The following is a 57,671-nucleotide window of genomic DNA, read 5'->3' as shown; positions in this document are numbered from 1 at the left end:
GCCGATCCGGGCACGGTCCCAGCGGGAGCGGTCCTGGTCGCCGAGCAGGACCGGGGAGCCGTCCGGGGCGACGCGCGCGGCGAACCGGGACGCCTGGAGCTCCATCAGGGCCACGAGCCCGTGCACCTCCGGCTCGCGCGGCAGCAGCCCCGCCAGCACCCGACCGAGCCGCAGGGCCTCGTGGGCGAGGTCGGGCCGGATCCACCGGTCGCCCGAGGTCGCGGCGTACCCCTCGGTGAAGATCAGGTAGACCACGCCCAGCACCGCGCCGAGCCTGTCGGTCCACTCGGTCGGGTCAGGAGGCTCGAACGGCACCCGCGCGGCGGAGAGGGTCCGCTTGGCGCGGACGATCCGCTGCTGCACCGTCGGGACCGGCACGAGCAGCATGCGCGCGATCTCCTCGGTGGTGAGACCGGCCACGACCCGCAGGGTCAGGGCGACCTGCGCCTCGCGGGACAGCACCGGGTGGCAGGCGGTGAAGACGAGCCGCAGCACGTCGTCGTCTATCGGCTGCCACTCGTCGTCCGTCGTCTCGGAGAGGTCGTGCGCCATGGCCCGGTAGCGCTCGTCGAGCCGGTCCCGGCGCCGCCACCCGTCGATCGCCCTGCGCTTCGCGACGGCCGTGAGCCAGGCGCCCGCGTTGCGCGGGACGCCCGACTCCGGCCACCGGGCGAGGGCCTCGACCAGAGCGTCCTGGGCGAGGTCCTCCGCCAGGCCGACGTCGCCGGTCATACGGGTCAGCGTCGACACGATGCGAGCGCTCTCGATCCGCCAGACGGCGTCGACGGTGCGCCGGACGTCGGGCACGCCGCTCACCGCCACGTGCCCGGGAGCGTGCCGCTCACTGCCACGCGCCCGGGGAGCACGCTCGCCGCCACGCGCCGGGGAGCACGCCGCTCACCGCCACGCGCCCGGGGAGCACGCCTCACTCGGTGGCCAGCTGCTCGCGCCACTGTGCCTCCTTCTTGATGTACTCGTTGTCGCTGTAGTCCGCGAAGTCGGACTCGTCGGTCACGCGGCGCACCTCGAGCTTGGTGCCCGGTCCCAGAGGGGCGCGGCTCGCCCACTGAGCAGCCTCCTCCTTGCTCGAGACCTCGATGATCCAGAAGCCGTTGAAGAGCTCGTGCGTCTCCCCGTAGGGACCGTCGGTCACGATCGGGGTCTCGGAGTCGAAGTCGACGACGAAGCCCTCGTCGGGGTCGGAGAGCCCCTCGCCCGCGAGCATCACGCCGGCCTTGATCATCGTCTCGTTGAACGCCCCCATCGCGTTGAGCAGCTCCTCGACGTCCATGGTCTTGGAGGCCTCGATGGCAGCGTCGGTCGAGCGCATGATCAGCATGTACTTCACGATGTTTCTCCTTCGTTCCTCAAGGGCGCCGGGTGCGTCCCTCTACCCATCCGTTGAACGGGGGAGCGCCGGATCGACATCGACCCGCGGCCGACCTCAGATGGCCGTCGGCGCCCAGGTCGAGTCATTTGGCGACATGGTCGAGCCAAGCACGCCCGCGCGACCCCCGACAACGCCTTTCTGGCCCCGAGCTCGCGGCGCCCCCCGGCGTGCGCCGGCGGTCCCGTGGGCGCCTGACCGGGGGTCTCGCAGACGCCTGCCGGTGGTCTCGCGGGCGCCTGACGGGGGTCTGGCGTGCGCCTGCCGGTGGACCCGTGGGTGCTTGGCGCCGGACTGCGGGGCAGCTGGCGACTCGCGGCCGCCTGACGGCAGCCGACGTGGGCTCGGGCACCGTCCTCTGACGCCCAGGCCCCGCGACCGAGCCGAAGGGTTTGTACCGGATATCGGTACGAACCCTTCGGCATCGCGTGACCCGGCTCCCTCCGGCCCGGCGTACGCCGTTCTCTTCGATCTCGTGGGCGCCTCGGTCGCCCGGGTGGGCGTTGCTATCGTCGGTAGATGGACGGCGTCCCGCTCTCCATCCACCTCCTCGGTGACTTCTCGGTCACCGTCGGCGGGCGGCCGATCCCTGACTCCGCGTGGCACCGGCGCAAGGCCACCGAGCTCGTCAAGCTCCTCGTCCTGGCCCCGCGCCACCGTCTGCCCAGGGAACAGGTGATGGAGGCCCTGTGGCCCGAGGGCGACCCCGACACCGGCGGGGCCAGGGTCCGCAAGGCCGCCTTCCACGCCCGCCGCCTGCTCGGCGTACCGGACGGCGTCGTCCTGGCCGACGGCTCGGTGGCGCTGGCGCCGGGGCACCGGGTGCGCTCCGACGTCGCCGACTTCACGGCCGCGGCCACCGCCGCCCTGCGCGACGCGGACGAGACGGCCTGCCGGACCGCCGCCGCGCTCTATGGGGGCGACCTGTTGCCCGAGGACCCGTACGCACCGTGGTGCGACGCCGAGCGGGACCGCCTGCGCTCCCTCTACCTCCGGACCCTCGCCGGCGGACGGCTCTGGGGCCGGCTCGTCGTCGAGGACCCCACGGACGAGCGGGCGCACCGCGAGATCATCCGCGCGCACCTCGCCGACGGTGACCGGTCGGCCGCGATCCGGCAGTTCGGCGAGCTGCGGACCGCGTTGCGCACCGAGCTGGGCATCTCACCGGGACGGGAGACCGTCGCCGTCTACGAGCAGGTCCTGGCCATGGACTCCGCGCCGGCCCCGACGCCGGCGGAGCGGGCGCGGGCGCTGCTCGTCTGGGCAGCGGTGCACCGCGAGCGGGCGGACCTCGCCGAGGCCGAGCGGACCGCGCTCGAGGTGCGGGCGCTGGCCGTGGACGCCGGGCTGGCGGGGGAGCTGACCGAGGCGAGCGAGATCCTCGGCCTGGTCGCCTACGCTCGCGGCTCCTGGCAGGAGGACTTCGCGCGCGAGTTCCTCGCCACGCTCACCAGCACCCCGGAGCTCGCACCGTTCCTGTTCGACGCCAACATGTGCATGAGCGAGTTCGCGCTCGGTGAGCAGGACGGTACCGACGCCGTCGGCCGGCTCGCGGAGCAGATGATCGACGACGGCGAGCGGCTCGCTGCCCCGCAGGCCCGCGCGCTCGGGCTGCTGCTGCGCGGCGAGGCGGGACTGCTCGCCGACGACGATCCGGCTCGCGTGCACGCCGACCTGACCGTGGCCGAGCGGTCCTGGCCGGCCGACGCGATCACCGGTCGTGCGCTCTCGGCGGCGCGCCTGGCTCACCTGGCCGCCCGCCAGCACGACCACGACGCAGCCGGCCGCGCGCACCGCCGGGCGCTCGGGCTGGCGCGTCGCAGCGCGATCCCGGAGCACCTCCTGCCGTGCGTCTACGGCGGTCTGCTCGAGAGCGCGCCACCGGGACAGGGCGCCGCCGTGCTCGCCGAGGCCGAGGCGGAGATCGGCGAGCTGGCGATGTGCGAGCCGTGCGCCATGGCGTTGCGGGTGGCGGCCGCGCGGGTGTGCGCCCAGACCCGTGAGACGGCCCGCGGCCGGATCTACCTCGCCGACGCCGAGCGGGTCTCGCGGATGTGGACCGGCGGGCCGTGGCACGCGGCCGTGCTCGAGGCACGGGCCCACCTCGACCACGCCGACGGAGGGGACGTCGCCGTCGTCGCCGGTCTGCTCGAGCGCGCCGCGACCGGTTTCGAGGCGGCCGGCCGTCCCCGGGAGGCGACCCGCTGCCGACGCGCGGCCGCCAGGTGGTCGGCGCACCCGTCGAGCACCCCGGGCGCTGCGGGGAACGCCGCGGGAACGGCCGCTTCCTAGCGTGGGGCGTACCGGGGTGAGAGCCATCCCGGTGCAGCACCGAGGAGGTAGTCATGCCGCTCTTCATGGATGTTCACCGCACCGTTCCCGACGGCGCCGACGCCACAGCGGTCGCCCAGGCTCACCAGGCCGACCTGAAGGTGCAGGAGAAGTACAGCACCAGGTACCTCAAGTACTGGCTCGACATCGACGCCGGCAAGATCTTCTGCCTCGTCGACGCCCCCGACGCCGAGACGGCGCACGCCGTGCACCGCGAGGCGCACGGCCTCGTCGCCGACGAGATCTATCCCGTCGTGCAGGGCTGACCGCCGTCCGTGCGGCGGAGGGCACCGAGGGGAGACTCCCGCCCGGCAGCTCGCCGGCACCCGAGCGGGGCCGCTCAGGAAACTCCTTCGCGCGACGTCGCCGTCCCCTAATCTTCGACGGTGACCACGCACCACGACGTCGTCGTCCTGGGCGCCGGGCCCGGCGGCTACGTCGCCGCGATCCGGGCGGCCCAGCTCGGTCTGCGCGTCGCCGTCGTCGAGGAGCGCTTCTGGGGCGGGGTGTGCCTGTCCGTCGGGTGCATCCCGTCCAAGGCGCTGCTGCGGAACGCCGAGCTCGCGCACATCTTCACCCACCAGGCGGACACGTTCGGCATGTCGGGAGACGTCACCTTCGACTACGGCGCCGCCTTCGACCGCAGCCGGACCCTCGCCGCGGACCGGGTGAACGGCGTGCACCACCTGCTCGCCAAGAACCACGTCGAGCAGCTCTACGGCCGGGGGACCTTCCAGGACGCGCACACCCTCGGGGTCGAGCTCGTCGACGGCGGCACCCAGACGGTGACCTTCGACAACGCGATCATCGCCACCGGGGCGAGCGTCCGGCTGCTCCCGGGTGTGGTGCTCAGCGAGAACGTCGTCACCTACGAGCGGCAGATCCTCAGCCGCGACCTGCCGGAGTCGATCGTCATCATCGGCGCCGGCGCCATCGGGGTCGAGTTCGCCTACATCCTGGCCAACTACGGCGTGGCCGTCACGGTTGTGGAGTACCTCGACCACGTCCTGCCCAACGAGGACGCCGACGTCGCCGTCGAGCTCGAGCGCCAGCTCACCGGGCTCGGCGTGCGGGTCCTGACCGGCACCGCGGTGACCGGCGTCGACGACCGCGGCGACGGCGTCCACGTCACCGGCACCGGCTCCGACGGGCGGCCGGTGCAGCTTGCGGCCGACCGGGTCCTCGTCTCCGTCGGGTTCGCCCCGCGCGTGGACGGCTTCGGGCTGGAGACCACCGGGGTGACGCTCGCGCGCGGCGCGATCGCCGTCGACGACCACCTGCGCACCTCCGTGCCGCACCTGTTCGCCATCGGGGACGTCACGGCGAAGCTCCAGCTCGCCCACGTCGCCGGTGCGCAGGGCGTCGTGGCGGCCGAGACCATCGCCGGTGCCCCGACGACTCCCATGGGCGACTACCGCATGATGCCCCGGGCCACCTTCTGCCAGCCGCAGGTCGCCAGCTTCGGCCTCACCGAGGCCCAGGCACGGGCCGAGACGGCCGAGCTGAGGGTGTCGCGGTTCCCGTTCACCGCCAACGGCAAGGCGCACGGGCTCGCCGAGCCCCGCGGGTTCGTCAAGCTCGTGGCCGACGGCGACGGCAGGCTGCTGGGCGGGCACCTCATCGGCCCGGACGTCTCCGAGCTGCTGCCCGAGCTGAGCCTCGCCCAGCGCTGGGGTCTTACCGCCGAGCAGATCTCCCGCACCGTCCACACCCACCCGACCCTGAGCGAGGCCCTGCTCGAGTCGGCCCGCGGTCTGGCGAGCGGCACCATCAACCTCTGAGCCGGTCGCCGGTACCGCGACGGCTCCGGTCGAGCCGGCGGCGGGACAGCGGGCCGAGACATGGTGGCATCGACCGCCGTCGTAGGAGGGCGTGCCGACACCTGCGTGGCTCCGACCGCGGTGGCGGCGGTGTCGGTGCGCTCGGCTACCGTGACCTCACATCCCACCCAGCCAGGACGTCTACCCAACGTGCAGCCCTTCGAGCAGGTCGTCACCGAGCACGCCGCCACCGTGCTGCGGGTCTGCCGTGCCGTCGTCGGCCCGGCGGACGCAGACGACGCGTGGTCAGAGACGTTCCTCGCCGCGATGCGCGCCTACCCCGACCTGCCGGCGGACGCCAACGTCCAGGCGTGGCTGGTGACCATCGCCCGCCGCAAGGGAGTCGACATCCTCCGTGCCCGCGCGCGCCACGCCGTCCCGGTCGACGAGGTTCCCGAGGTCCCCACGGACCTGGGTATCCCCGGGACCGTCGACGACGAGCTCTGGGCCGCCGTGCGGGGCCTGACCGCCCGGCAGCGCGAGGCGATCGCCTACCACCATCTCGCCGGCATGCCCTACGCCGAGGTGGCCCAGCTGATCGGCGGCAGCGCCGCCGCGGTCCGCCGGGCTGCGGCCGACGGCATCCAGCACCTGCGTTCCACCCTGGAGGCACGATGAGCACGGACCCGACCCACGACCCGCTCGCCCCGGGTGCGGGGCACGACGGCGTCCTTGCCGGGCTGCAGGACGTCACCCAGGCAGACCTCGACCGGCTGCACGCACGGCTGGTCGCCGACGCCCAGGCCCGGGGGGAGCTCGACGTCGCCTACCGCACGCTCGACAGCCCGGTCGGGAAGCTCCTGCTCGCCGCCACGGACTCCGGCCTCGTCCGGGTCGCCTTCGCCGTCGAGGACCACGCCACCGTGCTCTCCGAGCTCGCGACGCGGGTGAGCCCGAGGATCCTGCACGCGCCGCAGCGCCTCGACGTCGCCGTCCGGCAGCTCGAGGAGTACTTCGCCGGGCGTCGCCGGGTGTTCGACCTGGCGCTCGACCTGCGCCTGGCCACCGGGTTCCGGCGTGAGGTGCTGGCCCACCTGCCGGAGATCGGCTTCGGCCGCACCGCCACGTACACCGAGCTCGCGGCTGCGGCCGGACGGCCACTCGCGGTGCGGGCCGCCGCGTCGGCCTGCGCGACGAACCCGGTGCCGCTCGTCGTCCCCTGCCACCGGGTGCTCCGTGCGGACGGGTCGGTGGGCGGCTACCGGGGCGGGCCGGCGGCCAAGCAGACCCTGCTCGCCCTGGAGCAGGCGGCATGAGCCGGGAGCAGCCGGCGCAGGTGGCGACCGACAGCGGCCTAGTCGTCGGCGACGACGGTCTGGCGCGCCCGGCATGGGCCGCGGCGGACCCGTTGCTGCGCGCGTACTACGACACCGAGTGGGGCCTGCCCGTGCACGGCGAGCAGGCGGTGCTGGAGCGGCTGTGCCTCGAGGGCTTCCAGGCCGGCCTGTCCTGGGTGACCATCCTGCGCAAGCGCGAGGCCTTCCGGGAGGTCTTCCACGACTTCGACCCGGACGTGGTCGCCGCGCTGAGCGACGACGACCTCGAGGTCCTGATGGGCGATGCCAGGATCGTGCGGAACCGGGCGAAGATCCTCGCCACCCGTACCAACGCCCGCGCCACCGTCGAGCTTCGCGCGGACGGCGGGCTGGAGCAGCTGGTGTGGTCGTTCCGCCCCGCGGTCACCCCGCGCCCACGCACCGTGGCCGAGATCCCGACCACCAGCCCGGAGTCCGTGGCGCTGTCCAAGGCGTTGCGGGCCCGCGGGTTCGCGTTCGTCGGGCCGACGACGGTGCACGCCCTCATGGAGGCGATCGGGATGGTGGACACCCACCTGCTCGGCTCGCACCGGCGCGGCTCGTCGGGCCTGTGGCGTCCGGACGGGACGCCGACGTGAGCAGGCCGCGGGCGGTGGCCCAGGAACCTGCGGTGAGCGGGCCGACGGACGCGGTCCGGGACGACGCCGTGCCCGGGCCGGCGGACGCGGTCCAGGACGACGCCGTACCCGGGCCGGGGGAGCAGGTGCACCACCGGGTGCGGCTGGACCGCGTCCCGCCGTTCGCCGTCCAGGACGACGCCGTACCCGTGCCCGGGCCGGGCCAGCGGGTGCGCCGCCGGGTGTGGCTGGACCTCGTTCCGCCGTTCGCCGTCGACGCGGCGCTTGCCGCGCTGGCCGCTCACGCGGTGCCGGGCGTCGAGGTGGTCGACGTCGACGCCGGCCGCAGCACCCGGACCGTGCCCGGCGGCCACGGCCCGGCCGTGGTGTCGGTGAGGCTCGGCGAGGACCGGGTCGACGCCCACCTGGACCTGGCTCACCCCGACGACGAGCCGGCCGTCGTTGCCCTGGTGCGGCGCTGGCTCGACCTCGACCACGACCCGGCAGCCGTCGCGGACGTGCTCGGTGACGACCCGGTCCTCGGTCCGCTGGTCGCCGCGCGGCCCGGCCTGCGCGTGCTCGGCCACGTGGACGGGTTCGAGGCCGCCGTCTCGACGGTGCTCGGTCAGCAGGTCTCCCTCGCCGCCGCACGCACCTTCACCGCTCGGCTGGTCGCCGCCTTCGGGACGCCGGCACCAGGCGGTCTGACGGCTTTCCCGCGACCGGAGACGCTCGCTGCCGTCGACCCGGACCAGCTGCGCGTAGCCGTGCGCGTGACTGGCGCCCGGGCCCGTACCGTCCACGCCCTGGCGGTCGCGTGCGCCGACGGGTTGACCATCGAACCGGACATGGACCCGGCCGAGACCCGGCACCGACTGCTCGCCCTGCCCGGCATCGGGCCCTGGACCGCCGACTACCTGGCGCTGCGCGTGCTCGGGGACCGGGACGCCTTCCCCGCCGGCGACCTGGTGCTGCGACGGGCGCTCGGCGGGGTGGGTGCGGCGGCGGCAAGGGCGACGGCCGAGAGGTGGCGCCCGGTGCGCGCGTACGCCGTCACCCACCTGTGGACGGCCGCCGCCTACCTCTGAGACCCGCGTCCTGGGGACGCGGCGTCGCCTTCCGCCGGCGCGCAGGCGATGACGGCCTGGCGGCGCCGACGACGTCGCCAGGGGGCAGCCGCGAACAGCCTGGGGGCGCCGACGAGGTCGCCAGGGCGCAGCCGATGACAGTCCTGGGCCGACGACGACGCCAGGAGCCGATGTCGCCAGGGACTCAGTCCGGTGCGCCGACGGCCTTGAGCTGGAGGTCGACGAGCGTCCGGACGTAGTCGTGGATACCGGCCTTGAGGTCCTCGGTCCGCTTGGGGGAGCTGACTAGCACGTGGATCAGGATCGCGCCCTCGATCGCGTCGAGCAGGTGGTGCGCCGACGTGTCGGCGGGCAGCTCGCCGGAGCTGATCGCCCGCTCGATACGCCCGTGGAGGGAGAGGACTCCCCGGCTGATGGACTCCTGGCGGATCTCGTGGAACTCCTCCGGGTTCGCCAGAGCGGCCGAGTGCAGGTGCGACACCGCCGGTCCGTACTCGCCCAGGTAGAGGTTCGCGCGCGCCTCCGCGTGCGCGACGAGGTACTCCCGCAGCGTCATCCCCTCGGTCTCCTCGGGGGTGACGTAGTGAGCCTCCAGGTCGCGCAGGGCGTCGAGCAGCAGGTCGCGCTTGTCCTTCCACCGGAGGTAGATGGAGGACTTGCCGATGCCGGCATGGGTGGCGACGCCGTCGAGGCTGAGCCCGGCCCAGCCGCGCTGGCCGAAGAGCTCGAGCACGGCCCGGTACGCGCGTTCCTCGGTGTCGGCGTGCCGAGGCCGGCCGGGCCCGCGGCGAACGGGCGTCGACCCATCGACCACGTCCGCGTGGTTGTGTGTCATCTCAGCACCCTCTCGTCAACACCTCACGCCGCTGGCCAGGATCCTGGCTCTTAGCCCGTGTTGTGAGGAGGCTACCGCCGGGGGAGGGGTTTCGAGGGTGAATCTGTGCAAAGTGCCGGGCGTGTGCGCCGGAGCACCAGCACGGGCTGCACGCGCAGGCCTGTGAGGTCCTTGCCGAGACGCCGAACGTGCCTGCGGAGGCCAGCGAGTTCCTGCCCCCGGGCGGACGTCCTGCGTCAGACCGTGACGGCCGGGGCGACCACGCCCATCCACCGGTCCGGGGCCAGGGTCCGCTCGCCGTCGTCCATCGCGTCCCAGCGCGAGCCGCGGCCACCGAGCTCCACACAGATCGCGATCGCCTCGGTGAGCAGGCGCCGCAGGCGGTCGTCGGCGTCGGAGATGCAGGCGGTCGCGATCCCCGGCACGGCGAAGTCGAGGATGACCGGTCCGGGGTGGAAGCGCACCGGCCCGGCGACGCCGTGCGCGATGAACTTCCGTGCCCAGGCCGCCGCCAGGGGGACGTCGTCCAGCGCCCAGGCCGTGGACGTACGCAGGGTGTCCGGGTCGCGGCCGTCGCTCGCGGCGAGCATGCGGTCCACGCTCAGCGCACCGACGGCGAGCGAGCGCTGGGTCTCCTCGGCGACCACAGGCAGCGCGGTCGTTGCGGTGAGCAGCGCGATCTCGTGGTCCCACCTGGGGTCCGTGCTCGTCAGGCCGATGACCGACGGGATCAGCGGGGCGAGGCGCGGGCGGGCGGCGTCGGACGTGCAGTCGTTGACCAGGCGCGCCAGGTGCGCCAGCAGCCGGTGGGTGCAGGCCGGCCGGTCGCTCCAGCGCTCGCCGGCGAGGTACGACGCCAGCTCCATGAAGCATGCGCCCTTGCGGGGGTTGCGGTGCTTGCCGCGGCCCAGCATCGGCAGCATCTCGTGATCGGTGTGCATGACCTCGCCTCCATCATCGGAGTGCTCGACTTCCGTCAAGTCTGCGCCACCTGCCGTGGCGGCGCAACGGGTGTCTGCTTGACTGGGCGGTATGACGACCGATTCCGAGTACGCGCCGAGCCCCCGGCCGCACGTCCGCGACCAGGTGGAGGAGTTCGAGCGCTCCGACGGTGCACAGGCGAACACGATGCGAGGCCTGCCGATCGTCGTGATCACCACCCGCGGGGCGCGGACGGGCAAGATCCGCAAGGTCCCGCTGATGCGGGTCGAGCACGAGGGCGACTACGCGATCGTCGCCTCCCAGGGCGGGGCCCCGAAGCATCCCGTCTGGTACCACAACGTGCTGGCGGACCCGCACGTCGTGCTGCAGGACGGCGCCGAACGCTGGGACATGACCGCGCGCGAGCTTGCCGGGGAGGAGCGGGACGCCTGGTGGGCCCGCGCCGTCGAGGCCTTCCCGCCCTACGCCGACTACCAGGAGAAGACCGACCGGCTCATCCCGGTCTTCGTGCTCGAGCGCCGGAGCTGATCGACCAGGCGTCCGGGCCGCGGCACCTCTCAGCAGTGTGCGGCGGCCACCGCCAGGTGCAGGGCGCGCTCGAACTTGTGCTCCCGGTCCTCGGCGCTCATGTCCTGCGAGCTGTCGAGCAGGTGGTCGGAGATCGTCAGCACGGCCAGCGCCTCCCGGTCGTGCTCGGCCGCCACGCCGTACAGCCCGGCGGCCTCCATCTCCACGCACAGGGTGCCGTAGTCCGCCAGCTTCTGGATCTGCTCGGCCGGGTTGCCGTAGAAGTGGTCGCGCGAGACCACCGGCGCCACGTGGACACGGTCGGAGTCGCCCGCGGCGGCGACGGCGGCCGCCACCAGCGGGTACGACGCGACGGCGGAGAAGTGGATCCCGGGGATGCGGGTGGTGTTCATGGCGGAGTCGGTGTGCGCGCCCAGGGCGACGACGACGTCGCCGACCCGCACCTTCGGTGAGAGCCCGCCCGCGGTCCCCACCCGGATGATCCGCTGCACGTCGTAGAACCTGAAGAGCTCGTTGGCGTAGATGCCGAGCGAGGGCATGCCCATCCCGGAGGCCATGACCGACAGGGGCTTGCCGTCCACCGTCCCCGTGTAGGCGCCGATCCCGCGCACGTCCGAGACCTGGCGGGCGTCGGGCATGAGGAGCTCCGCGATCCGCCGGGCCCTCTTGGGGTCACCGGGCATGAGGACGGCGGGCGCGATCTCGCCCTTCTCGGCGGCGATGTGCGGGGTGGCCATGGTGCTCCTCGGGTCGACGGGCTGCGGCGTCCATGCTCCCACGCGGCCCGCACGTGGAAGGACCGTGTGGCTCCCGTCGTTCATCCGGAGTTCATGAGAAGGCCCTCATCTGCTCATCACCGACGCCTCACGTGCGCCCGACACGCTTGCTCTCATCGCCCGGAGGCACGTCCGGGTCGCAGAAGAGGGGGAAGCCATGAGCAGGACGACGGTCAGGGCAGGCGGCCGGTCCGTGTCACCGGCCGAGGGTGGAGCCACGGCTCCGGTGTGGTCGGCACCTCGCGAGGCGGCGCCTGCCGCGCGGTCGGCCCGGCAGCTCACCCCCGTCGTCTCCGTCGCCCCGTCCGCGCCCAGCCCCGCCACCGTCCACGACGGCGACGGCACGCGCCGGCTGCGGGTCGCGCTGTACTCCCACGACGCCATGGGCCTGGGACACGTGCGCCGCAACCTCGCCATCGCCCGCTCCTTCGCGGCGCTCGACCCCACGCCCGACATCCTTCTGCTCACCGGTGCGCCCGAGGCGGTCACGGCGAACCGGCCCGAGAACTGCGACCTCGTCGCCCTCCCCGCCCTCGTCAAGGATGCCGACGGCGCCTACGGTGCCCGGCACCTGTCGGTCGGCGAGGAGCAGATGCTGACCATGCGGCGTTCGATCCTCACCGCGGCGCTGACCACGTTCCGCCCCGACGTCCTCGTCGTCGACAAGCACCCGCGCGGCTTCCGCGGCGAGCTCGAGCCGGCCCTGGAGGCGCTCGCCGGCACCGGCACCCGGGTGGTCCTCGGTCTGCGTGACGTCCTCGACGACGCCGAGACGGCCCGCCGGGAGTGGGTGCGGGACCGCTCCACCTCCGCGCTGCGGCGCTGGTACGACCAGGTGTGGGTCTACGGCGACTCACGCGTCCACGACGTCGTCGGCGACCTCGACCTGCCGGCGGTGCTGCGCGAGCGCGTCGTACACACCGGTTACCTCGCGCACGGGCGCGGCGACGGGCAGCGGCGCAGCACCAGCGTCACGGGCCCCTACGTCCTCGCGACAGTAGGTGGCGGTGCGGACGGTGCGGCCCTCGCCGAGGTCTTCGCACGTGTCCCGCTGCCTTCGGGCCACCGCGGCGTCCTCGTGCTGGGGCCCCAGATGCCCGCCGCCCAGCGCCGGCGGGTCGAGCGGCTCGCGGCCGGGCGCACCGACCTCGACGTCCACACCTATGTCGACGACGCCCCGGCCCTGCTCGCCGGCGCGGCCGCCGTCGTCGCGATGGGCGGGTACAACACGGTGTGCGAGGCGATGGCCCGCCGGGTCCGGCTGCTCGTCGTGCCTCGCGTCGCCCCACGCGCCGAGCAGCTGGTGCGTGCCCGCCTGCTGGCACGCGCAGGGATGCTCGACTACCTCCTCCCGAGCCGGCTCAGCCCTGCTGCCCTCGGCGGCTGGCTCGCGCGCGCCGTCGACCCGGCTGAAACACGACCCGACCACCACTCACCACGACCTGACCGCACCGCGGTCGACCTCGACGGCCTGGCCCGCCTGCCCGAGCTGCTCACCTCCCTGGTGGGCCTGGAGGAGCGCACCGATGTTGCCTGAGACGCACGCAGCCACCACGCCGCCCGCGAGCGGCAAGCCCCGGACCGGGGACACCGCGCCAGCGGCCGGCACGCCCCGGATCGGGTACGTGCTGAAGATGTACCCGCGGTTCTCCGAGACCTTCGTGGTCTCCGAGATCATCGCCCGAGAGGCCCGCGGCGCCGACATCGAGATCTTCTCGCTGCGCCCCCCGGTCGACCCCCGCTTCCACGACACCCTCGCCCGCGTCCAGGCACCGGTGACGTACGTGCCGCGCGCCCGCAAGGCCGAGGAGCTGTGGCAGACGCTGCGCGGCGCTAGCCCGCTGCTGCCGCGTCTGCCCGAGCTGCTTCCCGAGCTGCTCCGCGAGGACGCGTGCGACGCCGCCCAGGCCGTCGAGGTCGCGGTGATGGCGGTCGAGCGCGGCCTGACCCACCTGCACGCCCACTTCGCGTCGATGGCCACGACGGTCGCCCGGCTCGCCGCCCTGCTGGCCGGGATCACCTACTCCTTCACGGCCCACGCCAAGGACCTGTTCCACGAGAGCGTCGAGCACACCGACGTCGCCCGAAAGATCGCCGACGCCCACCACGTGGTGACCGTCTCGGACTTCAACGTGCGCCACCTGCGCACCGCCTACCCGTTCGCCGTCGCCGGCACCCCGGTGCACCGCATCTACAACGGCCTCGACCTGGACGCGTTCGCCCACCTGGCTCCGGGCGCGCGGCCGGCGTCGCAGGTGCCGACCGTCGTCGCCGTCGGGCGCCTGGTGGAGAAGAAGGGGTTCGACGTGCTCGTCGACGCCGTCGCCGCCCTGCGCGCTGCCGGCCGGGACCTGCGGTGCCGCATCGTCGGGGCCGGGCTGCTCGAGGCCGACCTCCGGGCGCAGATCGCCCGGCTCGGGCTCGACGACGTCGTCGAGCTGACCGGGCCGCTGCCGCAGGACCGGGTGCGCGAGGAGGTCCGCACCGCCGACGTGCTCGCCGCACCGTGCGTCGTCGGCAGCGACGGCAACGCCGACGGCCTGCCGACCGTGCTGCTCGAGGCCATGGCCCTGGGCACCCCCTGCATCTCCACCGACGTCACCGGCATCACCGAGGCCGTCCGGCACGAGGTGACGGGGCTGCAGGTGCCGCAGCACGACCCGGCGGCCCTCGCCGCCGCGATCACCCGGCTCCTGGACGACCGCCCGCTGCGCGACCGGCTCGCCGGTGCCGCCAGGGAGCTCGTCGAGGCCGAGTTCGACTCCGTCGGACAGGCCGGGCGCCTGGACGCCGCCCTGGCGGGCGACCGCGGCACCGTCGCACCGCAGCGCGCTGGGCGCCAGCTCGTGGGAGCAGCGCGATGAGGATCGCCTACGTCTGCGCCGACCCCGGCATCCCGGTCTTCGGCACGAAGGGCGCCTCCGTGCACGTCCAGGAGGTCCTGCGGGTGCTGCTCGACGCCGGCCACGCCGTCGACCTGTTCTGCCGCCGGACCGGCGGTGACCCGTGGCCCGACGCCAGGGCCGCGGTCGCCGCCGGGCGCCTGCGGGTGCACGAGCTCGAGCGGCTCGGCGGGCCCGATCTCGCCGCCCGGGAGCGAGCGCTCATCGTCGGCGACGATGCCATGCACGCCGCGATCGTCGAGGCCGGGGGAGCGGCCGGGTTCGACGCGGTCTACGAGCGGTACTCGCTCTTCAGCCGCGCCGGCACGCGCTACGCCACCGCGCGCGAGATCCCGGCCGTGCTCGAGGTCAACGCCCCGCTCCCGCTGGAGGCGGCCCGGCACCGCGGCCTGGTCCACGGCGAGGAGGCCGCCGCCGTCGTGCGTGACGCCTCCGGCGGCGCCGACGTCGTGGTGTGCGTCTCGGAGCCGGTCGCGGACTGGGTGCGGGGTCACCTGCCCGAGGGCGCGGGGCGGCCACGCGTCGTGGTCGAGGCGAACGGGGTCGACGTCGACCGGATCCGGCCCGCCGACCTCCCCGCCGGCGCACCTCGGGCCTCGCGGCCGTTCACCGTCGGCTTCGTCGGCACCCTCAAGCCCTGGCACGGCACCGCCACGCTGCTGGAGGCCTTCGCGCTGCTGCGCGGGCAGATCACCGACGCCCGGCTGCTGCTCGTCGGCGACGGGCCGGAGGCGGAGCCGCTGCGGCGTCGGGCCACCGCGCTCGGCCTCGGCGACGCCGTGACCTTCACCGGCGCGGTGAGCCCGGTGGACGTACCCGGCTGGCTCCACCGCACCGACGTGGCGTGCGCGCCGTACCCGGCCGGCGAGGGCGAGGGGTACTTCAGCCCGCTCAAGGTCTACGAGTACATGGCCGCCGGCCTGCCCGTGGTGGCCTCCGCCGTCGGGCAGCTCCCGGCCGTCGTCGACCACGGCAGGACCGGCCTGCTGGTGCCGGGCTCGGACCCGGCGGCCCTCGCCGTCGTGCTCGGCGTGCTGGCCGCCGACCCCGGGATGCGCGAGCGCCTCGGCGCGGCGGCCCGGGCCGAGATGGTCGCCGCCCACACCTGGACGCACGTGGTGACCCGCACCCTCGCCGCGGCCGGGCTCGGCCTGCGCGCGGGCGACCTGACCGAGGTAGGTGCCTAGTGGCCTCCCGACCCACCGACCTGCGCACGGCCGCGCCCGCGCTGCGGCGGACCGCGCGCTTCCTGCGCCCCTACCTGCGTCCGCACCGCAAGATCGTGGCGGGCGGGTTCGTCGCTCTCTTCGCCGAGGTGATCTTCCGCCTGCTCGAGCCGTGGCCGCTGAAGTTCGTCATCGACGCCGTGATCGCACCCGGGGCGTCGGAGCGTCCGGGCCTGCTGCGGCTGCTCGTGCTCTGCGGCGTGGCGGTGATCGCCGTCGCCGGGCTGCGCGCACTCGCCTCGTACCTCATGACCGTCTGCTTCGCGCTGGCGGGGACCCGCGCGATGACCGCGGTGCGGGCCGACGTCTACGCGCACGCGCTGCGCCTGTCCCTGCGCTACCACTCGTCCGCGAAGACCGGTGACCTCATCACCCGGCTGATCTCCGACGTCGGCAAGCTCCGCGACGTCGCCGTGACCGCCGCGATGCCGCTGATCGGCAACGTGGTCACCCTCGTGGCCATGCTGGTGGTGATGGTCGTCCTGGACTGGCGCCTGGCGCTGGTGGTCCTCGCGGCCTTCCCCTTCTTCGCGCTGTCCTCGTCCAGCTCGTCGAAGAAGATCACCTCGGCCTCGAGGCTCCAGCGACGGCGCGAGGGCGACCTCGCGGGCACGGCCGGTGAGTCCCTCGGCGCCATCAAGGTGGTGCAGGCGTACTCGCTGCAGGGCCAGCTCGAGGCCGGGTTCGCCTCCTCGAACGACAAGGAGCTCAAGGACGGCGTCCGCGCCACCCGCCTCTCCGCCGGGCTCGAGCGCAAGACCGACGTCCTGGTCGGCGTCGCCACCGGTGCGGTGCTGCTGGTGGGCGGCTGGTCCGTGCTCCAGGGCCGGCTCACCCCCGGCGAGCTCGTAGTCTTCGTCCAGTACCTCAAGGGCGCGTTCAAACCGATGCGCGACCTCGCCAAGTACACCGGCCGCATCGCCAAGGCCGCCGCCTCCGGAGAGCGGATCCTCGACGTGGTGGAGACCCGGCAGGAGATCGCGGACTCGCCGGGTGCCTACACGATCACCCGCCTGGCCGGCGAGGTGCGCCTCGAGCACGTCACCGCCTCGTACGGCGACGGCGCGACCGCCCTGGCCGACGTCGACCTGCGCGTGCGGCCCGGCGCCCGGGTCGGGCTGGTCGGCCACTCCGGCTCGGGCAAGTCGACCCTCGCCTCCCTGCTGCTACGGCTGCAGGACCCGGTCTCCGGCACCGTGCGGGTGGACGGGCACGACCTGCGCGACCTCACCCTGGACTCGCTGCGCGCACACGTCGCCGTCGTCCTGCAGGAGTCGGTGCTCTTCGCCGGGACGGTGCGGGAGAACATCCGCATGGGCCGGCCCGACGCCTCGGACACGGACGTGGAGGCGGCCGCCCGCGCCGCGAACGCCCACGAATTCGTCCTCGACCTGCCCCAGGGCTACGACACCGTGGTGGGGGAGCGCGGCGACACCCTCTCCGGCGGGCAGCGCCAGCGCATCGCCATCGCGCGCGCCATGCTGCGCGACGCCGCCATCATCATCCTCGACGAGGCCACCACCGGGCTGGACCCGAAGAACTCCGCCGCGGTGCTCGAGGCGATCGACCGGCTCGCCGCGGGACGCACGACCTTCGTCATCTCCCACGTCCTGGCGGACGTGCTGGGCTGCGACGAGGTGGTCGTCCTCGAGCGTGGCCGCGTGGTCGAGCACGGCGCGCCCGAACGACTCATGGCCGACCCGGGCTCGCGCCTCGCGGCCCTGGCCCCGGTGCGGCGCGAGCGCCGGCTGACCGCGGTGCCGGACGCACCGGCGACGCCGCCAGGTCCCGCGACGTCGCCAGGTCCCGCGAAGCCGTCGGACCCTGCTGCACCCACGACGTCCGCACCCGCGACCTCCGCAGCCACGACCGCCGCACCCGACCGTGCCGCCCCGACGACCTCCGCACCCGACCCTTCGGCCACCGCGACCTCCGCACCCGTTTCCGCACCCCCGACACCCGCAACCGACCTGGAGGAGGACCGACGTGCTGCTGCCCGATGACCACCGTCTGATCGCGAGCGAACCCGACCTGCCGGGCCTGGGCACCGTGCTCGACCCGCCGACCCTGCTCGGCCGGCTCGGCCCGGCCTGGGGACGGGGTGACGCGGTGGCCGCGGAGGTGACCTACCTGCGGCACAAGCCCGGCACCTCGGTCGTCGTAGGGCTAACCGTGCGCACGGCCGACGGCAGCACCCACCTGGCGTACGCCGTCGCCCACCGCCTCGACGCGCCCGCGAAGCTCGACAAGCTGCGCGACGCCGGTGCCCGCGACCTCGCCGGCCGGGGCGTGGCGCTCGACCGTGCGCTCGGCATCGCGCTGGTGGACGCCACCGCCGACCGTCACCTGCCCGGTGTGCGCAGTCTCCTCGCCGCCGACGCGGACGCCACCGAGGCGCTGGTCTACAAGCCGGCCCGGCGCTGGGTCGCCGTGCAGCGTCCGGCCACCGGCGTGCCGTCGCTGGTGAAGATCCACCGTCCGACTCGCACCTACGACAACCTCGTCGGGCACCGGCTGCTGCACGGGACCCGGGTGCCGGTGCCCCGGGTGCTCGAGGTGAGACCCGGCCAGGGGCTGATCCGGACCGAGTTCGTGCCGGGCGCGGCGCTCGACCGGATCCAGCCGGCTCCGCCCGGGGCGTGGGCAGGGGCCGGTGAGCTGCTCGCGACCCTGCACGCGCTGGGCCCGAGCGGCGACGCCGTCGAGGTGAACCGCGGTGCCGGCCTGGCCGCTGCCGTCTCCGCCGTGCGGTCCGCGGTCCCCACGGCCGTCGCGCAGGCGCGGGAGACCGTCGAGCTCGTGCGGTCGGTACTCGTGGGGCGGGACGTGCGCACCGTTGTCCACGGTGACTTCTCGGCCGACCAGGTGATCGTCCGTCCGGACCTCGCGCGGGCGGCCGCCCCGGAGCACGGGGAGCTGCCGGCGCGCCCCGGGCAGGCGCCGCTGACGCTGGTGGACCTCGACCGTGTCGGCGTCGACGACCCGCTGGCCGACGTCGCCAGCTGGGCGGCGCACGAGATCGTCTCCGGCCGGACCGGCGGTGCGAGCGACCCCGTCACGGTGCTGGGTCCGGTGCTGGACGGGTACACGGCGTCCGGCGGTCTCGTGGACGAGCGGGCCCTGGCCGCCTTGACCGCCGGGGCGCTCCTGCAGCGCGCCGTCGAGCCCTTCCGGACCCACCAGCCGGACTGGGGCGAACGTGTGACGACGCTCGTCGACACCGCCCACCGGCTCGCCGTCGCCGCCCACGGGAGCGGCGCCCGGCGCCGCCGGCCCGAGGCCCGTCGCGCCGCAGGGGGACGCGCCGGTCCACGGGCGGCTGAGCCAGCGGCCGCTGGAGGGTCCGATCGGATGGGAGTGCGGCGATGACCGCCCCCAGCCCTCGGGTGATCGCGACCTTCCGGGGCAGGCTGCCGATGACGAACGCCCGGGTCTCGATGCCGCAGACGAACGCCCGAGCCCCGATGCGCGCCCGCACCCGGCTGCCGCGCGAGGTGCACGACGGCGAACGCTGCTACCGGGTCGAGCGCGCCTGGCCGCGGGGAACGGAGCACGCCCTCCTCGAGCTCTCTCCGTTGAGGCCGACGGTCGACGGCGCAGACCCGGGGCAGGCGGCCGTGGCTGCGCAGTGGTTCGCCGACCCGGCCCGGCTCGCGGCCGTCGCCGCGAAGACTCCCGGTGGGCGTGTGGCGGACGGCGTGCTGCTCCAGCCCGAGGGGGCGGATGCCCAGCTGCCCGCGCTGGGCGGCGTCCTTGCGCGGCCCGGCGCACAGCTGGTCGCGCACCGGCCCGGGCGCCGCGCCGTCGTCCGGGTGCCCGCGGGAGACGGCGTGGAGTACGTCAAGGTGGTCCGCCCGGCCAAGGCAGATGCGCTCGCCCGCCGCGGGCGGCTGGTGCGTGCGCTGCTCGACGACTCCGTCGTCGTCCCCGAGCTCCTCGGCGACGGGGACGTCAGGGACGGAGTGCTGCGTTGGTCCGACGTCGGTGGCACCACGCTGCACGCGCTCGGGGCGGACCCGGCTCGGACCGGCCACGAGGTGCGTGCAGCGTGGGCGGTTGCGGGGCGTGCGGTGAGGCTGCTGCACGGTGCGGACCGTGCCGCCGTCCTCGACGAGCACGGCGTCGAGGACGAGCTGGCGGCCATCGGTACCTGGCTCGCACCCGCGGTCCACCATGGCCTGCTGGACGCCGGGCAGGTGGAGCGTGCCACCGAGCTGGTCGCCCGCGGGCTCCGTGCCGCGCCGGCCCGGCCGGTGCTGGGCGTGCTGCACCGCGATCTGCACGACAAGCAGGTCCTGCTGCGGCCCGACGGGCGCCTCGGGATGATCGACGTCGACACCCTGGCGGTGGGGGAGCGGGCGCTGGACGTCGCGAACGTCCTCGTCCACCTCGAGCTCCGGGTGGCGCAGGGGCTGCTGACCGCCCGGCAGGCGGAGGCGGCACGGACCGGGTTGCTCACCGGGGTCGGGGAGCCCCTGGAGCAGCTCTGGGCACGCGTGCCGGCCTACGCCGCGGCCACCCGGCTGCGCCTCGCCGGCGTGTACGCCTTCCGGCCCCGCTGGCTCCCCCTGGCGCGCGAGATGCTGGCGGACGTCGATGGCTCGGGCGGGACCGGCGGTCTGTGACCGGACCTCACCGCCAGAGGCGACTGGTGGCGATCTCCGCCCCTTGGGCGAGCGCCTCGAGCTTGGCTACGGCGATCTGCGGGTGGATGCGCCCGCCGAGCCCGCAGTCAGTGGAGGCCAGCACGTTCTCGCGCCCCACGCGCACGGCGAAGCGCTCGATGCGGTCGGCGACCAGCTCGGGGTGCTCGACCACGTTGGTGGCGTGCGAGACCACGCCGGGCAGGATGAGCTTGCCCTCGGGGAGCGCGACGTCGTCCCACACCCGCCACTCGTGCTCGTGCCGGACGTTCCCGGCCTCGAAGGAGTAGGCGCCGGCGTTGATCTGCAGCATCGCGCCGACGATGTCGCGCATCGCGATGTCGGTGGTGTGCGGGCCGTGCCAGGAGCCCCAGCACAGGTGGAACCGGATCTGGTCCTCGGGCAGCCCGCGCAGCGCGTGGTTGAGGGCGTCGACCCGCAGCTGGGTGAAGGCGAGGTAGTCCTCGACCGACGGCTCGGGCTCGATCTGGTCGAAGTTCTCCGCGACGGACGGGTCGTCGATCTGCAGCACCAGGCCGGCGTCGATGACCGCCTTGTACTCCTCGCGCAGCACGTCGGCCCAGGCGAAGAGGAGCTCTGCGTCCGAGCCGTAGTACTTGTTGGTGATGCGCGAGGCGCTGCCGGGGGACAGGGCGGTGATGAAGCCCTCCTGCGCCCCGGTCCGGTCCAGTGCGGCACGGAGGTTCTTGACGTCGGTGGCGACGGCCTCCTGACCGGTGTAGGTCAGCGGGCCGGTGACGGACGGGAAGGGCTTCGGGCCGCCGGTGAAGATGCCGGACTCGGGGTCGGCGTACGCGTCCGCGAAACGCTTGCGGTCGCGCCGGTGGACGAAGCCGGTGAGCCGGACGTCGCCGGGGGAGGAGAGGACCTGCTCGGTCGCCCACGAGTCGTCGCCGTCGATCTCCAGGCCGCCGGTGCGCTGGAAGGAGTAGGACCACCAGGCGCCGTAGTCGACCGCCGAGGTCATGGCCTTGCCGAACTCGCCGTCGCCGACGACGTCGATGCCCAGCTCGACCTGTCGGCGGACCAGGTCCGTCACGGCTGCCGAGAGCAGCGCGTCGAAGTCTTTGCCGTCCGCAACGCCGTCGGTGTCCGCACCGCCGTCGGCGTCCGCAGCGCCGTCAGCGCCCGCCTCGCGGGCGGCGTTGGCGGCGATGAGCTCGGGCGTCCGGGGCAGGGAGCCGGCGTGGGTGGTCCGGATGCGGTCGGTGCTGGCAAGCATGTGTTCCTCGTCTGGTCGGCGGCTTCGTCGTCGGCACGATCGTGGCAGGTCCGTCCCGCGCGCGGCACCCGACGTCGTCAGCATGGGAGAGCCGGTGCGGATCGGCTCATCCCGTGGATACTGGCGGCGACCTGCACTGGTACCGCTATCATCACCCGCAACATGCGCCTCACGGCGCCAGTGACACCCGCAGCGCTGCGGTTATCGCCTCCGCCGGCGGCGCTCCCGGCACGAGAGGGACACGATGGCAACGACAACCAGACCTGCCGAGCGGGAGCAGTGGACCGGGCAGCTCGGCTTCCTGCTCTCGGCGATCGGCTCGGCGATCGGCCTGGGGAACATCTGGCGGTTCCCCGGCGTCGCCTACGAGAACGGCGGCGGGGCCTTCCTCATCCCGTACCTCGTCGCGCTGCTGACGGCCGGGGTGCCGATCCTGCTGCTCGACTACTCGCTCGGGCACCGGTTCCGTGGCTCGGCGCCGACGGTGTTCCGCCGGCTCGGCAAGAAGTTCGAGCCGCTGGGCTGGTTCCAGGTGGCCATCGCCTTCGTGATCGCGACCTACTACACGGTCATCATCGTCTGGGCGATCCGGTACATGGGCTTCTCGGTCTCCCTCGCCTGGGGCGACGACCCGGCCACCTTCTTCATCGGCGAGTTCCTGCAGGACGCCGGCGCCACCGTCACGACCGACATCGTGGCCGGCATCTTCTGGCCGCTCCTGATCGTCTGGATCGTCACGCTCGTGATCCTCGCGCTCGGCGTCGCCAAGGGCATCGAGCGGGCGAACAAGATCTTCCTGCCGCTGCTGGTGATCCTCTTCCTCATCCTCGTGGTGCGTGCGCTGTTCCTGGACGGGGCGATGGACGGGCTCAACGCCTTCTTCACCCCGGACTGGTCGGCTCTGTCCGACCCCGGGGTGTGGGTGGCGGCCTACAGCCAGATCTTCTTCTCGCTGTCCATCGCCTTCGGCATCATGCTCACGTACTCCAGCTACCTCCGGCGGCGCTCCAACCTGGTGCCGGTCTCGTACGTGGCGGCCTTCGCCAACAGCTCCTTCGAGCTCCTCGCCGGCATCGGCGTCTTCGCGACGCTCGGCTACATGGCCTTCCAGCAAGGGGTCGCCGTCGGGGAGCTGGAGGGGCTCACCGGCGTCGTGCTGAGCTTCATCACCTTCCCGCAGATCGTCTCGCTCATGCCGGGCGGCCCCATCTTCGGGGTGCTGTTCTTCGCCTCGCTCACCCTGGCCGGCTTCACCTCGCTGATCTCGATCATGCAGGTGATCTCGGCGGCCTTCCAGGAGAAGTTCGGCCTCTCCCGCGTGCAGGTCTCGGTGCTCATCGGCGGTCTGTGCGCGATCGTCTCCCTGGCGCTGTTCTCCACCACCTCGTCGCTGGCGATGCTGGACACGGTCGACAAGTACACCAACGAGATCGGTGTCGTGAGCTCGGCCATCCTCATGTGCCTCATCCTCGGATTCGGACTGCGGAAGCTGCCGGAGCTGCAGGCGCACCTCAACTCTGTCTCCACCGCCCGGGTCGGGACCTGGTGGCGGGTGCTGGTGGGCATCATCGTCCCGCTCGCCCTGCTCTACATGCTCGCGACCACCGTGATCGACCTGATCACCACGCCCTACGGCGGCTACCCGGAGAGCTTCGTCAACATCGTCGGCTGGGGCGTGGTCGGCGCGATGATCCTCGCGGCCGTCGTCTACTCGCTCATCCGCTGGCGTCGACCGGTCGACGACTACACGCCAGACCCGATCGCCGGCTTCGAGGGCAGCTCCGCCCGCCTCGATACCGGCTCCACGAACCCGGAGGCGCACCGATGACCACCACCGCTCTCATCATGATGATCATCGCCATCCTCGTCGTGTGGGGAGGCCTGGTGCTCGCCATCACGTTCCTCGCCCGGAACCCGCTGGAGGACGACCGGCCCGACGAGCGCCCGCTCGACGAGCCGGGTGCGCGACGGCTGTAGCGGCCCCGGCACGCGGCGGCTCTGGGGTCGCGGCACGCGGCGGCTCTGGCTGCACGGCGCCCGTCGGCCGTACCGGCCCGGCACGCGGCGGCTCTGGCGGCGCGGCGCTCGTCGGCCGTAGCGACCCGGCACGCGGCGGCCGGAGCGACCCGGCACGCGGCGGCCGGAGCGACCCGGCACGCGGCGGCCGGACCGGCCGTCGCGCGTCACGCCCCGCGCCGCGTTGTCCGCGGACCCCGCGCTGCGCCGTTCGCACGGCCCGCGCCGCGTGCCATCGTCACCCGTCCTGAATCGCGTCGTCCCCAGCTGGTCGCCGCGCGCCACCGTCCCCCGACCGACAGGATGTCTGTGTGGAACTCCCGATCTCCCTGCCCGTAGCGCCGATGCTCGCCAAGGCCGTCCCAGCCGTCCCAGCCCAGGACGCGATCGAGGGAGGGTGGTCCTACGAACCCAAGTGGGACGGCTTCCGCTGCATCGTCCTGCGCGACGGCGACGAGGTCGAGCTGGCGAGCCGGGGCAGCAAGCCGCTGACCCGGTACTTCCCCGAGGTCGTCGAGGCGGTGCGGGAGCACCTGCCGACGCGCTGCGCCGTCGACGCGGAGATCGTCGTGCGCGCCGGCGCCCCCGGCGGACAGCGGCTCGACTGGGAGACGCTGTCGCAGCGCATCCACCCGGCGGCCTCGCGGGTGGCGAAGCTCTCCGTCGAGACCCCGGCCGAGATCGTGGCCTTCGACCTGCTCGCCCTCGGCGACCAGGACCTCATGCCCGAGCCGTTCGCGACCCGGCGCGCCCGGCTCGAGGAGGCGCTTGGCGGTCTGGCGGCCGGGGCGCCCCTGCACCTGACCCGCACCACGCGCGACCAGGCCCTCGCCGAGGACTGGTTCACCCGGTTCGAGGGCGCCGGGCTCGACGGTGTCGTCGCCAAGGGCCTGGCTCACGCGTACCAGCCGGGCAAGCGGGTCATGCTCAAGATCAAGCACGCCCGCACGGCCGAAGCCGTGGTCGTCGGTTACCGGGTCCACAAGTCGGGCTCCGGCGTCGGCTCCTTGCTGCTGGGCCTCTACGACGACGCCGGGAACCTCTTCAACGTCGGCGGTATCTCGGCGTTCACGGACAAGCGTCGCAAGGAGCTCGTCGACGAGCTGGACGACCTCGTGGTCCGCGACGAGGCCGGCGAGGCGGTGCGTGGGGAGACCGACAGGTCGCGCTTCAGCGGCAACAAGGACGTCAGCTTCGTGCGTCTGCGGCCCGAGCGGGTGGTCGAGGTGAAGTTCGACCAGCTGGAGGGGTCGCGCTTCCGCCACTCAGCGCAGTTCCTGCGCTGGCGCCCGGACCGCGACCCGACCTCCTGCACGCTCGCGCAGGTGGAGCGCCCCCTGGCCTACGACCTGGACGCCGTCCTGCAGCGTTGAGCAGCGGTCACGCTCGCGAGTGGCACGAAGTGGTCGTCCGGCGGTCGGAACGTGTCGCTCGGCGGGTGGTGGTCGGCGAGGGGCACGAAGTGGTCGCGAGCCCGCTTGCTCAACGGTGCTGCGTGGCCGCCTACTCGGCCATCTTGCGCCGGCTCGGCTGCACGCGCGGCGGCTCGCCCGGCATCTTCGGGTACTCCGGCGGAAAGGGCAGCTCGCCGAGTCCGTCCGCCACGTCCCGCTCCCAGAGCTCGAGGGCGGTTCCCACCCGGCCGACGGCGTCGCCGATCGAGGCCCAGGCGTCACCGTCGGTCGCCAGGAGCGAGGGCACGGTGCGTACGGTGAACTCGGCGGGTGCGACGTCGCGCAGCTGCTCCCAGCTCACGGGCATCGACACCGGTGCGCCGGGCAGCGGCCGAGGGCTGTACGCGGACGCGATGGTCCGGTCACGGTTCGCCTGGTTGAAGTCGACGAAGATCTTCTCGCCGCGCTCCTCCTTCCACCAGGCCGTCGTCACCAGCTCCGGCATCCGTCGCTCGAGCTCGCGGGCGATGCCGATGACCCCGTGGCGCACGTCGAGGAACTCGTGGGTCGGCTCGATCCGGGCGTACACGTGCACGCCCCGGTGCCCGGAGGTCTTGACGAAGGGGGTCAGGCCGAGCTCGGTCATCAGCTCGCGCAGCCCGAACGCGGCCTCGACGACATCGGTGAACCCCTTGCCCGGCTGCGGGTCCAGATCGATGCGCAGCTCGTCCGGCTTGTCGTTGTCGGCCGAGCGCACGGGCCAGGGGTGAAAGGTCACGGTGTTCATCTGGACCGCCCAGACCGCGGTGGCGATCTCGTCGATCACCAGCTGCGGGTGCGTGCGGCCGGAGGGATAGGTGCACACGACCGTCCGTGCCCACTCGGGCGCACCGCGGGGCGGGTTCTTGGAGAAGAACTCCTCACCCTCGATGCCCCCGGGGAAGCGCTGCAGGGTCACTGGCCGATCGCCCACTGCGCGCAGGAACCCGTCGGAGACGGCCGCGACGTACTCGGCGAGGTCCCACTTGGTGATGCCCGCGTCGGGCCACATCACCCGGTCCGGGCTCGACACGCGCACCTGCCGCGGACCCTGCGGTCCGGGCACCTCCAACATCTTCGCCGATGAAGCCATGAGGCGAGCGTAGGGCAGGGCAGGGCGGCGGGACGGAACCCGACGGACGACGCCGGATCGAACCGGACGGACGACGCCGCACCGAACCGGACGGACGACGCCGCACCGGACCGGACGGACGACGCCGCACCGAGCCGGACGAACGACGCCGGACCGAACCGGACGGACGAGCAGGTCGTCCGGACGACACGTTCCCGAACGGGCCGGACGGGCGACGTGGACCGAACCGGACGGACTGCGCGGGACCCGGCCGGACGGACGGCCGGGAGAGTTCCGGAATTCCGCCAGTTGTGAACCATCTCTCCGCACGAGCGATCCAGGTGCGCCCTGCTGGCAGGGTTCCGTAACCTTGGGTGGTGAGTCTTCAGGGAAACGCGACCTTCCGGTACCGCGACAGTGCCATCGTGGGGCTGTCGCACATCGAGGCGCCGAGGGTGGTGACCTCCGCCGAGTTCGAGGACCGGCTCGCCGTGCCCCGCAAGCTGCTGCGGCTGCCGAAGAACCTGCTCGAGCGGGTCTCCGGGGTGCGTGAGCGCCGCTGGTGGGAGGAGGGCACCCAGTTCGAGGACATGGCGGCCGAGGCCGGCTCCAAGGCCCTGGCCGAGGCGGGCGTGGACCCGGCGCAGGTCGGCCTGCTGATCAACACCTCGGTCTCGCGCGCCCACCTCGAGCCGTCCGTCGCGGTGCGCATCCACGACCGCATGGGCCTGCCGAGCTCTGCACTGAACTTCGACATCACCAACGCGTGCGTCGGCTTCGTCAACGGAGTGCAGATGGCCGCCGCCATGATCGACGCGGGCCAGATCGACCACGCCGTGATCGTCAACGCCGAGGACGTGCGCCGTACGCAGGAGGACACGCTCACCCGCCTGAACGCCGACGGCGTCACCCGCCAGGACTACACCGACCAGTTCGCCTCGCTCACCCTGGGCGACGGCGCCGCCGCCGCGGTCATCGGGCGCGCCTCGGACCGCCCCGACGGGCACCGCATCCTCGGCGCCGTCTCGCGCGCCGGCACCGAGCACCACGAGCTGTGCGTGGGGTCGTTCGGCAAGATGACGACCGACACCAAGAACCTCCTCGGCAAGGGGCTCAAGCTCGTGGTCGACGCGTGGCGCGAGGCCGAGGCCGACGGGTGGGACTGGTCGTCCATGGACCGCTACGTCACCCACCAGATCTCCACGCCCTACACCCAGGCGATCATCGACGCCGTCGACCTGGACCCGGCCGCGGTCCCCATCACGTTCGACCGGTGGGGCAACGTGGGCCCGGCGGCGATCGCGATGACCCTGTCGGAGCAGGCGGAGTCCCTCAGCCCCGGCGACCGGGTGATGTGCCTGGGCGTCGGCTCCGGGCTGAACACGGCGATGCTGGAGCTGGCCTGGTGAGTGCGCCGGCGCCACGCTGGCCCGGGGTCGACCCCGCCTGGTCGCGCCGTGCCGTCGTCGACGGCCACGTCTGGCACTACCTCGACAACTCCTCGTCCCTGACGCGGACCCCGCGCGGGACGCTGCTGTGCGTGCACGGCAACCCGACCTGGTCCTACCTCTGGCGGTCCGTGCTGGCCGCCGGCGCGGCCGACGGGTGGCGGGTCGTCGCCGTCGACCAGCTCGAGATGGGCTACTCCGAGCGCACCGGCACCACCCACCGGCTCGCCGACCGGGTCCGCCAGCTCGGCGCGCTCACCGACCACCTGGGCCTGTCCGGCGACAGCTGGGACGGTCTGCCCGTGGTCACCGTCGGTCACGACTGGGGCGGGGTCGTCTCGATGGGGTGGGCGGTGGACCATCCCCACGAGCTCGCGGCGCTGGTCCTGACGAACACGGGCGTCCACCTGGCCGCCGGCACGCGCGTGCCGTACCTGCTGCGCCTGGCCCGGCACCGCGCCGTCCACAGCGGCGCGACGACGCTCACGCCCACCTTCCTGGACATCACGCTGTCGCTGGCCTCGCCGTCCCTGCCGACCGAGGTGCGCGAGGCCTACCGCGCCCCCTACCGCACCGCGGACGACAGGCGAGGCATCGGGTTCTTCGTGGAGGACATCCCGGTCGACGCCGACCACCCCAGCCACCCCGAGCTCGAGCGCATCGCTGCCGGCGTCGGCGCGCTGGACGTGCCCGCGCTGCTCATGTGGGGCCCGAAGGACCCGGTCTTCTACGAGCGGTTCCTCCGTGACCTGATGACGCGTCTGCCCCAGGCCGACGTCCACCGCTTCGAGGGCGCCCGCCACCTCGTGGTCGAGGACGCCGACGTCGCCGGCACGCTGGTCCGCTGGCTCGACCGCCGTCGCATCGGGACGGCGGAGTCCGCGGGCCGGCGAGCGAAGGGCACCGAAACCGGAGTCACCGGGCACGTGGACGCCACCGTGCCGACCGGCGCGTCCGAGCCCGCCGGCACCGGATCTTCCATCACCGGGTCCGGCGACGCGGCGCAGCGGGCGCCGTACCGGCCGCTGTACGCCGCGCTGGTCGAGCAGTCCGGGTCGGACGCGGCCGCCGTCGTGGCGCTGTCCGGCCATGGCACGTCGATGCTCAGCTGGGCCGACCTCGCCCGGCGGGTGGAGCACCTGGCGCGTGGCCTCGCCGACTCCGGGGTGCGACCCGGGCACCGGGTGAGCCTCCTCGTGCCGCCGGGCATCGATCTCACCACCGCGCTCTTCGCCTGCCTGCGGATCGGTGCGACGGTCGTGCTCGCCGACGCCGGGCTGGGCGTGCGGGGTCTGACCCGCGCGGTGCGCGGGGCGTCGCCGGACCACATCATCGGGATCGAGAAGGCGATGGTCGCCGCCCGCCTGCTCGGCTGGCCCGGACAGAAGTTCATCGTCGTCCCCGGCTGGCACGAGGTCGGCTACACGCCCCCGCGTACCGCGCACAGCCGCCGGCGCACGTTCGGCATCGCCGGTTCGTTCCGGGAGCTCCTCGCACGCGGCGCCGTGCTGTCCGCCGCGGGCGCCGCCCTGCCGCCCGAGCCAGACCCCGAGGCGGACGCCGCGATCCTGTTCACGTCGGGGTCCACCGGACCGGCGAAGGGCGTGGTCTACACCCACCGCCGTCTGGCGGGCATGCGCGACGTCGTCGCGGCCACCTACGGGCTGTCGCCCGAGCGCCCCTTCGTGGCCGGCTTCGCCCCGTTCGCGCTGCTCGGCACCGCGCTCGGTGCCACCAGCGCGACGCCGGACATGGACGTCACCGCCCCGGCGACGCTCACGGCCGGGGCACTGGCCAACGCCGTGGCGGCCATCGACGCCTACGCCGTCTTCGCCTCGCCCTCGGCGCTGGCCAACGTGGTGCGCACCGCCGGGCAGCTCACCGCCGAGCAGCGGGACGCGCTGGGGACGGTCGAGCTGCTGCTGTCCGCCGGCGCGCCGATCTCCTCGGGCCGCCTGGCCGAGGTGCTCGAGGTGATGCCAAGCGCCGACCCGCACACGCCGTACGGGATGACCGAGGCGCTGCCGCTGACGGACGTGTCCCTGGCCCAGATCAGGGCCGCCGAGGCCGACGCCGTGAGCGGGGAGGTGCCCGGGGCCGGCGGCGGCACCTGTGTCGGCGAACCCGTGCCCGGCGCGAGCGTCCGGATCGTGCCGCTGGACGACGAGGGCCGTGCCACCGGCGAGCCGACCGCAGCGGCCGGGGTGACCGGCGAGGTGCTGGTCTCGGCGGCGAACCTCAAGGACCGTTACGACAAGTTGTGGGGCACCCAGGAGCACTCGGCCACCTGGCCGGGCTGGCACCGGACGGGCGACGTCGGGCATCTCGACGCCGTCGGACGCCTGTGGATCGAGGGACGTCTCACGCACGTGATCGTCACGCCGGACGGGGTCGTGACGCCGGTGCAGGTCGAGAACGACGTCCTCGGCATCCCCGGGGTGGCGCGGGCCGCAGCTGTCGGCGTCGGGCCCGTCGGCGCCCAGCAGGTCGTCGTGGTGGTGCAGACCGACCTGACCGTGCACGCGGGGGCACGACGGCGTCCCTCGCTGGCCCCCGAGGGGCTCGCTCGCGCGGTGCGCGCCGCGTCCGACGTGCCGGTGGCCGCGGTCCTGCGCGTGCCCGAGGTCCCCACCGACGTCCGCCACAACTCCAAGGTCGAGCGCGCCCGCCTGGCCGCGTGGGCCGGGCGGTTCCTGGCGGGCGAGCGGGTCGGCAAACCGTGAGGGTCCTCGTCACCGGTGCGAGCGGGATGCTGGGCCGGGAGGTGGCGACGGCGTTGCTCGCCCGCGGCGACGAGGTCACCGTGCTGCAGCGGCGGGTCTCCGGGATCGCCGGGGCGCGAGAGGTGCGTGGGTCCGTCACGGACGCCGTCGCCGTCGCCGAGGCCGTGTCGGGGCAGGACGGCGTCGTGCACCTGGCCGCGAAGGTGTCCTTCGCCGGTGACCTCGCCGATTTCGAGCGCACGAACGTCGAGGGCACCCGGCTGCTGCTCGAGGCTGCGCGGGAGGCCGGTGCGGGACGGTTCGTGTTCGTGTCCTCGCCCTCGGTCGCGCACACCGGCGACTCGATCGTGGGAGAGGGTGCGGGGCCGGCCGAGCCGGAGCTCGCGCGCGGGAGCTATGCCCGGACCAAGGCCGCCGCGGAGCTCGTGGCCCTCGCCGCGGACGCGCCCGGTTTCGCGGTCGTCGCCGTGCGCCCGCACATCGTCTGGGGCCCGGGCGACACGCAGCTGGTCCAGCGAGTGGTCGACCGTGCCGCGGCCGGGCGGCTGCCGACGCTCGACCGGGGCGCCGCGCTGATCGACACCACCTACATCGACAACGCAGTCTCGGCGCTGGTGGCCGCGCTCGACCGTGCCGAGTCCGCCCACGGGCAGGCGCTGGTCGTCACCAACGGCGAGCCCAGGCCGGTGGCCGAGCTCGTCGCCGGGATGTGCCGCGCCGCCGGGGTGGCCCCGCCGCGCTGGTCCGTCCCCGGTGCGCTCGCCCGCGGGGCCGGAGCGGTGATCGAGAAGGTGTGGGCGATCCGGCCGGGTACGGACGAGCCGCCGATGACACGGTTCCTAGCCGAGCAGATGTCGACAGCCCACTGGTTCGACCTTCGTCGCACACGTGAGGCCCTCGGCTGGGCGCCGACCGTGAGCCTCGACGAGGGCTTCGCCCGTCTGGCCGAGTACTATCGGCAGGGCTGAGGACTGTCTGGCCGAGTACTACCGCCAGGGCTGGGGCCTGTCTGGCCGAGCACTGCCGCCAGGGCTGGAGCCCGTCTGGCCGCGCATTACCGCCAGGGCTGAGCTGCGCGGGGCCGCCTGGTGGCGTGCCACCCGAGGCGATCTTGACCGCCCCGATCGTCGTCAGCCTTCTGCTACTCCTCGTGCGTGTCCGGGTCGCCGCCGAGTCGCTCCTGGGGCACGGACGCGATACGCGCCATCTCCTCGTCGGTGAGGGAGAAGCCGGTGAGGTCGAGGTTCTCTTGCTGCCGCGCCGGGTCGGCGGACTTCGGCAGCGGCTGTACACCGAGCTGGTGGTGCCAGCGCAGTACCGCCTGCGCGGGGCTCACGCCGCGCGCGGCGGCGATCCTGGCGATCTCCGGCCGTTCGAGCAGGCCCTTGCCGCGTCCGAGAGGCCCCCATGACTGGGTAAGGATGCCTCGATCGGCGTTGGCCGCCCGCATGTCCTCCTGCACGAACCCGGGATGCAGCTCGATCTGGTTGACCGCAGGCACCTCGCCGGTCTCGTCGATGAGCCGGTCGAGATGGGCCGCGGTGAAGTTGGAGACGCCGACGGTGCGGATCAGGCCGTCCTCGCGGAGACGGACGAGCGCCTTCCACGACTCGACGAACTTGCCCAGGCGCGGGAGCGGCCAGTGGATGAGGTAGAGGTCGAGGTACTCCAGGCCGAGTGCGGTACGGGTGGCCTCGAAGCCCCGCAGAGTCGCGTCATACCCCTGGTCCGCGCCACGGAGCTTGCTGGCGACGGCGATCTCCGAGCGGGGAACGTCGGTACCGGTGACGGCGCGCCCCACCTCCGCCTCGTTGCCGTAGGAGGCGGCGGTGTCGATGAGGCGATAGCCGGCGTCGAGAGCCGAACGGACCTGGGCGACCGCCTCGTCGCCGCGGACCCTCCACGTGCCGAAGCCGACGGCTGGGAGCGTGGTCCCGTCATTGAGGAGGAACGGTGGGAGCGAGGTCATGCTCACCATTGTGCCGGTGCTGACATCACCACCGTGCCGTGGCGCGATCGCCGTCGCGATCACTGGCCGTGGTCGAGACCCTCGGCTCCGCCGTCGGCGGCCCGCTCGGGCGGTGAGATCCACTGCCGCGCAGGCGGTGAGTTCGCTGTTGCGCGGGTGGTGAGATCCCAGTTTGTACGGGTGGCGTGACCGCTGTTGCGCGGGTGGTGAGATCGCCGTTTGGACAGGCGGCGAGATCACTGTTGAACGGATGGCGACCTCACCATCGTGCCGGCAGCGAGGGTAAGAGGGCATAATCGACGCCGACCGACAAGATCCACCCGTCGGTGCGTACCCGGCGCCAGGCGCGCCGGTCGAGACTTGCAAGGAGTGCCTGGACATCGTGACCGACCACGTGCGACTGATCGCCTTCGACCTGGACGACACGCTCGCCCCCTCGAAGTCGCCCATGCCCGAGCGCATGGGAGCCGCGCTCTCCTCGCTCCTGGACGCCGTCCCGGTCTGCATCATCTCCGGCGGCCACTTCGGTCAGTTCCGCGACCAGGTGCTGGCACACCTGGGTGCCAGCACCGAGCAGCTCTCGCGGCTCCACCTCATGCCGACCTGCGGCACCCGCTACCTGCGCCACGACGGCCAGGACTGGAAGCAGGTCTACGCGCACGACCTCACCCCGGGGGAACGTGACCGCGCGCTTGCCGCCGTCGAGGGCGAGGCTCGTCGGCTGGGGCTGTGGGAGGAGCAGACCTGGGGTGAGATCCTCGAGAACCGCGGCTCGCAGATCACGTTCTCGGCGCTCGGCCAGGAGGCCCCGCTCGAGGCGAAGAAGGCATGGGATCCCACCGGGGCGAAGAAGAGCGCGCTGCGCGACGCCGTCGCCGTGCTCCTGCCCGAGCTCGAGGTGCGCTCCGGAGGCTCGACGTCGGTGGACATCACCCGCTCGGGCGTCGACAAGGCCTACGGCATGACACGGCTGAGCGAGCAGACCGGCATCGAGCTCGCGGACATGCTGTTCATCGGCGACCGCCTCGACGTCGACGGCAACGACTACCCGGTCAAGAAGCTGGGCGTGCCGACGCACGCGGTCGTGGACTGGCGCGAGACCGCCGACGTCGTCGAGCAGATCGTGGCATCGCTGGCCGGCGCCCGAGCCTGACGCATCCGCTGGCTCTCCACTTCCTTCGGCCAGCTGACTTTCCGGTGAACGGAAGACGCGGCCGACGGTGACGCACGCCCAGCTCAAATGTCAGTGCCTCGAACTAGCGTGTGAAACATGGTCGAGGACGAGCTTGAGCGGTCGGTCGGCGGGGCGTTGACGCCGCGGTCCGGCACCGCTGCGCCCGCTGCGCGTCTTGGGAGCTCTCCGATGCCGCAGGCTGTTCCCGGTGCGGCCGTCGCCGGACCGGACGCCGAGCCGCCCGACGGGGGCGAGTGCTGCGAGCTCGCCGCGACGGGCGGTGTGTGTGAGCACATGGTTGCGGTGGTGGAGCGGGCGCGGGCGGAGGACCGGGTGGCGCTGGCGGCGCAGCTGGCAGAGCTGGAGCGTATGGACTCGCGGGAGCTGGCTGCGCTGGCTGCCGAGGGGTATCCGTTGGCGTGCGAGCTGCTCGCCGCTCCCAACCCCGGCGACACCGACGACCTCGATCTCCGAGACCCTCGCCATCGCGACGATGACCACTGCTGCGAGAACGCTGGCGATGCCGCCTCTGCACCGGGGCACCAGTCAGTCCGAGGATGCGGTCCGGTGGGCGGGCATGGTCTGGATATGCCGGTGGATGTGCTCGCGGTGCTTGAGCCGGGGCGGGCGTTGGCGGCGGAGCTGGATGGTCTGGATCTGGCCTCGTTGGACGACTACGCGTTGGTGGAGGTCCTGGCGGCGGCGCGGCGGGTGGAGTCGTGGGCGGCGTCGGTCACGGCGCGGGCGGCGGCGCAGCTCTCGCATGCGGAGGTCTTCGATCCGGCCCGGTTCGGGTCGCGGGATCCGGAGGCGGCGGCGGTGCCGGAGGAGATCGCGTTGCGGTTGGGGATCACCAAGGGGGAGAGCAAGAAGCTCATCGCCCTGGGGCGCGGGATCGAGGGCTCGTTCGGTGCGACGGGGCGGGCGTTGAGCAGCGGGCGGATCGATGCGCGTAAGGCGGCGGAGATCGTCACGACGTTGGCGCACCGGCCTGGTGCGGTGGCCTGGTTCGTCGAGCAGGAGGTGCTGGGGCAGGCCGGGGAGCAGACGGTGCACCAGCTGACGCGGGGTCTGGCCAAGGCGTTGATCGCTGTGGATGCGGAGGATGCTGCTGCTGCGCATGCGCGGGCGAGGCGGGAGCGTCATGTGACGCATCCGCGCCCGTTGCCCGATGGGATGGCGTCGATGTATGTCGTGGGGGCGGCGCAGGATCTGGTCGGTGTTGATCTGGTGCTGGACGCGGTCGCGGCGGCGGCGAAGGCCGGTGGGGATCCGCGGAGCAGGGATCAGTTGCGTGCGGATGCGTTCTTCACGTTGTCTGCGGGTGCGATGGAGAGCCGGTGGGTCGGCCAACCCCCGCGCAGTAGCACCGGCCCACCCGGTGAGACACGCCCCGGCTCCCCGCCCGGCGAGGCGCCCGACTCCGTGCCCGGCTCCGTGCCCGGCTCCGCGCCCGGTTCCGTGCCCGGTGCGGTGGCCGACTCCGTGCCCGGTGCGGCGGCTGGCGGTGGCGGTGCTGTGTCGGCGGGCGGTCTGGAGGCGGATGGTTCGGCGGCATCCGCCACGAGCGGGGTCCCGGACTGCTTGGCATCACCGGCACCGTCGACGTCGGCCGCCGCAGAGCCTGAATCTGACCCGGTTGGCAGCACCGTAGTGGTCTCGACGGGACCTGAACCCGGCGACCAGGGGACAGCTGCGCCTGCTGCCGGTGACCAGGGGACGATTGCGCCTGCTGCCGGTGATCAGGGGACGGCTGCGCCCGCTGCTGATGATCAGGGGACCGGTGCGCCTGCTGCGGGTGGCCAGGGGACGGCTGCGCCCGCTGCGGGTGACCAGGGGACGGCTGCGCCCGCTGCCGGTGACCAGGGGGTTGCTGCGCCTGTTGCCGGCGAGGACCTAGCCGTGGCCGCCTCCGATGAGGCCGGTGTGTCTTCGGTGCGGTGCTGCGGCACTGCGGACGGCGATGGCTGCGGATGCGTGGCCGCGGCGCTGGGGGTGCTGCCAGAGCTGCTTCGCCGGCTGCGTTTCGGGCCGGGGATGCGGCTGGGTGATGCGCGCACCAACCGCACCGAGATCCGCCTGGTCGTCCCGCTCTCGGTCGCCCTGCCACCGCACGAGCCCACCGGAGCCGGCACGGCCGCCGACACTGGTGGCACGCGCTTCGTCGGCGGCACCGACACCACGGTGACCGCCGGAGCGGACGGCAGCGGTACCGCCGCCGCGACAGCCGATCGCACCGACGCGGTCGATGAGGCCACCGGGGTAGCCGGCGGCGATGCCGGTGCCGCGGCGGAGAGCCCCAGTGCCCGGTTCTGGGACGATCCGCCGTTGTCGGAGGTCGCCGAGCTCGTCGGGTACGGGCCGGTCACCGCGGACGTGGCGCGGGCGATCGCTGCTGGTGGGACGTGGCGGCGGATCGTGACGGACCCGCTCTCCGGTGCGGTGCTTGATGTCGGCCGGCGCCGGTACCGGCCTCCGGCGGACCTGGCCGCGTATGTGCGTGAGCGGGACAAGACGTGTATCCGGCCCGGGTGCTCGACCCCTGCGACCAGGTGCCAGCTCGATCACACCGTGCCGGCCTCGCAGGGCGGTGCGACCAGCGCGGGGAATCTCGGTCCGGCGTGCGTGCGCGACCACAGTGTGAAGACCAACGGCCAGGCCCAGGTCACCCAGCCCGAGCCCGGCGTCTTCGAGTGGATCACCCCGACCGGGCACGCCTACCGCCGCAACATCGACGGCACCATCACCCGCCTTCCCGGCTACTACGCGACCCATGCCGGCGACCCACAATTCTGACGAGGCATGGGAGCCCGATCAGGGTATGAGGAGCGTTCGATCCTCGGGGCTCGGGGCTCGGGGCTCGGGGCTCAGGGTTCAGGGCGCAGGGTTCAGGGCGCAGGGTTCAGGTTCAGGGCTCACGGCTCAGAGCTCAGAGACAGCGTCCCGGAGCCATGCGAGGCGCGGAACCCCGTCCAACCGGCGACGTACTTGACCGGAACCATCGAGGATCAGGACGGTAGGCGTGCTCGCGATCTGCAGGCGGGCGGCGAGATCTTCGTGTCCAGCGACGTCGACCTCCACGTGGAGTACGTCCTCCATCGTGTCCGAGACCCTGGCCGCAACCGTGCGTGCCGCGCGGCAGGGCGCACAGAACGCGCTGGAGACCTGGACGATGGTCGCTCGTGCACCGAGCGCCGCGTCCGATGGCAGACCGAGGTCCGGCGGAGCCAGGACCAGCGCCGGGGCAGGGTGCGCCATGTAAGCCCTCCCGTTCCATGGTCGCCGTCCGATCACCGCCGGAGGCCCGGCAGGAGCGAGCACGTCGTGCCCCGCAGGAGAGGCAACCGCGGCCGGCGTCTGCTTCTTCCCCCGCCCGAGCCTCCACGGGAGTGGCAGGCATCACCGGGCTGATCCGTGCGTGGCCTGCGGCCGCGGCTAATCTGATTCTCGTCCTTCTCCCACCGATCAGGAGCCCAGTGTGACCCGACGCGCGCGATGGACCTCCGGTCGTCCGCAGCTCGGCGCACTGGCCTGGCCCACTGCCCTTCGCGCCGCTCTTGCCATCGGGATACCGCTGACCTCGCTGACCCTGGCGGGGCACCACGACTTCGGACTCATGACGTCGACGGGCGCCTTCACGGTTCTCTACGGCGCGGGGCGTCCCGCCCGGAGCCGGCTGCGACTCCTCCTGGCTGTCGCAGGCGGGCTCGTCCTCGCATCCGCGCTCGGAGCCTTCACCGCGGGCATCGGGTGGGCCGCGATCGTCCTGCTCACCGCGGTCGGGGCCGTCGCGACGTTCGCGTGCCACGCACTTCGCGTGGGCGTCCCTGGTGCCTTCTTCTTCGTGATGGTCGCCGGTGTCGCGGGCTACATCCCGTCCAACGGAGACATCAGCCCCGCGATGATGGTCGCCGCCACGGCGATCGGTGCCGGCTGCGCCGTCCCCATCGCGCTGGCGGATCTCCTCGGCAGACCCGATCGTCCACAGGAGCGTGCCGTCACCGCCGCCGAGTCAGCAGTGGACGACTTCCTCCGGATGGACCGGTACGACTCGGACGCGGTGGACCGCTCTCGGCTCGCCGGCCGCACCCTGCACGACGCGTGGGAGGTGCTCTGGGCAGCGGGGGATACAACGTCAGACCGCCCGGGCGCCGTCGCACGCGTCAGCCGGCTCGACCAGGCGCACCGTTCCTATGCCGGCCACCTCCTCCCCGGTGCCTCGCCAGACCCTGACCTGGCCGCCGAGCCCGCCGAGGTACCTCTCGGCCTCCCGAGCGCGTGGCGCATGCTCCGGCGCGGCATGCGCCGCCCCACCGTCGCGCTGGACGCCGCGGTGCGGGTCGCCGTCGGCATCGTCGTCGCCGGCCTGATCGCTCTGACGATCTCCACCGACCACATGTACTGGGCGATGATGGTCGCGGCCCTCGTCCTCTACCAGGGGCTGGACCGGCGCCGTTCACTCATCCGGGCTCGCAACCGGTTCGTCGGCACGGTGATCGGCGTCGGCCTCTTCTGGCTCGTCGCGGTCGCAGACCCGGGTCAGTGGGCCGTCGTCGTGCTGATCGTCGTGCTTCAGGGCACGATCGAGCTCGCCGTCCCGCGCAACTACGCCGTGGCCGTCACCTTCATCACCCCGCTGGCACTGACGATCGGTTCTGCGGGTGGCGGCGGGGATCTCGGGGCCCTCATCACCGAGCGGCTCCTCGACACCGTCATCGGCCTGGTGGTCGCCGTCGTCGTGCTGCTGACCCTCGGGCGGGCGAGCCCGGTACCGATGCTCGCCTCGTACGTCTCCCTCGTGCTCGAGTCCTGCGGCGACGCCCTGGACCACGTCGGAGCCGGGACGGCGACCCGACCCGCGGGCCGGGTCGCCCAGCGCGAGCTGGCGTTGGACATGCAGGACCTCGCCTCCGTCACGACCCGTGCGGTGGCGGACGACCCGGAGCGGGTCGAGCCGTGGATCGAGGCCCGCGAGTCCACGGCCTGGCTCGGCCTCACCGTCCTCGCCAGGTGCGCGGCCGCGACCGGCCCGGCCGACGGCGTGGGTGGTGCCAGCTGGGCGGCGCGGGCATTCGCCGCCACCGCGCGGCGTGGCGCGCCTCCGGATCACCTCGCCCTCAACAACCTGCGAGCGTTGATCCACTAGCCACGGTGATCCGGTAGTCGCACATCCCGCCGCACGGGCACACAGCGCACGCCGGTCACCGGGCCCGTACGGTGGATCACCGAACACTGACCACGACCTCGAGGAGTCTTCGTGAGACGCCGCGCCGCGCTGCTGCTCGCACCGGTGGCTGCCGTCCTGGCGCTGGTGAGCTGCACCGCCGACCCGGGCGACGGGACAGAGGCGAAGACGGAGACGGAGTCCGAGTCAGCGACCACGCCGACGCCCACGGCGCTGGTCAGCGAGCCGATCGCTCCCGCCGAGCCGGCAGTCCTGGGGACAGACGACCCTGTCCAGCTCGCCGCCGACGCGAGCCGTAGCTTCTTCGCCGACGCACCCGTCGTCGTCCTCGCCGCACCCGCTGAGGTGCTGCACGGAGCGTCGGTCGCTCTCACTCTCGGGGTGCCGCTGCTCGTGGGGGAGGCCGGCGACACCGGAGAGCCCGACGCCGAGCCGAGCGTGACCGACGGAGCCGCACCGAGCGATGCCGCGAGCGGCGACCCTACTGCCGAGCCGCTGCCCGGCCCGGTCGGTGCCGAGCTCGAACGTCTCGGTGCCGAGACGGTCCTGGCAGTCGGTGACGTGACCCTGCCCGACGGCGCGCCGGACGTCGACGTGGTCCAGGCGCCCGACGGCGACAGGGCCCTGGCGGACATGCTCGACGCCCATGCCGGCGTCGACCTCGAGGTCACGGCGGTCGCGCCCGGGCAGGAGATCACGATGCTGGCATCCGTCGCCCCGGGAGCCCCGGTGCTGCTGACGCCCGAGGCCGCCGACCCGACGCCCGCACCGTCTGAGACACCGGGCAGCGGAAGTGGCGAGAGCGCGAACGGTGGGACGCAGAGCGCCACCCCGGACTCCGCCGCCACGGGTAGCTCCCGTCCCGAGGCCGCCCCCGAGTCGGCCGACGCGACGGAGCGGCGCCTGCCCCCGACAGAGCGACCCGACCCGGCGGCCGACGGCGTCCTCGTCCTGAGCTCCGGCGACCCGAGCCAGGCCGGTGCCGTGGCCAACGCCCGGACCGCAGGCGCCGTCGTCCAGGTCGTACCCTCCGGCGACCCGCGTGCGACCGCGGCCAGTGTCGAGGCGACCGCCGCAGCGACGCCCGAGGTCGTCGTGGGCCTCGGCACCGTCTTCGGTGACGCCGAGACCCTCGCCTGGCGCACCAGCACCGCGGCGACCGGCACGCAGCTGCCCGGCGGCGGCCAGCTGGTGCTGCCGGGCAAGACGTACGTCGCGCTGTACGGCAACCCCTCAGGCCCCGCGCTCGGGGTGCTCGGCGAGCAGGACGCGCCCGCCACGATCGAGCGCGCCGCCGCGCACGCGGAGCCGTACCGGGCGCTCACCGACAGCACGGTCGTCCCGGCGCTCGAGATCATCGCGACGGTGGCCTCGGCCGGGGCGGGCGACGACGGCAACTACTCCGCCGAGGCGCCGGTCGAGCAGCTGCGGCCGCTGATCGACCTCGCCCACGAGCACGGGCAGTACGTGGTGCTCGACCTCCAGCCCGGCCGCACCGACTTCCTCACCCAGGCGAAACGCTACGAGGAGCTCCTCCGGCTGCCCAACGTCGGTCTCGCGCTGGACCCGGAGTGGCGCCTTCGTCCCGACCAGGTCCACCTGCGCCAGATCGGCCAGGTCGACGTCGCGGAGGTCAACCAGGTCGTCACCTGGCTCGCGGACCTCACACGGGCGAACAACCTCCCGCAGAAGGTGCTGATCCTCCACCAGTTCCAGGTGCGGATGATCCCCGGCGTCAACGAGGTCGACCAGAGCCGCTCGGAGCTCGCCGTCGTCGTCCATGTCGACGGGCAGGGGTCCCAGGGTGCCAAGCAGGCCACCTGGCGCACCCTTCACGCGAACGCACCGAACGTGGCGTGGTGGGGCTGGAAGAACTTCTACGACGAGGACGTCCCGATGCTCACCCCCGAGCAGACCATGCAGGTGGAGCCGCGGCCCGCCTTCGTCAGCTACCAGTAGCCGCCCGGCAATCTGGTGACAGGGGTGCCCGCAGCGAGCCGGATGGGCCACGGCGCCTTCAGGCCGGCGGGGCTCAGCCGCGCATCTGCGCCGCCGTGTGCGCAGGCTCCACGCGCTCGCCCTCGCGCACCGGCCCGGGCTCCGTGCCGTCGCCGAAGGGGCGCCCGCCCAGCGCCTCGCGCCCGTGCGCCGTCAGCCAGCCGGACAGGTCCGGCCCCTTGGGCACGATCTGCGTGGGATTGATGTCGGTGTGGACGACGTAGTAGTGCTCCTTGATCTGCTGGAAGTCGATCGTGTCGCCGAACCCAGGCGTCTGGAACAGGTCCCGTGCGTAGCCCCACAGCGCCGGCATCTCGACGAGCTTGTTGCGGTTGCACTTGAAGTGGCCGTGGTAGACGGCGTCGAACCGGGCGAGCGTGGTGAACAGCCGCACGTCGGCCTCGGTGATGGTGTCGCCGACGAGGTACCGCCGCTCGGTGAGCCGCTCCTCGAGCCAGTCGAGCGCGGAGAAGAGACGGTCGTAGGCCCGGTCGTAGGCGCGCTGCGACCCGGCGAAGCCGCACCGGTACACGCCGTTGTTCACGTCGGCGAAGACCCGCTTGTTGACCTCGTCGATCTCCTCCCGCAGGTGCTCGGGGTAGAGGTCCGGCGCGCCGTCACGGTGGAACGCCGTCCACTCCCCGGAGAGGTCGAGCGTCATCTGCGCGAAGTCGTTCGTCACGACCGCGCCGGTGGGCACGTCCACGATCGCCGGGACCGTGATTCCCCGCGGATAGTTGGGGTCGCGGCGGAAGTAGGCCTCCTGCAGCCGCTCGATCCCGAGGACGGGGTCCTTGCCGCCGTCGTCGAGGTCGAAGGTCCAGGACCGCTCGTCGTGCGTGGGCCCGGGCAGACCGAGCGAGATGGCGTCCTCCAGCCCCAGGAGCCGCCGCACGATGATGGTGCGGTTGGCCCAGGGGCACGCGCGGGCGGCGACGAGCCGGTAGCGGTCCGCCTCGACCGGGTAGCCGTCGCGACCGTCCTCCGTGATGCGGGTGGTGATGTACCGGGTGTCGCGGGTGAACTCCTTGCCCTTGGTCGTGTACCGCCCGCCCTCGGTGTGCTCCGGGTGCTCGGCCTGCTCGGCCTGCTCGGCCTGCTCGGCCTGCTCGGCCTGCTCGGCCTGCTCGGTGTCGTGCTCGGTCATGCCAGCTCCTCCGCAGTGGTTGACAGCTCGATCGGCGCGTCGGGTGCCGCGCTCAGAAACGCTCCGCCCTCTCCCGCACCCCGCGCTCGGCGGAGTAGACCTCGTTCCCGGAGATGAACACGCGTTCCGCCCGGGAGAACATGTCCAGCGGGTCGCCCGACCATACGACGACGTCCCCGTCCAGTCCCTTGCGCAGCGCTCCTACCCGGTGGTCCAGCCCCAGCATCGACGCGGGGTTGACCGTGAGGGCACGGATCGCGACATCCCGGTCGAGGCCCTCCTTGACGGCGAACGACGCCTGGTGCACCAGAAAGTTGATCGGCACCACCGGGTGGTCGGTGGTGATGGCCACCCGCACCCCGGCCCGAGCCAGACGACCGAGGTTCGCGATCGACCGGTCCCGCAGCTCGACCTTCGAGCGCGAGGTGATCAGCGGACCGAAGATCACGGGTACGTCCTTCTCGGCGAGCACGTCGGCGATCTTCGCGCCGTCGGTGCCGTGGTTGACGACCAGCCGGTAGCCGAACTCCTCGGCGAGGCGCAGGGCGGTCGCGATGTCGTCGTGACGGTGCGTGTGCTGGTCCCACACCAGCTCGCCGTCGAGGACACGCACGAGAGTCTCCAGAGCCAGGTCGCGTTCGAACGGCTCGCGCTCGGCGGCGGCGTGGGCCCGCGCCTCGGCGTAGTCCTGAGCGGCCACGAACGCCTCGCGGATCACCTTGGCCACCCCGAGCCTGGTCGACGGCGTCTGGCTCTTCTCGCCGTACACGCGCTTCGGGTTCTCGCCCAGGGCCGACTTGACGGACACCGCCGCCCGGATCACCTGCTCGTCCACGGTGCGGCCGCCCCAGGTCTTGATCGCCACGGTCTGCCCGCCGATCGGGTTGCCGGAGCCGGGCTTGACGACGGCGGAGGTCACCCCGCCCTCGAGCGCGTCGCGGAATCCGTCCTCGTCGATGTTGATGGCGTCCAGCGCACGGACCGCCGCCATGTTCGGACCGGTCATCTCGTTCACGTCGGCGCCCGCCCAGCCGACCCCCTCCTCGGTGACACCCAGGTGGGCGTGGGCCTCGACGAAGCCGGGCAGCACCCACCGCCCGGTCGCGTCCACCACGGGCACGTCCGCCGGCACGTCGACGTCCCGGCCGACGTCGACGATCACGCCGTCGCGGACGAGGACGGTGCCCTGCTCGACGGGGTCGCCGTCGACGGGGACGACGTAGCCACCGACGACGGCGACGCTGCCGCCGGCCGGTCGGGGAGCCGCGGGTCGGGGTGCGGGGGAATCGGTCATCTGGCCATCCTCTCGCGCGGTCGGGCGCCGCGCGCCCTGGCGTGTGGTGGGCCCGCGCCGGGTGGGACGCAGCGCAAGGCGACGGCGCGAGGGACGGCCCGAGCCGACGGCGCGAGGCGTGGCCTCGGGCGTGGTGCGGGTGTGCGCCGTCGCCGGTGCTGGCAGGCTGGGTGTGCACGCAGGCCATGACCGGAGGAACCATGAGCGACCCGACCGGACCCGAGACCCCCGCCCGGCCGTCCCGCGACGAGGACCCGGCCGTCGGGGGCTCCGGGCGCGAGCGACGCGCCCTCGGGCGGACCGGCCGACGAGGCGGCGGCAGACGCGGGGACGACGACGCAGCCGTGGTCGCGCCGAACTCCGGCGCGCTGCTCGCCGACGGTCTGACGTCCACCGGGCGCAAGGGCAACCCGGTCGCCTGGACCGCGCTGCTGGTCGCCGCCGTCCTCACCGTCTGGCAGGCGGTCTATGCCCTCAGCGTCCAGGGCGTCTCGACGGCGAGCCAGGACGTCTACACCTCGGTGTCCCTCTTCGTCTCCCTGGTGCTCGGCCTCTCGGCGGCCGTGCTGGGGGTGGTCGGGATCGCCCAGCGGCGCCACCCGCGCTGGCCCGCCCTCGTCGGGCTGGCCGTCGGGCTCAACGTGTTCCTGGTGAGCGTGTTCTCGTGGATCGGCGGCTTGATGAACACCGGAACCTGACCGACGTCGGTCAGGGAACGGGCCAGGTGTGCACCGGCTCGTTGGCGTGCATGTGCTGGACGTACTCGCCGAGCATCGCGGTGAGTGCCTCGCGCCGGTCCATGCCGCGCGCCTCGAACGACTCGGTGGCGGCGACCTGCCAGCTCGCCCCGTTGACCCGCAGCTTCGCGCGACCCTCGGCGATCGAGAGGTACCGGTCGGCGACGTCGGTGGCCACCCCGAGCCGCTCGAGGCCCCGCTGGGCCGCCGGCAGCAAGGTCCGCAGCACCAGCTCGTCCCAGTCGACGTGCCCCGATCCTGGCCAGTACAGACGTGCCTCTGCGCCGTCGCGGGCACCGGTGCGGAAGTTCTCCCGCGCCGCCTCGAAGCTCATCCGGGACCAGATCGGCCGCTCGTCCTCCACCATGTCCACCGCGACCCCGTAGAAGAACGCCGCGTTGGCGACCACGTCCACGACCGAGGGGCCCGACGGGAGCACCCGGTTCTCGACCCGCAGGTGCGGCCGGCCGTCGGAGACGTCGTAGATCGGCCGGTTCCAGCGGTAGATCGTCCCGTTGTGCAGGCGCAGCTCGGCCAGCGCCGGGGTGCCACCGGCGTCGAGCACCTCGAAGGGGTCCTCCTGGGACGTCTCCGGCAGCAGCGCCGGGTAGTAGCGCACGTTCTCCTCGAAGAGGTCGAAGATGGAGTTGATCCACCTGTCGCCGAAGGGCACCAGCGGACGCACGCCCTGGTTCCGCAGCTCCGGCGGCCGGGTGTCCGTGGCCTGCAGGAACAGCTCCGTGCGGGTCTCGGCCATGAGCCGCCGACCGAAGAGGTAGGGGGAGTTGGCGCCCAGGGCGAGCTGTGGGCCGGCCAGGACCTGGGCGGCGTTCCAGTACCTGGCGAAGCTGCTCGGTCGTACCTGGAGGTGGAGCTGCACGGAGGTGCAGGCCGCCTCCACGGCGATGGTGTCGGTGGTCATCTGGAGCCGTTCCGGGCCCGGGATGTCCAGGACGACGTCCTCCCGGCGCGCCGCCAGCACCGCTTCGTCGAGCAGCCGGTAGCGGTCGTTGTCGGAGAACCAGGAGCGTCCCGGCTCCGGCGCGGGGAGCGTGGGCAGGACGCCGACCATGACGATGCCGGCGCCGACGTCCCCCGCCCGGTCGCGGGCGCGGTTGAGGTTCTTGCGCAGCGCCGCCTCCAGCTGCCGCAGGGACTGCCCGTCGATACGCCGCGGCTCCACGTTCAGCTCGATGTTGAAGCGTCCGAGCTCCGTCTGGTAGCGCCAGTCGTCGATGTGCTCGAGCACCTCGACGTTCTTCATCGAGGGCTGCAGGTCCGCGTCGACGAGGTTGAGCTCGATCTCCAGACCGGTACGCCACTCGTCCTCCACGAAGGCACCCGTGTCGAGCATCCGCTCCAGCGCGTCCAGGCAGCGCCGCACCGCGCGGCGGTATCTGGTGTGGTCGGCGCGCGTGTACCCCTTCGACTTGACGTCCTCGCCCATGGGGCCTCCCGCTCGGTCGGTCGAGCGCCCCGGCAGTCGGTGCGCGACACCAGCATGCGTGGACACAAGGTCTCATGCACCCCGGTGCGTGGTGGAGTGAATGCCGTCCCGGTGTCGGCACCGCGCCGTGTGCGTCGGACGGGCGCGTCGGGGCCCGGCTCGGGAGACAATGACCGCGATGCAGATGCCAGAAGAGCGACCGCCCCGGCGTCGTTGGGCGTGGTGGCACCGCCAGACCCCGACCACCCGACGGACCCTGCGGACCGCGGCGACCCTCCTGGTGACGGGGCTGGTCGCGGCCGCCCTCGGCGTGACGACCGCCAGCACACACTCGTCGCTCGGGCCGCACGCGGCGGACTACTCCGTCACCCTCGACCGGCAGGTCGCTCTCCAGATGGGGCCGCTCGGTGCGATCATCATCGACTCCCCGCTGCCGTGGCCGCTCGGCGCAGAGGTCGTCGTCCGTGAGATCCCCGCCGACCTCGAGACAGGCGGGTCGCCCCTGCCCGGGCTGCTCGCCGACCTGCAGTCCTACGGCCAGCTCTTCGGCTCGCCCGAGGCGGCACTGACCGACGCCGTCCAGGGACTGGTCAGCGACGCGCTCGGCCGCACCGCGGTGGCCTGGTCGGTGATGCTCGTCCTCCTGGCCACGGGCCGGCTCGCCTCCCGCGGGCGGCTGCGCGACGAGATCAAGGCTGCCCTGGCCCGGCCGGGCGTCCCCGCCCTCGTGATCGCCCTCGTGGTGAGCGGCACCGCCGCCGTCGCGGTGCCCGCGATGCGGCAGGACCGCCCGGTCGGCTACAGCCCGGCCGTGCTCGACGGCACGCCGCTCGAAGGTGCCCGCATCACCGGCCGGCTCGCCGACGTCGTCGCGGTCTACGGACAGGTGGTCAAGGACTACTACGAGGAGAACGAGGCCTTCTACAACCTCGCGTCCGCCAACCTGGCCGCTGCCTACGCGGCCGACACCCTCGGCCCCGACGTCGCCGCGGTTCCCTCGCCGCAGACGCAGGAGACGGCAGAGCCAGGTGAGGGTCCGACGGCGCAGGAAGCACCCGGCGGGCAGGCGAGCCCCGGGACGGGGGACGAGGCCGACGACGCGTCGTCGGTCGGCGGCGGGAGCGCCGCGCCGGGAGGTGCGCCGTCAGCGGCGCCGGACCCGGCAGCCGAACCGGAGCGGGCGGCAGGACCGGACCCGGCAGCCGAACCGGAGCCGGCGGCGTCGGCTGGGACGACGCCTGAGGCGGGGACGACGCCGGAGGCGGGGGTGCCGTCGGACGCACCGTCGACGGCGGACGAAGCCTCGGCGGCGGAGACCGGTTCGTCGGTGGAGGCAGGGACGACGGGGCCGGACCAGGCGGCAGCAGGTGCGCCCACGGACGACGTCGCGGAGCCGGACCCGATGACCTTCCTGTTCGTGTCCGACCTTCACTGCAACGTCGGGATGAGCAAGGTGATCGCGACGGCCCTGGACGTCACCGGAGCGGCGGCGCTGCTCGACGGCGGCGACACCGTGGTGAGCGGTACCTCCGTCGAGTCGTACTGCATCAACGCCTTCGCCGGCGCCGTGCCCGGCGACATCCCCGTGGTGGTCTCGACCGGCAACCACGACTCGGTCATCACCGCCCAGCAGGAGCGTGACGCCGGCTGGACCGTGCTCGGTGGCGAGGTCGTCGACGTCGGCGGCGTGAGCATCCTCGGCGACACCGACCCCACGCTCACGGCTGTCGGTGCCGGCACGCGGCCGGAGCGGGACGAGACCGTGCCGGAGATGGAGGCGCGCCTGGCAGAGACTGCCTGCGCCGCCACCGAGGACGGCTCCCCGGTCGACATCCTGCTGGTCCACAACCCGCGCGCCGGGGGCGCGACCCTCGAGCAGGGCTGTGCACGGCTCCAGCTCTCGGGGCACTGGCACCGCACGGTCGGGCCGCTGGTCGAGGGCCTCGGCGTGCGGTACGTGAGCACCTCGACCGGTGGCGGCGCGGGCGGCGGGGCGACCGTCGGACCGCTGACCGGCGACGCCGAGCTCACCGTCCTGCGTGTGGACCGCACCACCGGCGAACCGATGGACTACCGACGCATCCTCGTCCGCACCGACGCCTCGGTCGAGCTCGGCCGCTGGTACACCTTCCCGACCGTGGACCTCGACTCCTCCGGCGGAGCGTCCGACGACCCGACCGGTGCGGGGGACGATCCGTCTCCGCTCGACACGGATGGCACTGACGGTGCGGCGGCGCGTCCGGAGGACTCCCCGGACGGATGAGCCACGGCGGGGCCGGATGGCCCCATACTGCTCTGGGCACCACCACGGGAGGACACATGAGCTCGCACGACCCGTCGACCCACGTCGGCGAGACTCCCGCGCCGGACCGCGGCGCGGACGACGGCACCCGCGACGACCGCACCGACGACAATCTCGTCGACGACGATCTCGGCGACGACGACCTCACCGACGAAGAGATCGAGGCAGAGCTCGCCGCGCTCGACAGCACCCGTCCGAGCGCCCACCAGCAGGCCGGCGGTGCACCGCGCGAGCTCGCCTGGGTCCTGATCGTCAGCGGCCTGCTCGGGGTGTGGGCGGCCGTCGAGCTCGTCCTGTCCGAGATCAAGGTGGCCGGCGACCCGAACGCCGCCCTCGCCTGTGACTTCAACCCGCTCATCGGTTGCGGCAGCTTCATCACCACCTGGCAGGCGCACGCGCTCGGGATCCCGAACGCCGTCGTCGGCACCGTGGCGTTCGCCGCGCTGCTGACCGTCGGCGTGATGCTGCTCTCGGGGGCACGGCCGGCGCGGTGGTTCTGGGTGGCGCTCACCGCCGGGGCGACCGGGGCGATCGTCGCGGTGTTCTGGTTCCAGTACCAGGCGTTCTTCAGCATCGAGATGCTCTGCCCGTACTGCCTCGTCGTCTGGTTCGTCACCATCCCGACGTTCGTCAACGTCCTGGCACGCAGCGTGCAGGCCGGTCACCTGCCCGCCGGGGACCGCCTGCGGCGTGTCCTCGTGGCCGACCGGTGGCTGATCGTCGCCGTCTGGTACGTCGTCGTGATCGTCGCCGCAGCGGTGATCTTCTGGGACCAGTGGCTCCTGGTGCTCGCCTGAGCGCACCCGGTCGGCCCGAGCGCAGCGGGTCGGCCGAGCTCAGCCCAGGTCGGCCGAACTCAGCCTGGCCGGCACGTTGGCCTCGTGGCCTGCGTCGCGCAGCGCCTGCCGCACGCGCTCGGCGGCCGCATCGAGCTTCTCAGCGGGCTCGTCGTGGCGAGCGTTGTCGAAACGCAACGACGCCTCGTCCCAGGCGGGCAGCACGTGAAGGTGCAGGTGCGGCACCTCGAACCCTGCCACCAGCACCGCCGCGCGGGGTGAGTCGAACGCCGACTGCTGCGCCCTGCCCACCGTGCGTGCCACGACCGCGAGGTGGGCGACCAGCGCATCGTCGGCGTCGGTGAACTGGTCGACCTCGTCACGCGGGACCACGAGGACGTGACCGTCCGTGATCGGTGCGATGGTGGCGAAGGCAACGCAGGCCTCGTCCGCCCACACGAACCGGCCGGGGATCTCGCCGTCGATGATCTTGGTGAAGACCGTGCTCATGCCCACATCCTGGCACGTGTGCGCATGCCCGGCCGTACCTCAGTCCGCGCGCGGTGCGGCGATCTGGGCGGCCAGGTGGCCGCCGCCGTAGCCGTTGTCGATGTTCACCACGCCGACGCCGGGGGCGCAGGCGTTGAGCATCGTCAGCAGCGGCGCCAGTCCGTCGAACGCCGCGCCGTAGCCCACCGAGGTCGGCACCGCGACCACCGGCGCGGAGACGAGACCCGCGACCACGCCCGGCAGGGCGCCGTCCATGCCGGCGACGACGATCACCGCGGCGGCGGACCGCAGCGTCTCCGTGCGGGCGAGGATGCGGTGAAGCCCGGCGACCCCGACGTCCACGACGAGCTCGGTGCGTCGCCCGAGGTAGCGGGCGGTCAGCTCGGCCTCGCGCGCCACGGGCAGGTCGGAGGTGCCGGCGCAGGCCACGACCACCAGGCCGCCCGTGGGGCGCGGGGGAGTCGCCGGCCACGCCAGCAGCTGGGCCTCGGGCTCGTGCATTGCGTCCGGCAGCACCGCCAGGACCGCCTCGGCCCGCTCGGCGTCGGCCCGGGTGAAGAGCGTGACCGGCACGTCCTCGGCCGGCACGCCGGCGTACCGCTCGGCCAGCGCGGTGGCGATGGCCCGCAGCTGGGCCGGCGACTTGCCCTGGCAGAAGACCGCCTCCGGGTAGCCCCGGCGCCTAGCGCGGTCGTGGTCCAGCTCGGCTATGCCGTCGACGGCGATGTCGCGGGCCACCGCCTCGGCGGTACCGCCGTCGGCCAGGTCCTCGGCGATGTCGTCGCGGGCCGTGCCGGCAGCGGCGAGGTCCTCGGCGAAGACGTCGCGGGCCGTGCCCCCAGCGGCGGCCGCGCCCTCGAGAGTCCGGCGGACCTCAGCCACGGTGGCCGACCGCCAGCAGCGGGAGCGTGAACGCGCCCGACTGGATCCCCCGCAGGTCCACGACGACGTAGCGGAACCCCGCCTCGCGGATGCCGTCGTCCAGCGCGCGACGCACGTCCTCCTCTCCGGCGCGGGCGATCTCCGCCGTCGGGAGCTCGATCCGGGCGATGTCGCCGTGGTGGCGCACGCGCCCGTCCGAGAAGCCCAGCTCGCGCAGCACCTCCTCGGCGCGCTCGACCTGCTTGAGCTTCTCGGCGGTGACCTCCTGCCCGTGGGGGATACGGGAGGCCAGGCACGGCGCGGCCGGCTTGTCCGCGACCGGCAGCGCCAGCGCCCGCGCGACCTCGCGCACCTGCTTCTTGGTCAGCCCGGCCACCGAGAGCGGGCGCAGCACCCGGTGGTTGGTGGCCGCCTGGGAGCCGGGCCGGTCGGGCCGCCGGGCGTCGTCGGCGTTCTCGCCGTACGCGACAGCAGCGAGCCCCTGCTCGGCCACGACCTCGTCGGAGATCCTCGCGAAGAGCTCGTCCTTGCAGAAGAAGCAGCGGTCGACGCCGTTCTTGACGTAGTCCGGGTTCTCACCCTCGTGGGTCTCGATCTCGACCACCCGCGCACCGATGAAGGCGGCGGTCTCGTGGGCGAGCGCCCGCTCGGACCGGGCGAGAGAGGGTGAGACACCGAGCAGCGCGACGACGTTCTCGGCCCCGAGGGTGCGGACCGCGAGAGCCAGCAGGAGCGCGGAGTCGACGCCGCCCGAGTACGCCACGCCCAGCGGGGCCGCACCACGCACCTCGGCGGCGACGGCGTCGGCCAGCGCGAGCGGCTCACCGACGAGGTCGGTAGTCATTCCGGGCACGTCTCCTCCTGGGCCTCGTTCCTGGCGTCACCCTACGTCGTGGTCGCCGCGCGGAACGAGGCGGCGCTGCTTGTTGCCGCCAGTTGCTCGCGCGTCAGGCGCGTGCGGGCAGCGGCTCGGGCGAGGTGGCCGCCGTCTCGCCCTCCGGGTGCAGCTCGGCGTGCCGGCGGGCGCGGTTCTCCTCGATCTGGTCCATGATCTCGACGAAGCGGTCCTCGGTGATGGGGTAGCGCCACATGATCGCGAACGCCAGCAGGAAGAAGATGGCGGGGATGACCGCGACGGTCAGCGTCATGCCGTCCAGCACCGACTGCGGCTGGACGTCCGCGGCGCCGTCGAAGCCGATGAGGCCGAGCGCGTAGGCGGCGATCGCGGCGCCCACCGCCTGGCCGACCTTGCGGGTGAAGGAGAACGCCGAGTAGGTCGCGCCCTCGGTGCGGATACCGGTCTTGAGCTCGCCGTACTCGACCGTGTCCGCCTCGAGCGCCCAGGTCATCGTGTTCAGCAGCGCCATGCCCAGGCCGATGAGGAACAGGCCGAACAGGCTCACCAGCAGGTTGTCGCCCACGCCGAACAGGACGCCGCCGGCGACCGCGACCAGGCAGGCGGCCAGGAATCCGTGCTTCTTGCCGAGGCGGCGCGTGACGCCGGGGCCGAGAGGCCCGACGTAGAGCACGGCACCGGTGGTGATGATCGTGACGACCGAGGCGAGCCAGTTGCCGGCTCCGGCGTACTGCGAGAGGGCGTCGTTCGCGATGTAGATGCCCATCGCCGAGACCACGTTCTGCCCTGTGAGGTAGAAGAACGACGCGATGCACAGCCGGACCAGGGGGCCGTTCTGGCGGACCGTGGCGACGGTCTCCCGCAGGGTGACGCGCTCGACCTCGCGGAACACGTTCTCCTTCGAGGTGAGGAAGGTCCACATGTACAACGCGGTGCCGACGACGAGGAAGGCGACGGCGGTGAGGAGGAACGTGGTGGAGAGGTCGTCGGCGCCCGCGATCTGCGGCGCGAGCACGAGAGAGAGCAGAAGGATGGTCGCGCCGGAACCGACCATCCGGGCGGAGGCGAGTCGCGAGCGGTCCACGGGGTCCTGGCTCATCGCACCGGCCAGGGACCCGAACGGGATGTTGACGAGCGAGTAGAGCAGCCCGAGGACGGCGTAGGAGACGACGGCCCAGACGATCTTCATGCCGTAGTCGTCGACGGGGATCCAGAAGCACAGCAGGTTCGCCGCCAGCAGCGGCACCGAGTACCAGAGGATGAACGGACGGAACTTGCCCCAGCGGGTCATCGTCCGGTCGACCATGCGGCCCGCGAACAGGTCGGCGAACGCGTCCCAGATCTTGACGAAGAGGAAGATGTTGCCCGCATGCACCGGGTCGATCCCCACGACGTTGGTGTAGAAGATCAGCAGGAACAGACCAGTCATCTGGAAGGCGATGTTGTTGCCCGCGTCGCCGGCGCCGTAGCCGGCGACCGTCCTGAAGGACAGGTGCGGTCGCGTTGTCGTGCTCGTCATGGGAGAGCTCCTCGGTCCGCCGGCCACCGCGCGGTCCGACGCCTGAGGTCACGGCGCCTGCGCGCGGCGGCGGTTGTTGTGATGTGGCCATTCGACGACCGCAGCCGTCGTGGCAACAAGGAGTTGCCAGAGATTGCATGAACTAACCGGAACGTACATAGGCAGCTAACTCTGGAACCCGGAAGAGGCAAGCGATTGCCGCCGGTTGCCCCCGACTCCGTTACGGTGGTGGCCATTCAGGGAGGAGTGGCCGCTGTGGGACGCAAGGACACCGACGGGGCGGGGGACCGCGAACCGGTCGAGGCGTTGGACGACGAGCACCGTCCGGCACAGGACGCCGCGATCCGTGACGGGCAGGACGCCGCCGTCCCCGACGCTCAGGCCGCAGTCCCGGAAGACTCATACGAGACCCCGCCAGGCCAGGAAGGAGACGTGCCGGCGGAGGCGGTGGCCAGCGGCCAGCGACGACGCATCTCGCCCACGATCTACGACGTCGCGCAGGCCGCCGGTGTGGCTCCGTCGACGGTCTCGCGCACCTTCTCGCGTCCGGGCCGGGTCAACTCCGAGACCGCCGACCGGATCCGCAAGGTTGCGGCCGAGCTGGGTTACCGGACCAACCCGATGGCCCGGGCCCTGGCCACCACGCACTCCAGCCTCATCGCCCTGGTCGTCCCGGACATCACCAACCCGGTCTACTTCGAGATCATCAACGGCGTCCAGGACGAGGCGGCCGAGGCCGGGTACACGGTGCTGCTGGTGGACTCGCGCGAGTCGGACAAGCGGGAGCGCGAGGCCCTCGAGCGGGCGCTGCCCATCGTCGACGGCATCGTGCTCGGCACGTCGCGGATGTCCGACGCCTCGATCCGGATGATCGCCAAGCAGAAGCCCATGGTCGCCCTGAACCGGGCCGTCCGCGAGATCCCCTCGGTCGTGCCGGACAACGCCCGCGGCGTGCGGCGGGCGCTCGAGCACCTCGGCGAGCTGGGGCACGACCCGGTGACCTACCTCGCCGGGCCGGAGGCCTCCTGGGCGGACGGGATGCGCTGGCGCGGGCTGCGCGAGGCCTCCCTCGAGCTGTCCGTGCACGTGCGCCGGCTCGGCCCGCTGTCCCCGAACGTCGCGGGCGGGGTCGCCGGGGCGAAAGCGTGGATGCTCGCGCCGACGTCCGGCGTGATCGCCTACAACGACCTGGTCGCCATCGGCTTCATCCGCGCCGTCCAGGGCCGGGGGATCGGCGTGCCCTCGGACGTGTCGGTCGTGGGGTACGACAACATCTTCGCGGCCGACCTCGTCTCGCCGGCGCTGACGACCGTGGCGACACCCCGCCGGGCGCTCGGGGCGGCGGCGGTGCGCAACCTCGTCGCCCAGATCAAGGGTGCGCACCCACGCGGCGGGCCGCCCGTCGTCGTCCCGGTCAAGCTGGTCGAGCGAGCCAGCACCGCCGAGGCCCCGGGTGCCGCCGTCCGCCTCCCGCACTCCGGCGGGCACACGGTGCCGGACATCCTGCCGGCGCCGGAGAATGCGTAGGTCGGGCCGAGCCGCCCGGGCCGTGGCGTCGAACCAGCTGCCCGACCGACCGGACGCCGGCAGGTCGAGCCGTCGGCGCTGGACCGATCGCCTGCAGGACCCGACGGACCGGGCAACTGGCGGCAACACGTTGCCCGGGCCGCGACAGCGCGAGGAGGATGGCACGCATGACCACCGCTGACGACGCAGTCCTCCACGTCCACCCCGACCGGCTGCTCCCCACCGAGCCCGGCCTGCGGAGCATCGCCCGAGAGCTCTACGACGCGGTGAAGGACCTCCCGATCATCTCCCCGCACGGGCACGTGCCGCCGCAGTGGCTGGCCGACGACGTCCCGTTCGGCGACCCGACGTCCCTGCTGATCACGCCGGACCACTACATCAACCGCCTGCTCCACTCCAGCGGCGTGTCCCTGGCCGACCTCGGCGTCGCGCAGCAGGAGTTCAGCCCCGAGCAGGCCCGCAACGCCTTCCGGCTGCTGTGCTCGAACTGGAAGGTCTACCGCGGCACCCCGATGAAGTTCTGGTTCGAGTCCGAGCTCGCCGACGTCTTCGGCATCGACCTCGTGCCCTCGGCCGAGAGCGCCGACGCCATCTACGACCGCATCGCCGAGGCGATCGCGACGCCGGAGTTCCGCCCGCGCGCGCTGTACAAGCGCTTCAACATCGAGTTCATCGCGACCACCGACGACCCGGCCGACGACCTGCGCCACCACATCAAGCTGGCGAACGACCCGACCTGGGAGGGCAAGGTCGCCCCGACCTTCCGCCCCGACAAGTACCTCGAGCCGGCCACCCCCGCCTGGAACGGCCTGGTCGACACCCTGGGCGAGGTCTCCGGCGTCGACACCGGCACCTACGCAGGCTGGATCGCCGCGATGGAGAACCGCCGCGCGTTCTTCAAGGAGAACGGCGCCGTCTCCTCCGACCATTCCCACCGCGACGCCCGTGCCGAGAAGCTCGACGACTCCGAGGCCGAGCGCCTCTACGCGCGGGCCCGCGCCGGGGAGATCACCTCGGAGGAGGGCGACGCGCTGCGCCGGGACTTCGTCTTCCAGCAGGCCCGCATGGCCTCCGAGGACGGCCTGGTGATGACCCTGCACCCGGGCGTGGTGCGCAACCACCACCAGCCGAGCTTCGAGACGTACGGTGCCGACGTCGGCGGCGACATCCCGATGGCCGTGGAGTACGCCAACGCGCTGCAGCCCATGCTCTCCGCGTTCGGCACCGCGCCGAACTTCCAGCTGGTCATCTTCACCATCGACGAGGACGTCTACTCGCGCGAGGTCGCGCCGCTGGCCGGCTTCTACCCGTCGGTCTACGTCGGTGCGCCCTGGTGGTTCATCGACGAGGCGGAGGCCATCAAGCGCTACCGGGCGGCGATCACCGGATCGGCCGGGTTCACCAAGACCTCCGGCTTCATCGACGACACCCGGGCGTTCCTGTCCATCCCCGCGCGCCACGACATGAACCGGCGGATCGACTCCGGGTTCCTCGCCGAGCTCGTCGCCGACCACCGGCTCACCATGGACGAGGCCCTCGACACCGCCCACGACCTCGTGGTCACCAACCCCCGGAAGGCCTTCAAGCTGTGAACACCGAGCCCAGCGACGTGCCCCGCCTCTCCCGCGCGAACCACGGCCGTCCCGCGGCCCCGGTCCGGATCGTGCACCTGGGCGTCGGCAACTTCACCCGCGCCCACCAGGCCTGGTACACCGAGCACGCACCGGACGCCGACGACTGGGGGATCGCCGCCTTCACCGGGCGCCGCCCGGACACCGCCGAGGCCCTCGCCCCGCAGGACGGGCTGTACACGCTCATCACCCGGCAGGCCGACGGCGACGAGTTCGAGGTCATCAGCTCCCTGTCCGCCGTGCACGCGGCGGACGACTCCGAAGCATTCCTCGGCTACCTCCGCGCCCCCGAGACCGCCGTCATCACGACGACGGTGACCGAGGCCGGGTACATGCGGGGCCCGGACGGCCATCTCGACGCCGACGACGAGCACGTCCGCGCCGACGTCGAGGCGCTCAAGGCCGACCCGTCGGCCACGACACGGACGACGCCGGGCAAGGTCGTCGGCGGGTTCCTCGCCCGCCGGGAGGCCGGCGCCGGGGCGATCACCGTCCTGCCGTGCGACAACCTGCCCGAGAACGGCCCGGCGTTCCGCACGGTCGTCGTCGACCTCGCCGAGCTCGTCGACCCGGCGCTGGTGGGATGGATGGACGACAACGTCGCCTGGGCGACGTCCATGGTCGACCGGATCACCCCGGCCACCACCGACGCCGAACGCGGCGCCGTCGCCGAGTCGCAGGGGTACGACGACGCCTCGCCGGTGCCCACCGAGCCCTTCAGCGAGTGGGTCGTCGCCGGCGACTTCCCGGCCGGGCGGCCCTCCTGGGAGGAGTCGGGCGTCACGATCGTGGACGACGTCGAGCCGTTCGAGCAGCGCAAGCTCTGGATGCTCAACGGGTCCCACTCGCTCATGGCGTACGCGGCGACCATCGTGGGCCACGAGACCGTCGCCGACGCCATCGCCGACCCGACCGTGCGCCGCTGGGTCGAGGCGTGGTGGGACGTCGCCGGGCCGCACCTGAGCGTCCCGCAGGACGACGTCGCCGCCTACCGGGCGGCGCTGCTCGAGCGGTACTTCAACGCCCGGGTGCGGCACCTGCTCGCGCAGATCGCCGCCGACGGCTCCCAGAAGATCCCGGTGCGCATCCTGCCCGCGCTGCGCCTCGAGCGTGCCGCGGGCCGGTTGCCCGACGGCCCGGTCCGCGCCCTGGCCGCGTGGATCCTGCACCTGCAGGGCCACGGCGCACCGGTGAAGGACGCGCGTGAGTCCGACGTCGTCGCGGCCGCCCAGGGCACGGTCGCCGAGGCCACGGAGAAGCTGCTGACCACGTTCGGCGCGGATCTCCTGCCCGACGACGAGCTGGTGGCCGCCGTCGTCGCCAGGTCCGAGGAGATCCTCGCCCACGAGGGCACGGCGAAGGCCCGGCCCGGGCACTGACCCTGCGAGGAACGCAGACGGGGCGTCGTGACCATCGGTCGCGGCGCCCCGTCCGGTTTTCGCGCGCCCGGTCGTTACCGCACCGTGACCGGGCGAAGGCAAGGAGTGGCAACTCGTTGGCAGCGGGGTTGCCGCCGTGGCTGAATCTTCACGTCACAAGTAACGGAACGGGGAGTAGTGCCTTCCCCGGTCCGCACGATGTCCCCCCAGAGCACGATGTCCCCCCACGAGTTTTCGGACCGACCGTGAACCGCAACGAACGCGGCCCGGCCAGGACCGAGAAGATGTCCCGCGGTGAGTGATCAACCGGGGCGTGCACGACCGAACCGCTCGTCGACGAGCAGAACAGGAAGATCCCCCATGATGCGCAAGAAGACCCTCTCCATGGTCGCCCTGGCCGGCGCCACCGCGCTGACCCTGGCGGCCTGCGGCGGCGGCGGCGACGCCACCGATGACGGCACGGCCGGCGGCGGCGAGACCGGGGCCGCCGACGGCACCACCATGCGCCTGTCCCTGAACCAGACCGAGGAGCACCCCTCGTTCATCGCGCTGGACAACTTCGGCGAGCGCCTGTCCGAGGCCACCGACGGCCGCTGGGACATCGAGGTCTACCCGAACGAGGTCCTCGGCGCGCAGCAGGAGTCCCTGCAGCTCGTCTCCGAAGGCGGCGTCGAGATGGCGATCGTCTCCGGCACGCAGCTCGAGAACCTCAACGAGGACTTCCTCGTCTTCAACCTGCCCAAGGTCTTCGACGACGTCGAGCACCAGATGAGCGTCGTGCACGACCAGGAGATCGTCGGCGACCTCTACTCCTCGCTCGAGGAGTCCGACAACCTCACCGTGCTCGGCGGCTTCACGCAGGGCGCCCGCAGCGTCTACACCACCTCCACCGCGGTGGAGACCCCGGCGGACATGGCCGGGATGAACCTGCGTGTCCAGGAGTCCGACCTGCACATCGCGATGGCCGAGGCGCTCGGTGCCTCGGCGACCCCGATGGCCTTCGGTGAGGTCTACACGGCTCTGCAGTCCGGCGTGCTCGACGCCGGCGAGA

General features: G+C 73.0%; 47 protein-coding genes (2 of these 47 only partly in view). 31 read left to right on the top strand and 16 right to left on the bottom strand.

All coding sequences use genetic code 11. The features are described 5' to 3' along the window. Positions 1 to 807: the 5' portion of an RNA polymerase sigma factor gene (locus GD748_RS13295; RefSeq protein ID WP_405002683.1), read on the bottom strand. The gene continues 429 nt to the left of window position 1, outside the view; 807 of the gene's 1,236 nt are visible here — the first part of the coding sequence; the start codon lies at positions 805 to 807; its stop codon lies beyond the left edge, outside the window. Between the two features lie 118 nt (positions 808 to 925). After that, complete coding sequence (locus tag GD748_RS13290; protein WP_152195635.1) at positions 926 to 1,348, bottom strand: YciI family protein; 423 nt, start codon at positions 1,346 to 1,348, stop codon at positions 926 to 928. Positions 1,349 to 1,906: 558 nt separating this feature from the next. Between GD748_RS13290 and GD748_RS13285 the strand changes: the two genes are divergently transcribed. The 7 genes from GD748_RS13285 (at position 1,907) to GD748_RS13255 (ending at position 8,499) form a co-directional block, all read left to right on the top strand. Beyond that, positions 1,907 to 3,679, top strand: a complete 1,773-nt coding sequence (locus GD748_RS13285; protein WP_152195634.1) for a BTAD domain-containing putative transcriptional regulator — start codon at positions 1,907 to 1,909, stop codon at positions 3,677 to 3,679. A gap of 53 nt (positions 3,680 to 3,732) precedes the next feature. After that, positions 3,733 to 3,984, top strand: coding sequence for a DUF4242 domain-containing protein (locus GD748_RS13280; protein ID WP_152195633.1), 252 nt, complete (start codon positions 3,733 to 3,735; stop codon positions 3,982 to 3,984). A gap of 120 nt (positions 3,985 to 4,104) precedes the next feature. Next, the gene (gene lpdA / locus GD748_RS13275) at positions 4,105 to 5,499 is read left to right on the top strand and encodes a dihydrolipoyl dehydrogenase (RefSeq protein WP_152195632.1); all 1,395 of its coding nucleotides are present in this window, start codon (positions 4,105 to 4,107) and stop codon (positions 5,497 to 5,499) included. A 150-nt stretch (positions 5,500 to 5,649) separates the two neighbouring features. Then, positions 5,650 to 6,156 carry an RNA polymerase sigma factor gene (locus GD748_RS13270; protein ID WP_226921310.1) on the top strand — a complete coding sequence of 169 codons (507 nt, stop codon included), beginning with the start codon at positions 5,650 to 5,652 and terminating at the stop codon, positions 6,154 to 6,156. Continuing rightward, positions 6,153 to 6,794 (top strand): methylated-DNA--[protein]-cysteine S-methyltransferase, encoded by a 642-nt coding sequence (locus GD748_RS13265; protein ID WP_152195630.1) that lies wholly within the window; start codon positions 6,153 to 6,155, stop codon positions 6,792 to 6,794. Before GD748_RS13270 ends, GD748_RS13265 begins: the two co-directional genes overlap by 4 nt. Further along, complete coding sequence (locus GD748_RS13260; RefSeq protein WP_152195629.1) at positions 6,791 to 7,432, top strand: DNA-3-methyladenine glycosylase I; 642 nt, start codon at positions 6,791 to 6,793, stop codon at positions 7,430 to 7,432. Before GD748_RS13265 ends, GD748_RS13260 begins: the two co-directional genes overlap by 4 nt. Before the next feature lie 221 nt (positions 7,433 to 7,653). Continuing rightward, a complete protein-coding gene (locus GD748_RS13255) occupies positions 7,654 to 8,499 on the top strand; it encodes an AlkA N-terminal domain-containing protein (protein ID WP_152195736.1) in 846 nt (281 codons plus the stop codon). A 184-nt stretch (positions 8,500 to 8,683) separates the two neighbouring features. On the opposite strand, the gene GD748_RS13250 is transcribed toward GD748_RS13255, so the two are convergent. Both GD748_RS13250 and GD748_RS13245 read right to left on the bottom strand, forming a co-directional pair. Beyond that, the gene (locus GD748_RS13250; RefSeq protein WP_152195628.1) at positions 8,684 to 9,334 is read right to left on the bottom strand and encodes a TetR/AcrR family transcriptional regulator; all 651 of its coding nucleotides are present in this window, start codon (positions 9,332 to 9,334) and stop codon (positions 8,684 to 8,686) included. 236 nt (positions 9,335 to 9,570) lie between these two features. After that, complete coding sequence (locus tag GD748_RS13245) at positions 9,571 to 10,275, bottom strand: hypothetical protein (protein ID WP_193312938.1); 705 nt, start codon at positions 10,273 to 10,275, stop codon at positions 9,571 to 9,573. Positions 10,276 to 10,366: 91 nt separating this feature from the next. Between GD748_RS13245 and GD748_RS13240 the strand changes: the two genes are divergently transcribed. Then, on the top strand, positions 10,367 to 10,804 hold the full coding sequence (locus GD748_RS13240) for a nitroreductase family deazaflavin-dependent oxidoreductase (protein WP_152195627.1): 438 nt from the start codon (positions 10,367 to 10,369) through the stop codon (positions 10,802 to 10,804). A 29-nt stretch (positions 10,805 to 10,833) separates the two neighbouring features. Here GD748_RS13240 and deoD read toward each other — a convergent pair whose 3' ends face one another. Further along, the gene (deoD, locus tag GD748_RS13235) at positions 10,834 to 11,541 is read right to left on the bottom strand and encodes a purine-nucleoside phosphorylase (protein WP_152195626.1); all 708 of its coding nucleotides are present in this window, start codon (positions 11,539 to 11,541) and stop codon (positions 10,834 to 10,836) included. Between the two features lie 196 nt (positions 11,542 to 11,737). On the opposite strand from deoD, the gene GD748_RS13230 reads away from it, so the two are divergent. From GD748_RS13230 to GD748_RS13205, 6 genes are read left to right on the top strand one after another with little or no spacing between them, the layout of a single operon-like run. Beyond that, positions 11,738 to 13,117, top strand: coding sequence for a glycosyltransferase family protein (locus GD748_RS13230; protein WP_152195625.1), 1,380 nt, complete (start codon positions 11,738 to 11,740; stop codon positions 13,115 to 13,117). Next, positions 13,107 to 14,444 carry a glycosyltransferase family 4 protein gene (locus GD748_RS13225; protein ID WP_152195624.1) on the top strand — a complete coding sequence of 446 codons (1,338 nt, stop codon included), beginning with the start codon at positions 13,107 to 13,109 and terminating at the stop codon, positions 14,442 to 14,444. Before GD748_RS13230 ends, GD748_RS13225 begins: the two co-directional genes overlap by 11 nt. Continuing rightward, positions 14,441 to 15,670 carry a glycosyltransferase family 4 protein gene (locus GD748_RS13220; protein WP_152195623.1) on the top strand — a complete coding sequence of 410 codons (1,230 nt, stop codon included), beginning with the start codon at positions 14,441 to 14,443 and terminating at the stop codon, positions 15,668 to 15,670. The genes GD748_RS13225 and GD748_RS13220 overlap by 4 nt, the downstream gene beginning before the upstream one ends. Then, positions 15,670 to 17,712 (top strand): ABC transporter ATP-binding protein, encoded by a 2,043-nt coding sequence (locus GD748_RS13215; protein ID WP_152195622.1) that lies wholly within the window; start codon positions 15,670 to 15,672, stop codon positions 17,710 to 17,712. The genes GD748_RS13220 and GD748_RS13215 overlap by 1 nt, the downstream gene beginning before the upstream one ends. Further along, complete coding sequence (locus GD748_RS13210) at positions 17,696 to 19,078, top strand: phosphotransferase family protein (protein ID WP_152195621.1); 1,383 nt, start codon at positions 17,696 to 17,698, stop codon at positions 19,076 to 19,078. The genes GD748_RS13215 and GD748_RS13210 overlap by 17 nt, the downstream gene beginning before the upstream one ends. Beyond that, positions 19,075 to 20,334 (top strand): phosphotransferase family protein, encoded by a 1,260-nt coding sequence (locus GD748_RS13205; RefSeq protein WP_152195620.1) that lies wholly within the window; start codon positions 19,075 to 19,077, stop codon positions 20,332 to 20,334. The genes GD748_RS13210 and GD748_RS13205 overlap by 4 nt, the downstream gene beginning before the upstream one ends. Positions 20,335 to 20,341: 7 nt before the next feature. Here the strand turns inward: GD748_RS13205 and GD748_RS13200 are convergent, their stop codons facing one another. Further along, entirely contained in the window at positions 20,342 to 21,595 is a 1,254-nt protein-coding gene (locus GD748_RS13200; protein WP_152195619.1) for a cobalamin-independent methionine synthase II family protein, read from the bottom strand. 244 nt (positions 21,596 to 21,839) lie between these two features. Here GD748_RS13200 and GD748_RS13195 point away from each other — a divergent pair, with 244 nt between their 5' ends. The 3 genes from GD748_RS13195 (at position 21,840) to GD748_RS13185 (ending at position 24,984) form a co-directional block, all read left to right on the top strand. Beyond that, positions 21,840 to 23,423, top strand: a complete 1,584-nt coding sequence (locus GD748_RS13195; RefSeq protein WP_152195618.1) for a sodium-dependent transporter — start codon at positions 21,840 to 21,842, stop codon at positions 23,421 to 23,423. Continuing rightward, on the top strand, positions 23,420 to 23,572 hold the full coding sequence (locus GD748_RS13190) for a methionine/alanine import family NSS transporter small subunit (protein WP_152195617.1): 153 nt from the start codon (positions 23,420 to 23,422) through the stop codon (positions 23,570 to 23,572). Before GD748_RS13195 ends, GD748_RS13190 begins: the two co-directional genes overlap by 4 nt. 350 nt (positions 23,573 to 23,922) lie before the next feature. Continuing rightward, positions 23,923 to 24,984, top strand: coding sequence for an ATP-dependent DNA ligase (locus tag GD748_RS13185; RefSeq protein WP_152195616.1), 1,062 nt, complete (start codon positions 23,923 to 23,925; stop codon positions 24,982 to 24,984). A gap of 130 nt (positions 24,985 to 25,114) precedes the next feature. Here the strand turns inward: GD748_RS13185 and ligD are convergent, their stop codons facing one another. Further along, positions 25,115 to 26,137 carry a non-homologous end-joining DNA ligase gene (gene ligD / locus GD748_RS13180; RefSeq protein WP_152195615.1) on the bottom strand — a complete coding sequence of 341 codons (1,023 nt, stop codon included), beginning with the start codon at positions 26,135 to 26,137 and terminating at the stop codon, positions 25,115 to 25,117. A 356-nt stretch (positions 26,138 to 26,493) separates the two neighbouring features. On the opposite strand from ligD, the gene GD748_RS13175 reads away from it, so the two are divergent. The 3 genes from GD748_RS13175 to GD748_RS13165 are packed head-to-tail and all read left to right on the top strand — an operon-like array spanning position 26,494 to position 31,255. Further along, positions 26,494 to 27,525 (top strand): 3-oxoacyl-ACP synthase III, encoded by a 1,032-nt coding sequence (locus GD748_RS13175; RefSeq protein WP_152195614.1) that lies wholly within the window; start codon positions 26,494 to 26,496, stop codon positions 27,523 to 27,525. Next, positions 27,522 to 30,287: an alpha/beta fold hydrolase gene (locus tag GD748_RS13170; protein WP_226921306.1), complete on the top strand. Its 2,766-nt coding sequence runs from the start codon at positions 27,522 to 27,524 to the stop codon at positions 30,285 to 30,287. The genes GD748_RS13175 and GD748_RS13170 overlap by 4 nt, the downstream gene beginning before the upstream one ends. Further along, positions 30,284 to 31,255 (top strand): NAD-dependent epimerase/dehydratase family protein, encoded by a 972-nt coding sequence (locus GD748_RS13165; RefSeq protein ID WP_152195613.1) that lies wholly within the window; start codon positions 30,284 to 30,286, stop codon positions 31,253 to 31,255. The genes GD748_RS13170 and GD748_RS13165 overlap by 4 nt, the downstream gene beginning before the upstream one ends. A 173-nt stretch (positions 31,256 to 31,428) precedes the next feature. Here GD748_RS13165 and GD748_RS13160 read toward each other — a convergent pair whose 3' ends face one another. Next, complete coding sequence (locus tag GD748_RS13160; RefSeq protein ID WP_152195612.1) at positions 31,429 to 32,256, bottom strand: aldo/keto reductase; 828 nt, start codon at positions 32,254 to 32,256, stop codon at positions 31,429 to 31,431. A 382-nt stretch (positions 32,257 to 32,638) separates the two neighbouring features. Between GD748_RS13160 and GD748_RS13155 the strand changes: the two genes are divergently transcribed. Both GD748_RS13155 and GD748_RS13150 read left to right on the top strand, forming a co-directional pair. Next, on the top strand, positions 32,639 to 33,409 hold the full coding sequence (locus tag GD748_RS13155; RefSeq protein ID WP_226921304.1) for an HAD-IIB family hydrolase: 771 nt from the start codon (positions 32,639 to 32,641) through the stop codon (positions 33,407 to 33,409). Between the two features lie 117 nt (positions 33,410 to 33,526). Continuing rightward, positions 33,527 to 36,226, top strand: a complete 2,700-nt coding sequence (locus GD748_RS13150) for a DUF222 domain-containing protein (protein ID WP_152195611.1) — start codon at positions 33,527 to 33,529, stop codon at positions 36,224 to 36,226. Positions 36,227 to 36,352: 126 nt separating this feature from the next. On the opposite strand, the gene GD748_RS13145 is transcribed toward GD748_RS13150, so the two are convergent. Then, a complete protein-coding gene (locus tag GD748_RS13145) occupies positions 36,353 to 36,688 on the bottom strand; it encodes a thioredoxin family protein (protein WP_152195610.1) in 336 nt (111 codons plus the stop codon). A gap of 220 nt (positions 36,689 to 36,908) precedes the next feature. Between GD748_RS13145 and GD748_RS13140 the strand changes: the two genes are divergently transcribed. Beyond that, entirely contained in the window at positions 36,909 to 38,576 is a 1,668-nt protein-coding gene (locus tag GD748_RS13140) for an FUSC family protein (protein ID WP_152195609.1), read from the top strand. A 111-nt stretch (positions 38,577 to 38,687) separates the two neighbouring features. Next, complete coding sequence (locus tag GD748_RS19550; protein WP_193312937.1) at positions 38,688 to 40,574, top strand: hypothetical protein; 1,887 nt, start codon at positions 38,688 to 38,690, stop codon at positions 40,572 to 40,574. A 73-nt stretch (positions 40,575 to 40,647) separates the two neighbouring features. On the opposite strand, the gene GD748_RS13125 is transcribed toward GD748_RS19550, so the two are convergent. Together GD748_RS13125 and GD748_RS13120 are read right to left on the bottom strand one after the other, a co-directional pair. Further along, the gene (locus GD748_RS13125) at positions 40,648 to 41,760 is read right to left on the bottom strand and encodes a glutathione S-transferase family protein (protein WP_152195607.1); all 1,113 of its coding nucleotides are present in this window, start codon (positions 41,758 to 41,760) and stop codon (positions 40,648 to 40,650) included. 52 nt (positions 41,761 to 41,812) lie between these two features. After that, positions 41,813 to 43,054 (bottom strand): amidohydrolase, encoded by a 1,242-nt coding sequence (locus GD748_RS13120; RefSeq protein ID WP_152195606.1) that lies wholly within the window; start codon positions 43,052 to 43,054, stop codon positions 41,813 to 41,815. A 200-nt stretch (positions 43,055 to 43,254) separates the two neighbouring features. On the opposite strand from GD748_RS13120, the gene GD748_RS13115 reads away from it, so the two are divergent. Beyond that, complete coding sequence (locus GD748_RS13115) at positions 43,255 to 43,752, top strand: hypothetical protein (protein WP_152195605.1); 498 nt, start codon at positions 43,255 to 43,257, stop codon at positions 43,750 to 43,752. 10 nt (positions 43,753 to 43,762) lie between these two features. Here the strand turns inward: GD748_RS13115 and GD748_RS13110 are convergent, their stop codons facing one another. Beyond that, positions 43,763 to 45,238: a glutamate-cysteine ligase family protein gene (locus GD748_RS13110; protein ID WP_152195604.1), complete on the bottom strand. Its 1,476-nt coding sequence runs from the start codon at positions 45,236 to 45,238 to the stop codon at positions 43,763 to 43,765. A 178-nt stretch (positions 45,239 to 45,416) separates the two neighbouring features. On the opposite strand from GD748_RS13110, the gene GD748_RS13105 reads away from it, so the two are divergent. Both GD748_RS13105 and GD748_RS13100 read left to right on the top strand, forming a co-directional pair. Next, positions 45,417 to 47,501: a metallophosphoesterase family protein gene (locus GD748_RS13105; RefSeq protein WP_152815723.1), complete on the top strand. Its 2,085-nt coding sequence runs from the start codon at positions 45,417 to 45,419 to the stop codon at positions 47,499 to 47,501. A gap of 56 nt (positions 47,502 to 47,557) precedes the next feature. Further along, a complete protein-coding gene (locus GD748_RS13100) occupies positions 47,558 to 48,337 on the top strand; it encodes a vitamin K epoxide reductase family protein (RefSeq protein ID WP_193312936.1) in 780 nt (259 codons plus the stop codon). A 39-nt stretch (positions 48,338 to 48,376) separates the two neighbouring features. Here GD748_RS13100 and GD748_RS13095 read toward each other — a convergent pair whose 3' ends face one another. The 4 genes from GD748_RS13095 to GD748_RS13080 all read right to left on the bottom strand — a co-directional run bounded on the left by GD748_RS13095 (position 48,377) and on the right by GD748_RS13080 (position 52,083). Continuing rightward, positions 48,377 to 48,826 (bottom strand): HIT family protein, encoded by a 450-nt coding sequence (locus GD748_RS13095; protein ID WP_152195601.1) that lies wholly within the window; start codon positions 48,824 to 48,826, stop codon positions 48,377 to 48,379. Between the two features lie 39 nt (positions 48,827 to 48,865). Then, positions 48,866 to 49,591: a nickel pincer cofactor biosynthesis protein LarB gene (gene larB / locus GD748_RS13090; protein ID WP_152815726.1), complete on the bottom strand. Its 726-nt coding sequence runs from the start codon at positions 49,589 to 49,591 to the stop codon at positions 48,866 to 48,868. Between the two features lie 109 nt (positions 49,592 to 49,700). Continuing rightward, the gene (gene larE, locus GD748_RS13085; protein ID WP_152195733.1) at positions 49,701 to 50,552 is read right to left on the bottom strand and encodes an ATP-dependent sacrificial sulfur transferase LarE; all 852 of its coding nucleotides are present in this window, start codon (positions 50,550 to 50,552) and stop codon (positions 49,701 to 49,703) included. A gap of 103 nt (positions 50,553 to 50,655) precedes the next feature. Continuing rightward, positions 50,656 to 52,083, bottom strand: a complete 1,428-nt coding sequence (locus GD748_RS13080) for a glycoside-pentoside-hexuronide (GPH):cation symporter (protein WP_152195600.1) — start codon at positions 52,081 to 52,083, stop codon at positions 50,656 to 50,658. A 255-nt stretch (positions 52,084 to 52,338) separates the two neighbouring features. On the opposite strand from GD748_RS13080, the gene GD748_RS13075 reads away from it, so the two are divergent. From GD748_RS13075 to GD748_RS13060, 4 genes are all read left to right on the top strand, one after another. Further along, complete coding sequence (locus tag GD748_RS13075; protein WP_226921302.1) at positions 52,339 to 53,610, top strand: LacI family DNA-binding transcriptional regulator; 1,272 nt, start codon at positions 52,339 to 52,341, stop codon at positions 53,608 to 53,610. Positions 53,611 to 53,777: 167 nt separating this feature from the next. Beyond that, positions 53,778 to 55,202 carry a glucuronate isomerase gene (gene uxaC, locus GD748_RS13070; protein WP_226921300.1) on the top strand — a complete coding sequence of 475 codons (1,425 nt, stop codon included), beginning with the start codon at positions 53,778 to 53,780 and terminating at the stop codon, positions 55,200 to 55,202. After that, positions 55,199 to 56,620, top strand: coding sequence for a mannitol dehydrogenase family protein (locus GD748_RS13065; protein ID WP_226921298.1), 1,422 nt, complete (start codon positions 55,199 to 55,201; stop codon positions 56,618 to 56,620). Before uxaC ends, GD748_RS13065 begins: the two co-directional genes overlap by 4 nt. Positions 56,621 to 56,980: 360 nt before the next feature. Next, positions 56,981 to 57,671, top strand: the 5' portion of a protein-coding gene (locus tag GD748_RS13060) for a TRAP transporter substrate-binding protein (protein ID WP_226921296.1). The gene runs 356 nt beyond the window's last position; 691 of the gene's 1,047 nt are visible here — the first part of the coding sequence; it begins with the start codon at positions 56,981 to 56,983; its stop codon lies off the right edge, out of view.

Source organism: Georgenia subflava (assembly GCF_009193155.1).
Classification (GTDB): Bacteria; Actinomycetota; Actinomycetes; order Actinomycetales; family Actinomycetaceae; genus Georgenia; species Georgenia subflava.
The sequence above is the reverse complement of the archived record's forward strand: the minus strand, read 5'-3'. Positions and strand labels throughout refer to the sequence as shown.

Excerpts from the sequence above, each read along its gene's own strand:
- GD748_RS13285 (WP_152195634.1), top strand. The coding sequence starts at position 1,907 with ATGGACGGCGTCCCGCTCTCCATCCACCTCCTCGGTGACTTCTCGGTC.
- GD748_RS13280 (WP_152195633.1), top strand. The coding sequence starts at position 3,733 with ATGCCGCTCTTCATGGATGTTCACCGCACCGTTCCCGACGGCGCCGAC.
- GD748_RS13265 (WP_152195630.1), top strand. The coding sequence starts at position 6,153 with ATGAGCACGGACCCGACCCACGACCCGCTCGCCCCGGGTGCGGGGCAC.
- GD748_RS13260 (WP_152195629.1), top strand. The coding sequence starts at position 6,791 with ATGAGCCGGGAGCAGCCGGCGCAGGTGGCGACCGACAGCGGCCTAGTC.
- GD748_RS13250 (WP_152195628.1), bottom strand. The coding sequence starts at position 9,334 with ATGACACACAACCACGCGGACGTGGTCGATGGGTCGACGCCCGTTCGC.
- GD748_RS13245 (WP_193312938.1), bottom strand. The coding sequence starts at position 10,275 with ATGCACACCGATCACGAGATGCTGCCGATGCTGGGCCGCGGCAAGCAC.
- GD748_RS13240 (WP_152195627.1), top strand. The coding sequence starts at position 10,367 with ATGACGACCGATTCCGAGTACGCGCCGAGCCCCCGGCCGCACGTCCGC.
- deoD (WP_152195626.1), bottom strand. The coding sequence starts at position 11,541 with ATGGCCACCCCGCACATCGCCGCCGAGAAGGGCGAGATCGCGCCCGCC.
- GD748_RS13230 (WP_152195625.1), top strand. The coding sequence starts at position 11,738 with ATGAGCAGGACGACGGTCAGGGCAGGCGGCCGGTCCGTGTCACCGGCC.
- GD748_RS13225 (WP_152195624.1), top strand. The coding sequence starts at position 13,107 with ATGTTGCCTGAGACGCACGCAGCCACCACGCCGCCCGCGAGCGGCAAG.
- GD748_RS13220 (WP_152195623.1), top strand. The coding sequence starts at position 14,441 with ATGAGGATCGCCTACGTCTGCGCCGACCCCGGCATCCCGGTCTTCGGC.
- GD748_RS13205 (WP_152195620.1), top strand. The coding sequence starts at position 19,075 with ATGACCGCCCCCAGCCCTCGGGTGATCGCGACCTTCCGGGGCAGGCTG.
- GD748_RS13200 (WP_152195619.1), bottom strand. The coding sequence starts at position 21,595 with ATGCTTGCCAGCACCGACCGCATCCGGACCACCCACGCCGGCTCCCTG.
- GD748_RS13195 (WP_152195618.1), top strand. The coding sequence starts at position 21,840 with ATGGCAACGACAACCAGACCTGCCGAGCGGGAGCAGTGGACCGGGCAG.
- GD748_RS13190 (WP_152195617.1), top strand. The coding sequence starts at position 23,420 with ATGACCACCACCGCTCTCATCATGATGATCATCGCCATCCTCGTCGTG.
- ligD (WP_152195615.1), bottom strand. The coding sequence starts at position 26,137 with ATGGCTTCATCGGCGAAGATGTTGGAGGTGCCCGGACCGCAGGGTCCG.
- GD748_RS13160 (WP_152195612.1), bottom strand. The coding sequence starts at position 32,256 with ATGACCTCGCTCCCACCGTTCCTCCTCAATGACGGGACCACGCTCCCA.
- GD748_RS13150 (WP_152195611.1), top strand. The coding sequence starts at position 33,527 with ATGGTCGAGGACGAGCTTGAGCGGTCGGTCGGCGGGGCGTTGACGCCG.
- GD748_RS13145 (WP_152195610.1), bottom strand. The coding sequence starts at position 36,688 with ATGGCGCACCCTGCCCCGGCGCTGGTCCTGGCTCCGCCGGACCTCGGT.
- GD748_RS13125 (WP_152195607.1), bottom strand. The coding sequence starts at position 41,760 with ATGACCGAGCACGACACCGAGCAGGCCGAGCAGGCCGAGCAGGCCGAG.
- GD748_RS13120 (WP_152195606.1), bottom strand. The coding sequence starts at position 43,054 with ATGACCGATTCCCCCGCACCCCGACCCGCGGCTCCCCGACCGGCCGGC.
- GD748_RS13115 (WP_152195605.1), top strand. The coding sequence starts at position 43,255 with ATGAGCGACCCGACCGGACCCGAGACCCCCGCCCGGCCGTCCCGCGAC.
- GD748_RS13110 (WP_152195604.1), bottom strand. The coding sequence starts at position 45,238 with ATGGGCGAGGACGTCAAGTCGAAGGGGTACACGCGCGCCGACCACACC.
- GD748_RS13105 (WP_152815723.1), top strand. The coding sequence starts at position 45,417 with ATGCAGATGCCAGAAGAGCGACCGCCCCGGCGTCGTTGGGCGTGGTGG.
- GD748_RS13100 (WP_193312936.1), top strand. The coding sequence starts at position 47,558 with ATGAGCTCGCACGACCCGTCGACCCACGTCGGCGAGACTCCCGCGCCG.
- GD748_RS13095 (WP_152195601.1), bottom strand. The coding sequence starts at position 48,826 with ATGAGCACGGTCTTCACCAAGATCATCGACGGCGAGATCCCCGGCCGG.
- larE (WP_152195733.1), bottom strand. The coding sequence starts at position 50,552 with ATGACTACCGACCTCGTCGGTGAGCCGCTCGCGCTGGCCGACGCCGTC.
- GD748_RS13080 (WP_152195600.1), bottom strand. The coding sequence starts at position 52,083 with ATGACGAGCACGACAACGCGACCGCACCTGTCCTTCAGGACGGTCGCC.
- uxaC (WP_226921300.1), top strand. The coding sequence starts at position 53,778 with ATGACCACCGCTGACGACGCAGTCCTCCACGTCCACCCCGACCGGCTG.